General features: G+C 71.5%; 42 protein-coding genes and 1 riboswitch. Of the genes, 10 read left to right on the top strand and 32 right to left on the bottom strand.

Annotation, left to right across the window (positions count from 1 at the left end):
* Window positions 1-172: 172 nt before the first annotated feature.
* The 10 genes from CCN35_RS07105 to CCN35_RS07060 all read right to left on the bottom strand — a co-directional run bounded on the left by CCN35_RS07105 (window position 173) and on the right by CCN35_RS07060 (window position 10,088).
* Window positions 173-1,702, bottom strand: coding sequence for an NADH-quinone oxidoreductase subunit N (locus tag CCN35_RS07105; protein ID WP_067398652.1), 1,530 nt, complete (start codon window positions 1,700-1,702; stop codon window positions 173-175).
* Entirely contained in the window at window positions 1,699-3,276 is a 1,578-nt protein-coding gene (locus CCN35_RS07100; RefSeq protein WP_067398649.1) for a complex I subunit 4 family protein, read from the bottom strand. The genes CCN35_RS07105 and CCN35_RS07100 overlap by 4 nt, the downstream gene beginning before the upstream one ends.
* A gap of 6 nt (window positions 3,277-3,282) precedes the next feature.
* Window positions 3,283-5,277 (bottom strand): NADH-quinone oxidoreductase subunit 5 family protein, encoded by a 1,995-nt coding sequence (locus CCN35_RS07095; protein ID WP_086791886.1) that lies wholly within the window; start codon window positions 5,275-5,277, stop codon window positions 3,283-3,285.
* Window positions 5,274-5,669, bottom strand: a complete 396-nt coding sequence (gene nuoK / locus CCN35_RS07090; RefSeq protein ID WP_067398644.1) for an NADH-quinone oxidoreductase subunit NuoK — start codon at window positions 5,667-5,669, stop codon at window positions 5,274-5,276. The genes CCN35_RS07095 and nuoK (CCN35_RS07090) overlap by 4 nt, the downstream gene beginning before the upstream one ends.
* The gene (locus CCN35_RS07085; RefSeq protein WP_067398642.1) at window positions 5,669-6,310 is read right to left on the bottom strand and encodes an NADH-quinone oxidoreductase subunit J family protein; all 642 of its coding nucleotides are present in this window, start codon (window positions 6,308-6,310) and stop codon (window positions 5,669-5,671) included. Before CCN35_RS07085 ends, nuoK (CCN35_RS07090) begins: the two co-directional genes overlap by 1 nt.
* Window positions 6,307-6,831 carry a 4Fe-4S binding protein gene (locus tag CCN35_RS07080; RefSeq protein ID WP_067398701.1) on the bottom strand — a complete coding sequence of 175 codons (525 nt, stop codon included), beginning with the start codon at window positions 6,829-6,831 and terminating at the stop codon, window positions 6,307-6,309. Before CCN35_RS07080 ends, CCN35_RS07085 begins: the two co-directional genes overlap by 4 nt.
* Before the next feature lie 110 nt (window positions 6,832-6,941).
* Window positions 6,942-7,910, bottom strand: coding sequence for a complex I subunit 1/NuoH family protein (locus CCN35_RS07075; protein ID WP_086791884.1), 969 nt, complete (start codon window positions 7,908-7,910; stop codon window positions 6,942-6,944).
* Window positions 7,907-9,076, bottom strand: coding sequence for an NADH-quinone oxidoreductase subunit C (locus CCN35_RS07070; RefSeq protein WP_086791882.1), 1,170 nt, complete (start codon window positions 9,074-9,076; stop codon window positions 7,907-7,909). The genes CCN35_RS07075 and CCN35_RS07070 overlap by 4 nt, the downstream gene beginning before the upstream one ends.
* Window positions 9,073-9,690 (bottom strand): NADH-quinone oxidoreductase subunit B, encoded by a 618-nt coding sequence (locus CCN35_RS07065; protein ID WP_067398636.1) that lies wholly within the window; start codon window positions 9,688-9,690, stop codon window positions 9,073-9,075. The genes CCN35_RS07070 and CCN35_RS07065 overlap by 4 nt, the downstream gene beginning before the upstream one ends.
* Window positions 9,681-10,088 carry an NADH-quinone oxidoreductase subunit A gene (locus CCN35_RS07060; RefSeq protein WP_067398633.1) on the bottom strand — a complete coding sequence of 136 codons (408 nt, stop codon included), beginning with the start codon at window positions 10,086-10,088 and terminating at the stop codon, window positions 9,681-9,683. The genes CCN35_RS07065 and CCN35_RS07060 overlap by 10 nt, the downstream gene beginning before the upstream one ends.
* 250 nt (window positions 10,089-10,338) lie before the next feature.
* On the opposite strand from CCN35_RS07060, the gene CCN35_RS07055 reads away from it, so the two are divergent.
* From CCN35_RS07055 to rarD, 6 genes are all read left to right on the top strand, one after another.
* The gene (locus CCN35_RS07055; protein ID WP_086791880.1) at window positions 10,339-11,586 is read left to right on the top strand and encodes a sensor histidine kinase; all 1,248 of its coding nucleotides are present in this window, start codon (window positions 10,339-10,341) and stop codon (window positions 11,584-11,586) included.
* Window positions 11,587-11,784: 198 nt separating this feature from the next.
* Window positions 11,785-13,149 carry a sensor histidine kinase gene (locus tag CCN35_RS07050; protein ID WP_067398628.1) on the top strand — a complete coding sequence of 455 codons (1,365 nt, stop codon included), beginning with the start codon at window positions 11,785-11,787 and terminating at the stop codon, window positions 13,147-13,149.
* Window positions 13,150-13,543: 394 nt separating this feature from the next.
* Window positions 13,544-14,215 carry a response regulator transcription factor gene (locus CCN35_RS07045; protein ID WP_067398625.1) on the top strand — a complete coding sequence of 224 codons (672 nt, stop codon included), beginning with the start codon at window positions 13,544-13,546 and terminating at the stop codon, window positions 14,213-14,215.
* A 157-nt stretch (window positions 14,216-14,372) separates the two neighbouring features.
* Window positions 14,373-16,301, top strand: coding sequence for a 2-oxoacid:acceptor oxidoreductase subunit alpha (locus CCN35_RS07040; RefSeq protein WP_067398623.1), 1,929 nt, complete (start codon window positions 14,373-14,375; stop codon window positions 16,299-16,301).
* The gene (locus tag CCN35_RS07035; RefSeq protein ID WP_086791879.1) at window positions 16,294-17,373 is read left to right on the top strand and encodes a 2-oxoacid:ferredoxin oxidoreductase subunit beta; all 1,080 of its coding nucleotides are present in this window, start codon (window positions 16,294-16,296) and stop codon (window positions 17,371-17,373) included. Before CCN35_RS07040 ends, CCN35_RS07035 begins: the two co-directional genes overlap by 8 nt.
* Before the next feature lie 152 nt (window positions 17,374-17,525).
* Window positions 17,526-18,488: an EamA family transporter RarD gene (gene rarD / locus CCN35_RS07030; RefSeq protein ID WP_169721339.1), complete on the top strand. Its 963-nt coding sequence runs from the start codon at window positions 17,526-17,528 to the stop codon at window positions 18,486-18,488.
* Window positions 18,489-18,533: 45 nt separating this feature from the next.
* On the opposite strand, the gene CCN35_RS07025 is transcribed toward rarD, so the two are convergent.
* From CCN35_RS07025 to CCN35_RS07010, 4 genes are all read right to left on the bottom strand, one after another.
* Entirely contained in the window at window positions 18,534-19,409 is an 876-nt protein-coding gene (locus CCN35_RS07025) for an ABC transporter permease (RefSeq protein WP_067398619.1), read from the bottom strand.
* On the bottom strand, window positions 19,396-20,340 hold the full coding sequence (locus CCN35_RS07020) for an ABC transporter ATP-binding protein (protein ID WP_067398698.1): 945 nt from the start codon (window positions 20,338-20,340) through the stop codon (window positions 19,396-19,398). The genes CCN35_RS07025 and CCN35_RS07020 overlap by 14 nt, the downstream gene beginning before the upstream one ends.
* A gap of 38 nt (window positions 20,341-20,378) precedes the next feature.
* Window positions 20,379-21,632 (bottom strand): LolA family protein, encoded by a 1,254-nt coding sequence (locus tag CCN35_RS07015; protein WP_067398617.1) that lies wholly within the window; start codon window positions 21,630-21,632, stop codon window positions 20,379-20,381.
* A 436-nt stretch (window positions 21,633-22,068) separates the two neighbouring features.
* Complete coding sequence (locus CCN35_RS07010) at window positions 22,069-23,079, bottom strand: polyprenyl synthetase family protein (protein WP_086791877.1); 1,011 nt, start codon at window positions 23,077-23,079, stop codon at window positions 22,069-22,071.
* A 486-nt stretch (window positions 23,080-23,565) separates the two neighbouring features.
* A riboswitch (cyclic di-AMP (ydaO/yuaA leader) is annotated at window positions 23,566-23,751 on the top strand.
* A 7-nt stretch (window positions 23,752-23,758) separates the two neighbouring features.
* Here CCN35_RS07010 and CCN35_RS07005 point away from each other — a divergent pair.
* The gene (locus CCN35_RS07005; RefSeq protein WP_067395423.1) at window positions 23,759-24,250 is read left to right on the top strand and encodes a transglycosylase SLT domain-containing protein; all 492 of its coding nucleotides are present in this window, start codon (window positions 23,759-23,761) and stop codon (window positions 24,248-24,250) included.
* Here CCN35_RS07005 and CCN35_RS07000 read toward each other — a convergent pair.
* Window positions 24,244-25,119: an HAD family hydrolase gene (locus tag CCN35_RS07000; RefSeq protein WP_086791875.1), complete on the bottom strand. Its 876-nt coding sequence runs from the start codon at window positions 25,117-25,119 to the stop codon at window positions 24,244-24,246. The two genes, CCN35_RS07005 and CCN35_RS07000, sit on opposite strands and share 7 nt — an antisense overlap.
* Window positions 25,120-25,205: 86 nt before the next feature.
* Entirely contained in the window at window positions 25,206-26,543 is a 1,338-nt protein-coding gene (locus CCN35_RS06995; RefSeq protein WP_245863056.1) for a carboxylate--amine ligase, read from the bottom strand.
* Window positions 26,544-26,770: 227 nt separating this feature from the next.
* Between CCN35_RS06995 and fahA the strand changes: the two genes are divergently transcribed.
* Both fahA and CCN35_RS06985 read left to right on the top strand, forming a co-directional pair.
* Complete coding sequence (gene fahA / locus CCN35_RS06990; RefSeq protein ID WP_067395417.1) at window positions 26,771-27,982, top strand: fumarylacetoacetase; 1,212 nt, start codon at window positions 26,771-26,773, stop codon at window positions 27,980-27,982.
* Window positions 27,983-28,216: 234 nt separating this feature from the next.
* Window positions 28,217-29,152 carry a M56 family metallopeptidase gene (locus tag CCN35_RS06985; RefSeq protein WP_067395472.1) on the top strand — a complete coding sequence of 312 codons (936 nt, stop codon included), beginning with the start codon at window positions 28,217-28,219 and terminating at the stop codon, window positions 29,150-29,152.
* A gap of 46 nt (window positions 29,153-29,198) precedes the next feature.
* Here the strand turns inward: CCN35_RS06985 and recQ are convergent, their stop codons facing one another.
* The 15 genes from recQ to CCN35_RS06910 form a co-directional block, all read right to left on the bottom strand.
* Window positions 29,199-31,211, bottom strand: coding sequence for a DNA helicase RecQ (gene recQ / locus CCN35_RS06980; protein ID WP_245863057.1), 2,013 nt, complete (start codon window positions 31,209-31,211; stop codon window positions 29,199-29,201).
* Window positions 31,212-31,537: 326 nt separating this feature from the next.
* Window positions 31,538-33,187: an NADH-quinone oxidoreductase subunit NuoN gene (gene nuoN, locus CCN35_RS06975; RefSeq protein ID WP_067395414.1), complete on the bottom strand. Its 1,650-nt coding sequence runs from the start codon at window positions 33,185-33,187 to the stop codon at window positions 31,538-31,540.
* Window positions 33,184-34,755, bottom strand: a complete 1,572-nt coding sequence (locus CCN35_RS06970; RefSeq protein ID WP_067395411.1) for an NADH-quinone oxidoreductase subunit M — start codon at window positions 34,753-34,755, stop codon at window positions 33,184-33,186. Before CCN35_RS06970 ends, nuoN begins: the two co-directional genes overlap by 4 nt.
* Window positions 34,756-34,760: 5 nt before the next feature.
* The gene (nuoL, locus tag CCN35_RS06965; protein WP_067395408.1) at window positions 34,761-36,665 is read right to left on the bottom strand and encodes an NADH-quinone oxidoreductase subunit L; all 1,905 of its coding nucleotides are present in this window, start codon (window positions 36,663-36,665) and stop codon (window positions 34,761-34,763) included.
* Between the two features lie 15 nt (window positions 36,666-36,680).
* Window positions 36,681-36,980: an NADH-quinone oxidoreductase subunit NuoK gene (gene nuoK / locus CCN35_RS06960; RefSeq protein ID WP_067395405.1), complete on the bottom strand. Its 300-nt coding sequence runs from the start codon at window positions 36,978-36,980 to the stop codon at window positions 36,681-36,683.
* Window positions 36,977-37,819: an NADH-quinone oxidoreductase subunit J gene (locus CCN35_RS06955; RefSeq protein ID WP_067395402.1), complete on the bottom strand. Its 843-nt coding sequence runs from the start codon at window positions 37,817-37,819 to the stop codon at window positions 36,977-36,979. The genes nuoK (CCN35_RS06960) and CCN35_RS06955 overlap by 4 nt, the downstream gene beginning before the upstream one ends.
* Window positions 37,816-38,457 carry an NADH-quinone oxidoreductase subunit NuoI gene (gene nuoI / locus CCN35_RS06950; protein WP_067395398.1) on the bottom strand — a complete coding sequence of 214 codons (642 nt, stop codon included), beginning with the start codon at window positions 38,455-38,457 and terminating at the stop codon, window positions 37,816-37,818. The genes CCN35_RS06955 and nuoI overlap by 4 nt, the downstream gene beginning before the upstream one ends.
* The gene (gene nuoH / locus CCN35_RS06945) at window positions 38,450-39,814 is read right to left on the bottom strand and encodes an NADH-quinone oxidoreductase subunit NuoH (RefSeq protein WP_067395395.1); all 1,365 of its coding nucleotides are present in this window, start codon (window positions 39,812-39,814) and stop codon (window positions 38,450-38,452) included. The genes nuoI and nuoH overlap by 8 nt, the downstream gene beginning before the upstream one ends.
* The gene (locus tag CCN35_RS06940) at window positions 39,811-42,315 is read right to left on the bottom strand and encodes an NADH-quinone oxidoreductase subunit G (RefSeq protein WP_086791871.1); all 2,505 of its coding nucleotides are present in this window, start codon (window positions 42,313-42,315) and stop codon (window positions 39,811-39,813) included. Before CCN35_RS06940 ends, nuoH begins: the two co-directional genes overlap by 4 nt.
* Window positions 42,312-43,694 carry an NADH-quinone oxidoreductase subunit NuoF gene (nuoF, locus tag CCN35_RS06935; protein WP_086791869.1) on the bottom strand — a complete coding sequence of 461 codons (1,383 nt, stop codon included), beginning with the start codon at window positions 43,692-43,694 and terminating at the stop codon, window positions 42,312-42,314. Before nuoF ends, CCN35_RS06940 begins: the two co-directional genes overlap by 4 nt.
* A complete protein-coding gene (gene nuoE, locus CCN35_RS06930) occupies window positions 43,691-44,566 on the bottom strand; it encodes an NADH-quinone oxidoreductase subunit NuoE (protein ID WP_086791867.1) in 876 nt (291 codons plus the stop codon). The genes nuoF and nuoE overlap by 4 nt, the downstream gene beginning before the upstream one ends.
* Window positions 44,563-45,885 carry an NADH-quinone oxidoreductase subunit D gene (locus tag CCN35_RS06925; RefSeq protein ID WP_067395381.1) on the bottom strand — a complete coding sequence of 441 codons (1,323 nt, stop codon included), beginning with the start codon at window positions 45,883-45,885 and terminating at the stop codon, window positions 44,563-44,565. Before CCN35_RS06925 ends, nuoE begins: the two co-directional genes overlap by 4 nt.
* Window positions 45,882-46,643, bottom strand: a complete 762-nt coding sequence (locus CCN35_RS06920) for an NADH-quinone oxidoreductase subunit C (protein WP_067395378.1) — start codon at window positions 46,641-46,643, stop codon at window positions 45,882-45,884. Before CCN35_RS06920 ends, CCN35_RS06925 begins: the two co-directional genes overlap by 4 nt.
* The gene (locus CCN35_RS06915) at window positions 46,640-47,194 is read right to left on the bottom strand and encodes a NuoB/complex I 20 kDa subunit family protein (protein ID WP_086791865.1); all 555 of its coding nucleotides are present in this window, start codon (window positions 47,192-47,194) and stop codon (window positions 46,640-46,642) included. The genes CCN35_RS06920 and CCN35_RS06915 overlap by 4 nt, the downstream gene beginning before the upstream one ends.
* 16 nt (window positions 47,195-47,210) lie before the next feature.
* Window positions 47,211-47,570, bottom strand: coding sequence for an NADH-quinone oxidoreductase subunit A (locus CCN35_RS06910; RefSeq protein WP_086791863.1), 360 nt, complete (start codon window positions 47,568-47,570; stop codon window positions 47,211-47,213).
* Window positions 47,571-48,413: 843 nt separating this feature from the next.
* Between CCN35_RS06910 and CCN35_RS06905 the strand changes: the two genes are divergently transcribed.
* Window positions 48,414-49,235, top strand: coding sequence for a C40 family peptidase (locus CCN35_RS06905; RefSeq protein ID WP_086791861.1), 822 nt, complete (start codon window positions 48,414-48,416; stop codon window positions 49,233-49,235).
* Between the two features lie 178 nt (window positions 49,236-49,413).
* Here CCN35_RS06905 and CCN35_RS06900 read toward each other — a convergent pair.
* On the bottom strand, window positions 49,414-50,626 hold a 1,213-nt coding region (locus CCN35_RS06900; RefSeq protein ID WP_086791860.1), incomplete at its 5' end, for a geranylgeranyl reductase family protein.

Genomic DNA, 50,626 nt, shown 5'->3' with positions numbered 1-50,626 from the left:
GGCGGACGGCCCCGTGGCGGGGGTGCGGCCCGCGCGCGGAGGGCGGGTCCGGTCCCCGCCCCGGGGCCGTCCGCCCGCGCGGGAACGGCACGCGCGCGAGGAGAGCGGGTGCCGTTGCGCGGGGCGGCCTCCCGGTGCCCGGAACGGGCCGGCCGCCGGAACGGGCCCGGTGTCAGAACAGGCCGGTGTCCGTGAAGTAAAGGACCAGCTGGGGTGCGCCCGACAGGGCGATGCCGAGGACGGCCGTGAGGGAGAGGGCCGCGGTGAGGGGGACCGGGACGCGGTGCCGGGCGGGCTCGCCCTCGGGGGCGCGGAACAGCAGTGCCGTCCACTGCAGGTAGTAGAAGAGCGCGACGACCACGTTGACGGCCATGACCACGGCGAGCCAGCCGAGTCCGGCGCCGACGGCCGCGGAGAAGACGGTGACCTTGGCGAACAGGCCGATGACGCCCGGGGGCAGCCCGGCCAGGCACAGCAGGAAGAAGGCCATCAGCAGGGCGGTCAGCGGGTTGGTGGCGTACAGGCCCCGGTAGTCCGCGACGCGGTTGCGCTGCCTCGTACGGCCCACGAGGGCGGCCACGGCGAAGGCGCCGAGGTTCACGGCGGCGTACATGAGGGCGTAGGCGACCGTGGAGCCGATCGAGCGCTGGGGGTCCTTCGCGTACCCGGCCGCGGCGATCGGCACCAGGAGGTAGCCGGCCTGGCCGACGGAGGACCAGGCGAGCAGCCGTACCGCGCTGTACGCGCGCGTGGCCTGCTGGCGCAGGGCGCCGGCGTTGCCGACGGTCATGGTGAGCGCGGCCAGTACGGCGAGCGCCGGTCCCCAGGCGCCGGCGTACGACGGGAAGGCGACGACGGTGACGAGGATCAGGCCGGTGAAGCCGACCGCCTTGCCGACGACCGACAGATAGGCGGCGACGGGCAGGGGGGCGCCCACGTAGGTGTCGGGGACCCAGAAGTGGAAGGGGACGGCGGCCGTCTTGAAGGCGAAGCCGACGAGCGTGAGGACGACGCCGGTCTGGGCGACGGTGTCGAGCCCGCCGCCGACCTGCTGGATGCGGTCGGCGATCAGGGTGAGGTGAAGGGTGCCGGTGGAGGCGTAGACGAAGCTGACGCCGAGGAGGCTGACGGCGGTGGCGGTGACCGAGGACAGGAAGAACTTCAGGGCCGCGTCGGAGGACCTGCGCTCGCCGTGCCTGAGGCCGACGAGGGCGAAGGCGGGCAGGGAGGCGACCTCCAGGGCGATGATCAGGGTCGCCAGGTCGCGTGCGGCGGGCAGCAGGGCGGCGCCGGCGGCGGAGGACAGCAGCAGGAACCAGAACTCCCCCTCGGGCAGTGCCCCGCGCGCGTCCTTCAGCGCGGTGACCGACAGCAGGGCCGCAAGGAGTGCGCCGCCGAGCACGAGGAACTGGATGACGAGGGCGAAGTGGTCGGCGGTGTAGCTGCACACACCGGCCTGTCCGGTCAGGCAGAACGTGGTGCGGCGGCCGTCGAGGAGGGGCAGCAGCAACAGGCCGGCGGCGGCCAGGCCCGTGACGGAGATCCAGCCGAGGACGGGCTTGCGGCCGGCGGGCACGAACAGGTCGGCGACGAGCACCGCGAGCGCGACCACCGCGGTGAGGGTGGGCGGTGCGATGGCGAGCCAGTCGACGGACTGGACCACCGGCGCGGCCGGCGGCTGGGCCAGGACCAGGGCGCTCATCGGGTGCCTCCTGCGAGGAGCTGCTGCACGGCCGGGTCGGTGAGCCCGAGCAGGGCCTTCGGCCAGAGCCCGGCGAGGACGGTGAGGGCGACGAGCGGGACCCAGGCCGCGAACTCGTGGCCGTGGACGTCGGCGAGCCGGGGCGTCTGCGGCGTCGGGGCGCCCATGCAGACCCGGCGGACCACGATGAGCATGTACGCGGCGGTCAGAAGGGTGCCGAACGCGCCGATCGCCATGAAGGTGAGGAAGGCGGGGCGGCTGAGGCCCTCGGCGGGCTCGAACGAGCCGAACAGGGCGAGCATCTCGCCCCAGAACCCGGCCAGTCCCGGCAGGCCGAGGGAGGCGACCGCGCCGAAGGCGAGCAGGCCGCCGAGACGCGGGGCCCTGCCGTACAGGGCGGCGCCCTGGGTCTTCTCGGCGAGCGCGTCGAGGTCGGTGGTGCCGGTGCGGTCCTTGAGCGCGCCGACGACGAAGAAGAGCAGACCGGTGATCAGACCGTGGGCGATGTTGGCGAACAGGGCGCCGTTCACTCCGGTCGGGGTCATGGTGGCGATGCCGAGCAGCACGAAGCCCATGTGGCCGACGGAGGAGTAGGCGACGAGCCGCTTGAGGTCGCCCTTGGCCCCCTGTCTGGCCAGGGCGAGGCAGGCCAGGGACCCGTAGATGATCCCGACGACGGCGAAGGCGGCGAGGTAGGGGGCGAAGGTGCGGAAGCCGTCGGGGGCGGCGGGCAGCAGGATCCGGACGAATCCGTACGTCCCCATCTTGAGCAGGACGCCGGCCAGCAGGACCGAGCCGACGGTCGGGGCGGCGGTGTGGGCGTCCGGCAGCCAGCTGTGCAGCGGCCACATCGGGGTCTTGACCGCGAGCCCGATGCCGATCGCCAGGACCGCGATCAGCTGCACGGTCGCGGTCAGTGACCGGCCGTTGTCGGCGGCGAGTGCCACCATGTCGAAGGTGCCGGCCTCGATCCCGGTCAGGAGCAGGCCGAGCAGCATGACGACCGAGCCGAGCAGGGTGTAGAGGACGAACCGCCAGGCGGCGGCCCGGCGTCCCTCGCCGCCCCAGCGGGCGATGAGGAAGTACATCGGGACGAGCACCGTCTCGAAGGCGAGGAAGAACAGCAGCAGGTCGAGGACGGCGAAGGTCGCGAGGGTGCCGGACTCGAGGAGGAGCAGCAGCGCGACGAAGGCCTTCGGGGAGGGGCCCGCGGGCGGGTTGGCGTAGGAGTACAGCGCGCAGAGGAAGGTCAGCAGCGCGGTCAGGACGAGAAGGGGCAGGGAGATGCCGTCGACGCCGAGGTGGATGCGCACCTGGAGTGCGGGGATCCAGCTGATGTCGGTGACGGCCTGCATGGTCGACGCCCGGCCGTGGTCGAAGCCGGCCGTGAGGGCGAGCGCGGCGGCGAGGACGGCGCCGGTGACCGTGACGCCGTGCCGGAGCACGGCCTGCTCGGGCGACTTCCCCTTCAGTCCGGGCGGGGCCGGCAGCAGAGCGGCGGCGGCGCCGAGGAGCGGGCCGACGACGAGGAACGCCAGAAGGAACTGCATCACGGACTCGTTGATGTCGATCACGCCTGCTCACGCTCCCGTGGCGCGCAGGACGGCGGCGACCGCGAGGACGACGGTGCCGGCGAGCAACGCGCTCACATAGGTCTGCACATTGCCGGTCTGGGCGCGTCGTACGGCGGCCCCGAGCAGCCGGGGTGCGGCGCCGGCGCCGCGGACGTAGGTCTCGACGACCTCGCGGTCGAGGAACCTCACCAGGCTCGCTCCGCCCCGGATCGGGCGGACGAAGAGGGCCGCGTACACGGCGTCGAGGTGGAAGCCGGCGGCCGCGTGGCGGTGCAGCGGTCCGAGCAGCAGCCGTCCGGGGTCGGCGGGGTCGGGGGCAAAGGAGATGCTCCCGTAGGCGGGTGTGTGGCCGGCGACGGCCTCGGCCTCGACGAGTCCGGCGTCGGCCTGCGGGTGGGCGGCGACGGCGCCGAGGGGGGTGCGGGCGGCGCGTGCGGCGGTGTGCCGCCAGGCGCCGTAGGTGATGACGCCTCCGGCCAGGGCGAGGCCCGTGCCGAGGACGGAGGTGGTGAGCGTGGGGGCCAGGTCGCGGCCGTCGAACCAGGCGGGCAGGTGGCGGAAGGCGAAGCCGCCGAGGGCGAGGGAGGGGACGGCGAGGACCCACAGGACGGCGTTCATGACGAGGGGCTGCCTGCCGTGGTCGGGGGCCTCGGCACCCTGGCCGTGGAAGGCCCGCAGCCACAGGCGCATGGCGTAGGCGCCGGTGAGCAGGGCCGTGACGAGACCGGCGACGAGGACGGTCCAGCCCGCCGCGCCGGGGGCGTGCCCGGTGTGGCCGGAGGCGACGTGTTCGGCGGCGCCGAGGACGGACTCCTTGGAGAAGAAGCCGCTGAAGGGAGGGATCGCGGCGAGCGCGAGGAGGGCCACGGTCATCGTCCAGTAGGCGTCCGGGACGCGGTCGCGCAGGTGGCTCATGCGGGACATGGCGGCCAGCGAGTTGGTGCCGGAGGCGTGGATGACCACGCCGGCGGCGAGGAACAGCAGGGCCTTGAAGGCACCGTGGGACAGCAGGTGGAAGACGGCGGCGCCGCGGTCGGCGACGGCGAGGGCCCCGGTCATGTAGCCGAGCTGGCTGATCGTCGAGTAGGCGAGGACGCGTTTGATGTCGTCCTGGGCGAGTGCGGCGAGTGCCGCGCCGGCCATCGTCACGGCGGCCATGACGGCGAGGACGGTCATCGCGGCCGTGGAGGCCTGGAAGACGGGAAGGAGCCGGGCGACGACGTAGACACCGGCGGCGACCATCGTCGCGGCGTGGATCAGCGCGGAGACGGGGGTGGGGCCCGCCATCGCGTCGGGGAGCCAGGTGTGCAGCGGGAACTGCGCCGACTTGCCCGCCACGCCGGCGAGGAGCAGCAGGGCGGTCACGGTCGGGTGGGGCAGTGCGCCGCTTGCGACGGTGGCGAGGATCTCGGTGATCCGGAAGGACCCGGCGGCGGTGCCGAGCGCGAACAGGCCGATCAGGAACGGCACGTCGCCGAGCTTGGTGACCAGGAAGGCCTTGAGGGAGGCGGCGCGGGCCTCGGGGGTCTCCCAGTAGTGGCCGACCAGGAAGTAGGAGCAGATGCCCATGACCTCCCAGCCGACCAGCAGCACGATCAGGTCGCCGGAGTAGACGACGAGGAGCATCGCGGCGGTGAACAGGGAGACGAGGGCGGCGTAGGAGGGGTAGCGCGGGTCGTCGCGCAGATAGCCCGTGGAGTAGATCTGCACGCAGCCGGCGACGACGGCGACCAGCACGGCGACGAGCGCGGCGAAGCCGTCGATGTGCAGGGCGAGTTCGACGGGGACCGAGCCGGTGGGCGTGAGCTCGGTGGCGGCGTCGACGGCCCGGCCGCCGCCCTGGTCCGCGGCGACCAGCACGCTCAGGACGAGCGACGTGAGGGTCGGCAGGACGGCGACGGGGCGGACGTAGCCGGGGGCGGTGCGGCCGAGCAGCAGGCCGGCCACGGCGCCGAGGAACGGAAGCAGGGGGACGAGGACGGCGAGGGTGGTCGTGGTCACGCGGTGACCTCAGCCTTCTCGGCGGCCCGCGCTCCGGCGGCGTCGCTGTCGGGGCCGTCGTCGGAGTCGTCGGGGCTCTCGGCGGCGTCGCGGAGCCGGTCGATGTCCGCGGTGCCGCGGTTGCGGTGGACGGCGAGGACGATCGCCAGGCCGATGCCGATCTCGGCGGCGGCGATGGCGATGGTGAACAGGGTCAGGGCCTGCCCGGAGTGCAGGGTCTCGGCCGCGGTCCTGCTGAGCCAGACGTCGAAGGCGACCAGGTTGAGGTTGACGGCGTTGAGCATGAGCTCGACGGACATCAGGACCAGGATCGCGTTGCGGCGGGCCAGGACGCCGTACAGGCCGGTGCAGAAGAGGAGGGCGGAGAGCACGGCGGGATAGGCGAGGTGCATCAGCGGCTCCCTTCCTTCGTGTCCTTCGCGTCCTTCGCACTCCGGTCGGTGCTCCGGCCGGTGCTCCGGTCGCCCTGGGCCTGCGGGGTGCGGGCGGCGGTGTCCGCCTTCGCCCTGCGGGACAGGACGATCGCGCCGACCAGGGCGGCCAGCAGGAGGACGGAGAGGGCCTCGAAGGGCAGCACCCAGTTCCGGAAGAGGCTCTCGCCGGTGACCTTCGTGGAGCCGGCGACGGTGCCGTCCAGGTCGATCCAGGTGGTGCGGAAGGCGTCGACGACCACCCAGACCAGGGCGACCGCGGCGGCGACGGCCACGGCGAGGGCGACCCCGCGGTTGCCGGAGTCGGCGTCCGGGGAGCGGCCGATGGGGGCCTTGGTGAGCATCAGGCCGAACAGGATGAGGACGACGACGGAACCGATGTAGATGAGGACCTGCACCCAGGCGATGAACTCGGCGGTGAGCAGGAGGTATTCGACGGCGAGGCCGCCGAGGGCCACCACCAGCCACAGGGCGGCGTGCACCAGCTGCCGGGTGGTGACGGTGACGAGGGCGGCGCCGAAGGTGACCAGGCCGACGAGGAGGAAGGCGATCTCGACCCCGGTCGGGGAGAGGAAACCGGGACCGGCGGCGGCGATGCTCATGCCTCCCCCTCCCGCGGCCCGTCCTGCCCGGCCTGCCCGGCCTGCTCGGCCTGCTGCCGGGCGGCCAGCTTCTCGGCGGTCTTGCGGGCCGCGGCGACCTCCTTGGGCTCCTCCGCGCCGGGGTCCAGGGCGGGCGGGGCCGGCACGGTCCACATCCACTCGCGGAGCCTGTCCCGCTCATGGGTGAGGTCACGGATGTCGGTCTCGGCGTACTCGAACTCCGGGGACCAGAACAGGGCGTCGAACGGACAGACCTCGACACAGATGCCGCAGTACATGCACAAGGAGAAGTCGATGGCGAAGCGGTCGAGGACATTGCGGCTGCGTTCACGGCCGCCGGGGGTCGCCGCCGGGATCGTCTCCTTGTGGGAGTCGATGTAGATGCACCAGTCCGGGCACTCGCGGGCGCACAGCATGCAGACCGTGCAGTTCTCCTCGAGCAGGCCGATCACACCGCGGGTGCGGGGCGGCAGTTCGGGCTGGGTGTCCGGGTACTGCTGGGTGACGGCCCTCCTCGTCATCGTGCGCAGGGTGACGGCCAGGCCCTTGGCGAGGCCGGAGCCGGGAACCGACGGACGGGACCGCTCGGAGGGCGTCGTCGCGGGGCGGTGGTCGGGCGACGGGCGGGACACTACGAGATCACCACCTTGACGATGCCGGTGAGGGCGATCTGGGCGAGGGCGAGGGGGACGAGAACGGTCCAGGACAGTTTCTGCAGCTGGTCCTCGCGCAGCCGGGGGTAGGTGACGCGCAGCCAGATGACGACGAAGGCGAGGACCGCGGTCTTCAGCAGGGTCCACAGCCAGCCGAGTCCGTCGGCGCCCCAGGGTCCGTGCCAGCCGCCCAGGAACAGGACCGTGGTCAGACCGCACAGGACGACGATCCCGGCGTACTCGGCGAGGAGGAAGAGGGCGAAGCGCAGACCGGTGTACTCGGTGTACGCGCCGAAGACGATCTCCGAGTCGGCGACGGGCATGTCGAACGGCGGGCGCTGCAGTTCGGCGAGGCCGGCGACGAAGAAGACGACCGCGCCGACGAGCTGCCAGGGCAGCCACCACCACTGGAAGGACTCGACGATGCCGGGCAGGGAGACCGTGCCGGCCGCCATCGCCACGGAGGCGGCGGCGAGCAGCATGGGCAGTTCGTAGGCGAGGAGCTGGGCGGCGGTGCGCAGACCGCCGAGCAGGGAGAACTTGTTGGCGGAGGCCCACCCGGCCATGAGCGAGCCGAGGACGCCGACCCCCATCACGGCGAGCACGAAGAACAGGCCCGCGTCGAGGACCTGGCCCACGGCGCCCTCACCGGGGCCGAGCGGAATGGCGAGCAGCACCAGCAGGTACGGCAGCAGGGAGACGGCCGGGGCGAGCCGGAAGACGCGGCGGTCCGCGTCCGCCGGGACCACGTCCTCCTTCTGCGCGAACTTCACGCCGTCCGCGATGAGCTGGGCCCAGCCGTGGAAGCCGCCGGCGTACATGGGGCCGAGGCGGCCCTGCATATGGGCCATCACCTTGTGCTCGGTCTGACCGACGATCAGGGGGAAGGTGAGGAAGACCGCGAAGACGATCAGGAGTCGCAGGGCGACCTCGACCGTGCCGTTCACCGCGGGCCTCCTTCGGAGTCGTCGGAGTCGTCGGGGGTGCCGGGCGTGTCAGGGGTGCCGGGTGTGCCGGTTCCGGGACCGTCGGTCCGGGGAGCAGCGGCGTCGGAAGCGCCGGCCTCGGGGGTGCCGGCCTTGGAGGCGTCGTCCCCGGGCTTCCGTCCCGGTTCGGGCCCGGGCTTCGGCTCCGGCTCCGGCCCGGGCTCGTCGAACGCCGGGCGGGCGCGGTGCCAGGGGGCGTCCGAGCCGCGCGGGGCCGCGGGGGCCGCGGGGGTCCGCCGGCCCGCGTCCTGCGCGGCCGCCGCACGCTGGGAGGCCGACCCCTCGGACGCACTCCGCATCCGACGGGGCCGCGCGGCCCCGGCCGGGCCCGCCGGTCCCCGGCCCGGCGCGGCCGGTGCCGCCGGATCCTCCCGGCCCGTATCCTGCGCGGCCGCCGCACGCTGGGAGGCCGACCCCTCGGACGCACTCCGCATCCGACGGGGCCGCGTGGGGCCGCTCTGGCTCGCCGAGCCCTCCGCCGCCGTGCGGGTGCGCCGCACCGGACGGTCGCCCGCCGCACGGGCCGTCCCCCTCGCCGCGCGCGCCGGGGCGGGCGGGAGCTGACCCTTCAAGGGCCCCCACTCGTTGGGGTCGGGGACGCCCGGGGGCAGCATCTGGCGGCGCTTGGGGCCGCCGTGCTCCGACTCGCCCGGTTCCTTCGCCCCCGGCCAGGCCTTGACGACACGGGCGGCCAGCACGAAGTCCTTGCGCAGGGGGTGGCCCTCGAAGTTCTCCGGCAGGAGCAGATGCTCCAGGGAGGGGTGGCCCTCGAAGCGGACGCCGAACATCTCGTGCGTCTCGCGCTCGTGCCAGGCCGCGCCCGCGTAGACCTCGACCGCGGTCGGCAGCACCGGCTCCTCGTGCGGGACCGTCGTCCGCAGCAGCAGGCGCCGCACCGGGCCGAGGGCGACGACATGGGCCGAGACCCGCAGGCCCGTTCCCGGTTCGTCGACCGCGCTCAGCCAGTCGAAGTAGGTGCAGCCCAGCTCGTCGCGGGCGGTCAGCAGGGCGGACACCCATGCGGTGGGCGGTACGTCCACCGTCAGGACCTCGAAGGACTCCTCCGCCGCGGCCCCGGCGCCGAACAGTTCCTCGGCGGGCGCGGGCAGCCAGCCGACACCGCTCATCGTGCGTCCCCCTCACCGGTGGCACCGGCGGCACCGGCGGCCGGCGGCCTCACCGGGCCGCTTCGCAGCGCCGCCGCCGAGGGGCGTGCCGCCCCGGTCCCGTACCGCTCCCCCAACGACTCCCGCGCGATCTTCTCCTGGAGCTTCAGGATCCCCTGGAGCAGCGCCTCGGGGCGCGGCGGGCAGCCGGGGACGTAGACGTCCACCGGGATGATCTGGTCGACGCCCTTGGTCACGGAGTACGAGTCCCAGTAGGGGCCGCCGCAGTTGGAGCAGGCGCCGAAGGAGATGACGTACTTCGGCTCGGGCATCTGCTCGTACAGGCGCTTGATGGCCGGGGCCATCTTGTCCGTGACCGTGCCGGAGACCACCATCAGGTCGGCCTGGCGCGGCCCGGGGGCGAACGGGATCACTCCGAGCCGGATGAAGTCGTGCCGGGACATCGACGCGGCGATGAACTCGATCGCACAGCAGGCGAGGCCGAAGTTGAAGACCCACAGCGAGTAGCGGCGGCCCCAGTTCAGGACGACCTTCATCGGCTCGGGAGCCAGCCGGGCGAGCGCGCCCAGCCTCCTCGGCTCCGGCAGCGGTACCGGTCGGGGGTTCACGTCCATGCCAGGACGCCCTTCTTGTACGCGTACAGCAGGCCCACGGCCAGAAAGCCGAGGAAGACGAACATCTCCACGAGCGTCGTCGCGCCGTAACCGGGGGCGGCGAAGACCGTCGCCCAGGGGAAGAGGAAGATCGAGTCGACGGCGAAGATGACGTACAGGAAGGCGTAGACGTAGTAGCGGACCTGGGTGTGGGCCCAGCCCTCGCCGACGGGGTCGACCCCGCACTCGTACGTCATCAGTTTCTCCGGGGTGGGGACCACCGGGCGCAGCAGCCGGCCCGCTCCGAAGGCGGCGGCGACGAACAGCACGCCCACGGCGGCGAGCAGTCCGACGACCGCGTAGGACTGGAAGTAGTCCGCCGCGACGACGACGGTCGACCCCCGCACTGTCTCGTGCACCGTCCGTCCCTTCGCTCCCTGGCCGCTTCGGCCTGTCCCCCGGACCGGCGGCCCTGGCTTCCGGCCCGGCCGCGGCCCCTGTCTTCCGCATCCTGTGTTCGGCGCTTCGTACGCACCGGAGTCTAGGCCCTGATAAAGGGACGGTAAGCAGTCCTGCACGCCAGGAGGAGCGGGGGTGGGGTTTTCCCCCGCCGGGCAGGGCGGCCGGCCTCATGGCGCGGACCCCCGTCCGCGCGGCACGCTGGCCCGTATGACCGCACATTCCTCCACCGCCGGTCCGGCGGCAGCCGACGCCGAGGACCGTCTTCCTCCGCCTCGTCCCGCCTACGACCTGCCCACCTGGAAGGAGATCACGCATCTCCTGCTGAACCTGCCGGTGACGCTGTTCGGCTTCTGCTATGTGATGTCGGTGCTGCTCACCGGCATCACGATGACGCTGACCGTGATCGGCTTCCCGCTGCTGGCGCTGGGGCTGATGGGGTCGCGGCAGCTGGGCAGGCTGGAGCGGGCGCGGGCCAGGGCGCTGCTCGGAGTGCGGATCGAGGAGCCGAGCCCGCTGCCGCTGGGCCGCACCAAGGGGCTGCTCGACAAGCTGTGGCTGATGCTGAAGGACCCGGTGGGCTGGCGCACGGCGCTGTACGACGTCATACGGATGCCCTGGGGGGTGCTCACCTTCACGGTCACGCTGGTCTCGCTGTTCGTGCTGTGGCCGGTGCTGCCGTTCCTCGCCCGGGTCATGGCGAACGTGGACCGGGCCCTGGTGCGCGCCCTGCTCTCGCCCTCCGACGAGCTGGAGCGGCGGATCGCCGAACTGGAGTCCGACCGGGGGGTCGTGGTCGACACGGCCGCCGCCGATCTGCGGCGCATCGAGCGGGATCTGCACGACGGGGCGCAGGCCCGGCTGGTCAATCTGGCCATGGGCCTCGGCCTGGCCAAGGAGAAGCTGGCGGAGGGACAGGCCGACGAGCAGGTCGCCGCGATGGTCGAGGAGGCGCACGGCGAGGTGAAGCTCGCGCTGCAGGAGCTGCGCGACCTGGCCCGCGGCATCCACCCCGCCGTCCTGACCGACCGCGGCCTGGACGCGGCCCTGTCCGCGGTGGCCTCGCGCTGCACCGTGCCGGTCGAGGTGACGGTCGAACTGGACTCCCGGCCGGCCCCGGCGATCGAGGGCATCGCCTACTTCACCGTCTCCGAGCTGCTGCAGAACGTCAGCAAGCACAGCAGGGCGCGGTCCGCCTCGGTCGACGTGTGGCGGGCCGAGGACCGGCTGATGATCCAGGTCGTGGACGACGGGGTCGGCGGTGCCCGGCTGGACGGCGGGACGGGGATGCGCGGTCTGGCCGAGCGGCTGGACGCGGTCGACGGCCTGTTCGTGGTCGACTCGCCGCCGGGCGGCCCGACGACGGTCACGGCGGAGCTGCCGTGGCGGGACCGCACGGACGGTCCGGGCACGCCGGGCGGAGGAGCCCACGGCAGGAGCGCCCCCGGCAGGAGGTAGGGAAAACCCCCCGTCCAGGACGCCGACACGCTCCATGGTCCCGTCTTCCGCGGCCGAGCAGAGTGGGAGCGCACGGCAAGGCAGAGCCGCGTAGGACGGGCCGCGGGGCCGGGCACGGCAGCGCGACGCGGCGGCGCGGCGGCGCGGCAGGCGGTGCGGCACGGCAGCGGCAGGACAGAGGAGAACGGGACGACGCCGATGGCCACCCAGTACGGATCGCGGTACGGACAAAAGTACGGGCTCCGCAGCGGGGACGGGTCGCACGACGGGACCCGGAAGCGGCGGCACCTGCTGCCCGCCGGGCTGCGGGCGCCGTTCGAGGCGCGCAGCCTGCGCGAGTTCGGACATGTGCTGCTGAGCCTGCCGGTCGGCGTCGCGCTCTTCGTCTACACCGTCACGATGCTGTCGCTGGGCGCGGGCCTGCTGGTGACGTTCCTCGGCGTCCCGGTGCTGGCCGCGACGCTGGCCGGCTGCCGCCTGATCGGCGCTCTGGAGCGGTCGCGGGCGCGCGGTCTGCTCGGTCTGGAGGTGGCCGAGCCGGAGCCGCTGCGGGTGCAGAGGCCGGGCGTCCTGGCCTGGACGGGGGCCCTGCTGAAGAGCGGCTCCTCCTGGCGGGCCCTGCTCTACACCCTGCTGCAGTTCCCGTGGGCGGTGTTCTCCTTCTCGGTCGCGGTGCCCCTCTGGACGATGGGCTGGACGCTGCTGACGTACCCGCTGTGGTTCTGGGCCTTCCCGCTGTGGGCCGGCCAGGGCGGCATCCAGCTCTACGGTGACGAGCAACACGCCGTCTACCTCGACAACCCGTTCGAGATCACGGCGACCGCGCTGGTGGGGCTGCTGCTCACGCTGGCCACGCCGTGGATCGTGCGGGCGCTGACGACGGTGGACCGGGTGCTGGTGCGCGGGCTGCTCGGGCCGTCGCGGCTGTCGGCGCGGGTGGTGGAGCTGGAGTCGGACCGGGGGGTCGTGGTCGACACGGCCGCCGCCGATCTGCGGCGCATCGAGCGGGATCTGCACGACGGGGCGCAGGCCCGGCTGGTCAATCTGGCCATGGGCCTCGGCCTGGCCAAGGAGAAGCTGGCGGAGGACCCGCAGGCGGCGGCGCGGATGGTGGACGAGGCGCACGGCGAGGTGAAGATCGCGCTGCAGGAGCTGCGCGACCTGGCCCGCGGCATCCACCCCGCCGTCCTGACCGACCGCGGCCTGGACGCGGCCCTGTCCGCGGTGGCCTCGCGCTGCACCGTGCCGGTGCGGGTGGAGGTGGACCTGGACTCCCGGCCGGCCCCGGCGATCGAGGGCATCGCCTACTTCACCGTCTCCGAGCTGCTGCAGAACATCAGCAAGCACAGCGGGGCGCGGTCCGCCTCGGTCGACGTCTGGCGGGTGGACAACCGGCTGCTGCTCCAGGTCGTGGACGACGGGGTCGGCGGTGCGGACCCGTCCAAGGGCTCGGGCCTGGCGGGGCTGGCCGAGCGGCTGGACGCGGTGGACGGGGTCCTGGTCGTCGACTCGCCGGCCGGCGGTCCCACCCGGGTGACGGCGGAGCTGCCCTGGCGGCGCTGAGCGCGCCCCGGCCGTGTGTCTCACGGACCACCGCAGGGCGCCGTGCCCGCCCCACGGCGTGGCACGGCGCCCTTCGTCCCGGGCCGCCTCGGGCGCGGCCCGGCTTGCGCGTCCCCCGAGGCGGCGCGCGGTGTGACGCAAGACACGCGACGTGCCGTCGCGCGGATGCGGCCGATGTGCCGGTCCGCCGGACACGCATCCGCCCATGTGGCCGGACATGTGGCGGACTTGTGGCCGGATGTGTGGCCTCGTGTGCGGTCTTCTCCTCTTCCCCGTGGCCCGTGCGCGGCCGCGGTCGCATGCTGGAATGCTGGACCATGTCGTATGCGGCGTATGCGACGGCCGGCGAACGCGACGAACGACCGACGAACGGGGCTGTGGGGGGCCGAAGAGCGTGGAGGACAGGGTGCGGGTGGTCATCGCCGAGGACTCAGTGCTGCTCAGGGAGGGCCTGACCCGGCTGCTGACCGACCGCGGACACGAGGTCGTGGCCGGCGTGGGCGATGCCGAGGCGCTGGTCAAGACCATCACCGAGCTGCACGAGCAGTCGGCGCTGCCCGATGTCGTCGTGGCGGACGTACGGATGCCCCCGACGCACACCGACGAGGGGGTGCGGGCCGCCGTCCAGCTGCGCAAGGCGCATCCGGAGCTGGGCGTGCTGGTGCTGTCGCAGTACGTGGAGGAACGGTACGCCACCGAGCTGCTGGCCGGCTCCAGCCGCGGGGTGGGCTATCTGCTCAAGGACCGGGTGGCCGACGTCCGGGAGTTCGTGGACGCCGTGGTGCGGGTCGCCCGGGGCGGTACGGCCCTGGACCCGGAGGTGGTCGCCCAGCTGCTCGGACGCAGCCGCAAGCAGGACGTGCTGGCCGGGCTCACCCCGCGGGAGCGGGAGGTGCTGGCCCTGATGGCCGAGGGCCGGACGAACTCGGCCATCGCCCGGCAGCTGGTGGTGAGCGACGGGGCGGTCGAGAAGCACGTCAGCAACATCTTCCTCAAGCTCGGGCTGGCCCCGAGCGAGGGGGACCACCGGCGCGTTCTGGCCGTGCTCACCTACTTGAACTCATGATCGTCGGGCGTTGTGCCGCATCGGCCGGTCCGTCTCAGCACGGCGTCCAGTATGCGAACGGTCCAGGGAAGGTGACCCTGACCGACGTAGGGTTGACTCCGGGAAGGTCTTCGGGAAGGCCGCTCCCACACAGCAGCCTCGAGGGAGGTCCAGTTCAGTGACCAGCCAGGTCAGCAGTCCAGCGGAGCAGGCCGACGGAGCGGCCGCGGGAGAGCGGCGCAAGGCGGCCGGGACGAAGGACGTCCGCCGCCTGAACCGGGTGATCATCCGGTTCGCGGGCGACTCCGGCGACGGCATGCAGCTCACCGGCGACCGCTTCACCTCGGAGACGGCGGCCTTCGGCAACGACCTGTCGACCCTGCCGAACTTCCCGGCCGAGATCCGCGCCCCCGCAGGGACCCTGCCGGGTGTGTCCTCCTTCCAGCTGCACTTCGCCGACCACGACATCCTGACCCCCGGCGACGCGCCGAACGTGCTGGTCGCGATGAACCCGGCCGCGCTGAAGGCGAACATCGGCGATCTGCCGCGCGGCGCGGAGATCATCGTCAACACCGACGAGTTCACCAAGCGCGCGATGGCGAAGGTCGGCTACGAGTCCTCCCCCCTGGAGGACGGGTCGCTGGACGGCTACCGCGTGCACCCGGTGCCGCTGACCACCCTGACGGTGGAGGCGCTGAAGGACTTCGACCTCTCCCGCAAGGAGGCCGAGCGCAGCAAGAACATGTTCGCGCTGGGCCTGCTGAGCTGGATGTACCACCGGCCCACCGAGGGCACCGAGAAGTTCCTGAGAAAGAAGTTCGCCAAGAAGCCGGAGATCGCGGAGGCGAACATCGCCGCCTTCCGGGCGGGCTGGAACTTCGGCGAGACGACGGAGGACTTCGCGGTCTCCTACGAGGTCGCCCCGGCCTCCAGGGCCTTCCCCGTCGGCACCTACCGGAACATCTCCGGGAACCTGGCCCTGGCCTACGGTCTGATCGCCGCCTCCCGGCAGGCGGACCTGCCGCTGTTCCTGGGCTCGTACCCGATCACCCCGGCCTCGGACATCCTGCACGAGCTGAGCAAGCACAAGAACTTCGGTGTGCGGACCTTCCAGGCCGAGGACGAGATCGCCGGCATCGGCGCCGCGCTCGGGGCCGCCTTCGGCGGTTCGCTCGCCGTCACCACGACCTCCGGTCCGGGTGTGGCCCTGAAGTCGGAGACCATCGGGCTCGCGGTGTCGCTGGAGCTGCCGCTGGTGATCGTCGACATCCAGCGCGGCGGGCCGTCCACCGGTCTGCCGACCAAGACCGAGCAGGCCGACCTGCTGCAGGCGATGTACGGCCGCAACGGCGAGGCCCCGGTTCCGGTGGTCGCTCCCCGCACCCCGGCCGACTGCTTCGACGCCGCCCTGGAGGCGGCCCGGATCGCGCTGACGTACCGCACGCCCGTCTTCCTGCTCTCCGACGGCTACCTGGCCAACGGCTCCGAGCCGTGGCGCATCCCCGAGCTGGACGAGCTGCCGGACCTCACCGTGCAGTTCGCGCAGGGCCCCAACCACACCCTGGACGACGGCACCGAGGTGTTCTGGCCGTACAAGCGCGACCCCCAGACCCTGGCCCGTCCGTGGGCGATCCCCGGCACACCGGGCCTGGAGCACCGCATCGGCGGCATCGAGAAGCAGGACGGCACCGGGCACATCTCCTACGACCCCGCCAACCACGACTTCATGGTCCGCATCCGGCAGGCCAAGGTCGACGGCATCGAGGTGCCGGACGTGGAGGTCGACGACCCGGACCAGGCACGCACGCTCGTGCTCGGCTGGGGCTCCACCTACGGACCGATCACGGCCGCCGTGCGCCGGCTGCGCGCGGCCGGGGAGTCCATCGCGCAGGCCCATCTGCGCCACCTCAACCCCTTCCCGCGCAACCTCGGCACGGTCCTGAAGCGTTACGACAAGGTGGTGGTCCCCGAGATGAACCTCGGACAGCTCGCCACGCTGGTGCGAGCGAAGTACCTGGTGGACGCGCAGTCGTACAACCAGGTCAACGGCATGCCGTTCAAGGCCGAACAGCTCGCCCAGGCTCTCAAGGAGGCCATTGATGGCTGAGACGTCCACGGAAGGCAGGGGCACGATCGAGGCGCTCTCCCTGGTCCCGAAGGCCACGGCCAGGCAGTCCATGAAGGACTTCAAGTCCGACCAGGAAGTGCGCTGGTGCCCCGGCTGTGGCGACTACGCGATCCTCGCGGCCGTCCAGGGCTTCATGCCGGAGCTGGGCATCGCCCGGGAGAACATCGTCTTCGTCTCCGGCATCGGCTGCTCCTCCCGCTTCCCGTACTACATGAACACCTACGGGATGCACTCCATCCACGGCCGCGCCCCCGCCATCGCCACCGGCCTGGCGACCTCGCGGCGCGATCTGAGCGTATGGGTGGTGACCGGTGACGGCGACGCGCTGTCGATCGGCGGCAACCACCTGATCCACGCCCTGCGCCGCAATGTGAACCTCAAGATCCTGCTGTTCAACAACCGGATCTACGGTCTGACCAAGGGGCAGTACAGCCCGACCTCCGAGGTCGGCAAGATCACCAAGTCGACGCCGATGGGCTCGCTGGACGCGCCCTTCAACCCGGTCTCGCTGGCGATCGGCGCGGAGGCGTCCTTCGTGGCGCGGACGATCGACTCCGACCGCAAGCACCTGACCGAGGTGCTGCGTGCGGCGGCCGCCCACCCCGGCGCCGCGCTGATCGAGATCTACCAGAACTGCAACATCTTCAACGACGGCGCCTTCGACGCCCTCAAGGACCGTCAGCGGGCCCAGGAGGCCCTGATCCGCCTGGAGCACGGGCAGCCGATCCGCTTCGGCGCGGACGGGAGCCGCGGGGTCGTGCGCGACCCGGCGACCGGCGATCTGAAGGTCGTCGACGTCACCCCGGAGAACGAGTCCGAGGTCCTCGTCCACGACGCCCACGCGGCCTCGCCGACCACGGCCTTCGCGCTGTCCCGGCTGGCCGACCCGGACACCCTGCACCACACGCCGATCGGTGTGTTCCGCTCCGTCGACCGCCCGGTGTACGACACCGAGATGGCCGACCAGCTGGACCGGGCGATCGAGCAGCGCGGCAAGGGAGACCTGGCGGCACTGCTGGCCGGCGGGGACACCTGGACGGTCGTCGGCTGAGAACCCGCGGCAGCGGCACCCCCGCCTGTCATGACCGTATTGCGGTACGGGCATGACAGACGGGGGTGTCCGGCGTTACCTTCCTGTGGGCGGCGCCGCGTGCGGCGCCATGGGCCGCGCGCACGCGGACAGAGGCATCAGGGAGGAACCGCTTGAGCGGGAAGTCGAGGGGCGAGCAGCGCACCGGTCTGCTGAACGGCCTGGCCGCCTACGGGATATGGGGCCTCGTCCCCCTCTTCTGGCCCCTGCTCATACCCGCCGGGGCGGTGGAGATCCTCGCCCACCGCATGGTGTGGTCCCTCGTCTTCGTCGCCCTCACCCTGCTCGTCGTGCGCCGCTGGGCCTGGGCCGGCGCACTGCTGCGGCAGCCGCGCAGACTGGGCCTCGTCACGGTCGCCGCCGCGGTGATCACCGTCAACTGGGGGGTCTACATCTGGTCCGTGAACAACGGGCACGTCGTGGAGTCCTCCCTCGGGTACTTCATCAACCCGCTGGTCACCATCGCGATGGGCGTGCTGCTCCTGAAGGAGCGGCTGCGGCCCGTGCAGTGGGCGGCGGTCCTCCTCAGCGCCGTCGCCGTCGTGGTGCTCACCGTCGGCTACGGCCGCCCGCCGTGGATCTCCCTCTGCCTCGCCTTCTCCTTCGCCACCTACGGCCTGGTGAAGAAGAAGGTCGGCCTGGACGGCGTGGAGTCGCTGGCCGCCGAGACCGCCGTGCAGTTCCTGCCCGCCCTCGCCTATCTGCTGTGGCTGGGCGCCCAGGGCCGCTCCACCTTCACCACCGAGGGCGCCGGGCACGCCGTCCTGCTCGCCTGCACGGGCATCGTGACCGCCCTGCCCCTGGTCTGCTTCGGCGCCGCCGCGGTCCGGGTGCCGCTGTCCACCCTGGGACTGCTGCAGTACCTGGCCCCGGTCACCCAGTTCCTGCTGGGCGTTCTGTACTTCCACGAGTCCATGCCGCCCGAGCGCTGGGCCGGGTTCGTCCTGGTCTGGCTGGCCCTGACCCTGCTGACCTGGGACGGACTGCGCACGGCCCGCCGGGCGGCGGCGCCCAGGGTCCGGGCCGGGGCTCCCCGCGCGGCGTCGGCGGCGGATCGAAACCCGGTGGACGCGTAGCGGCCGCCGCGGGATCCCGGCCCGCCGCACGCGGGTCCACGGCCCCTATGCGGTGATGTCCTTCGTCGTGAACCGTGCCCAGGCCGCCGAGCCGAACACCGCCGTGTACAGGGCCTGCACCTGGAGGTTCCTCACCAGGTCGTCCCAGTGGACCGGGTCGCGCACGAGGTCGGCGAAGGACAGCCAGTAGTGGGAGAAGAGATACGGCTGGACCGCGTGGAGCTGGGGGATCTGGTCGAGTATCTGGACGGTGATCAGCAGGCCCACGGTCGCGGCCATCGCCGCGATCCCGCTGTTGGTCAGCGTCGAGACGAACAGGCCGAGCGCGGCGAGACCGGTCAGGGACAGGGCGACCACGAGGGCGATCAGCAGCGCCCGGCCCAGGCCCTCGGTAAAGCCGATCCGGGTGCCGGAGATGGTGGTCAGGTCGCCGAGCGGGAAGAGCAGCGCCCCCACGGCGAGCGCCGAGACGGCGACCACGAAGGTGGCGGCCAGGCAGAACGCCACCGTGGCGGCGTACTTGGTCAGCAGCAGACGGGTGCGGCCGGCCGGGGCGACCAGCAGATAGCGCAGGGTGCCCGCGTGCGCCTCCCCGGCGATCGCGTCGCCCGCGATCACGCCGACGGCCATCGGCAGGAAGAACGGCAGGGTGACGGCCAGCGCGGTGAACACCAGGAACAGCCCGTTGTTGGTGATCTGCGCGACGAACGCCGGTCCCTCACCGCCGTCCCCGGGGCCCGCCGGTGAGCCGTCGCTCGTCTCGATCCTGACGGCCGCCCCGATCAGGACCGGTACGGCGGCCAGCACGCCCAGCAGGGCGAGGGTGCGCCAGCGCCGGAAGGTGGTGGTCAGCTCGCTGCGCAGCAGCCCGAGGGTCCGCAGCGGGCGCGGGCTGCGGACGGCGGTCTCAGCCCGCGACATCGAAGCCCTCCCCCGTGAGTGCCACGAAGGCGTCCTCCAGCGAGGCCCGTTCGAGCCCGAAACCGCGGACCCGGACGCCCGCCGCCACCAGCGCGGCGTTCACCTCGGCGAGGTCGCGCTCCGGCGGCTCCCCGGTCACCCGGTCCTCGTCGACGACGACGTCGCCGGCGCCCTGCTCCTTGAGCACCCGGGCCGCCTCCCCGGTGTCCGGCGTGGTCACCACCAGCCGGCCGCGCGCACCGGCGGTCAGCTCGGCCACCGCGCCCTGGGCGATCAGCCGTCCCCGGGCCATGACGGCCGCATGGGTGCACACCTGCTCGATCTCGTCCAGCAGATGGGAGGAGAGGAAGACGGTGGTGCCGTCCGAGGCCAGCTCCCGCACCAGGGAGCGGATCTCGCGCATGCCCTGCGGGTCGAGACCGTTGGTCGGCTCGTCCAGGACGAGCAGGTCGCGCGGCTGGAGCAGGGCCGCGGCCAGGCCGAGGCGCTGCCTCATGCCCAGGGAGTACGCCTTGACCTTCTTGCCCGCCGCGGCCGTCAGACCCACCCGCTCCAGCGCGGCGGCGACCCGGGTGCGCCGGGTGCGGGGGTCGGCGGTCGGGTCGGCGGCGTCGTAGCGCAGCAGATTGTCCCGGCCGGTCAGAAAGCCGTACAGGGCCGGGCCCTCGATGAGCGCACCGACCCTGGGCAGCACGGCACGCGAGGAGCGGGGCATGGGGTGCCCCAGCACGCGCGCCGTGCCGGAGGTGGGCTCGACGAGCCCCATCAGCATGCGGATGGTGGTGGTCTTGCCCGAGCCGTTCGGGCCGAGGAAGCCGAAGACGCTGCCTGCCGGGACGGTCAGGTCGAGGCCGTCCACGGCGAGCTGTCCGCCGCGGTAGCGCTTGGTGAGCCCCCGGGTGCGGATGACGCCGTCGTCCTCTTCGTCCATCGGCTCCCTCGTCTCGTCGTGCCCGCCGCCCGCGGGCGTCACCGCTCGCTGTTCGCCGCCTTCACCAGTGCTTCCTTGGTGACGGCACCGACGTAGACCTTGCCGTCGTCCGTCATCAGGGCGTTGATCAGACGGGTGGAGAAGACCGTGCCCTTGCCGAACGCGCCGGAGACGCGGTCGCCGAGCGAGGAGAGGAAGCGGCTCGGGTCCCCGTGGCCGAAGGCCCGCGGGGTGCCGTCCTCGGTGCCGGAGGCGCCGGAGTCGAACACGGCGACGGCGTTCCAGCCCTCACCGATGATCTTCGGTCCGCCGCTCCTGGCGAGGCCCTTCCCGGCCGGGCCGAGGTCCCGGGAGTGCGCGTCCTTCCCGGGCTCCTTCCCGGCGTCCTTGCCGCGGTCCTTCTCCTCGGTGATCCTCGCCCCCTTGGGCGGGGTGAAGTCGAAGGCGGAGGCGGCCGGCTTGTCGTAGCTGATCCGGGTGAAGCCCGCGTCCACGACGGCGGCACCGCCGCTCGCCGGGGTGAGCGTGAACTTCAGCGGCAGCCCGGTCGCGGCGTCCACCGCGATGCTGACCGCCCCGACCGTGGTGCCGGAGGCGTGCTTCGGCTTGACGACCAGCCGGTAGGCGTCGCGTCCGGCGACCTGTGCGGTGCCGTCCACCGTCACCGAGGTGGTGTCGTCGACCGACTTCAGGAGCTGGTCGGCGAAGTCCTTGGGGGTGGCGGGCACCTCGCTCCTGTGCTTGTCGTGCTTGTCGTGCGTGCGGCCGTCGTCCTCCACCGTGCCGTGGAAGACCTCGTTCGACCTGCTGTCGTAGCCCCAGACGTCCTTGCCGTTGTGGATGAGGCTGTACTCGGCCGCGTCCTCGATCAGCGAGATCTTCTGCCGGTCCGGCCCGTCGGTCGCGACGCGTACGGTGTGCGTGCCGAAGGCCAGTTCGGTCAGCTTGGACTTCGGGTCGGCCGACGATCCCTCACCGCCCTTGTCGGCGCCCGAGATCAGGCCCTTCTCCAGGCCGCCGAGGTCGGGCAGGCCCAGATCGGTGCTGATCCTGACCGTGCCGGACATCTGCTGGACGTCCGACCTGGCTATTTTCTCGATGAGTTGCTGCGCGGTGATCTTCGGCAGGTCGGGGCTGCCGGAGTCGGCGATGGCCGGGACGAGCCCAATGGTCGCTGCCGCCATGCCCACCACCGCGACCGGGACGGCATAGCGCACGGCCCTGCGCCGCCCCGCGGGCCGGCCGTCCGCCTCCTCGGCGCCGATGCTGTCGTCGGATCCGTACGGTGCCATGTGTGCCCTACCTCCGTCGTCGGCGGCGGCTGTCCTGCGAGCTGGATCCACTCCGAGCCGCCATTCTCACCCGAATCGGTGAGGAGTGATGCTGTTCGTGGTATCCATCTGACCAAATCGGCGGTGAAGAGGCGTCAGCCCCCGGAGCCAACTCGCCTACGCCTGCGGTATGACACGAGGGGCACTGCGGCCCCGTCGTCCCGTAGGGGTCGGTGGGCGAACGCCACCCGATCGGAGCAGCCGGACGGATCGCACGATCATGAACCGGCCGGACCCGCCGGACACCTTCCGGCCGGTTCGCCGGGACTGGCCCGTTCGGGTTGCCCCGCCCCCTTCACCCCACCCGGGCAATCCGGGCGATCCGGGGCGATCCGGCTCGCACCAGGCCGCTCCGGTCCGCTTCGGCGGGGCCTGACCCGGTCTCATCGGGCCGGCTCTAGCCGGCCCGGTGCACCACCGCGTCGCACAGGTCGATCAGTGCGTCCTTCGCGGTGCAGTCGCGCAGCGGGGCCAGCACGGCACGGGCCTCCTCGGCGTAGCGCACGGTGTCCCGGCGGGCCTGCTCCAGCGCCGGGTGCGTGCGCAGCGCCGCCAGCGCCTCGGCGTGCCGCGCGTCGTCGCTCAGGTCGGAGTCCAGCAGCTCGCACAGGGCGATGTCCTCGGCCAGCCCCATCCGCGCCGCGCGCTCGCGCAGCCGCAGGACCGGCAGGGTGGCAATGCCCTCGCGCAGATCCGTGCCGGGCGTCTTGCCGGACTCGTGCGAGTCGGAGGCGATGTCCAGGACGTCGTCCGCGAGCTGGAAGGCGACGCCCAGCCGCTCGCCGTACTGGGTCAGCACGTCCACGACCGTCTCGTCGGCGCCGGACATCATCGCCCCGAACCGGCACGACACCGCCACCAGCGATCCGGTCTTGCCGCTGAGCACCTCCAGGTAGTGCTCGACCGGGTCCCGGCCGTCCTGCGGGCCGGCCGTCTCCAGGATCTGCCCGGTGACCAGCCGCTCGAACGCCACGGCCTGCACCCGGACCGCCTCCGGTCCGAGGTCGGCGAGGATCTGCGAGGCCCGGGCGAACAGGAAGTCACCGGTCAGGACCGCCACGGAGTTGCCCCAGCGGGTGTTGGCGCTGGCCACTCCGCGGCGCACCGCGGCCTCGTCCATCACGTCGTCGTGGTACAGCGTCGCCAGATGGGTCAGCTCCACGACCACGGCCGCCGGTACGACGCCCGGCGCGTACGGGTCGCCGAACTGCGCCGCGAGCATCACGAGCAGCGGCCGGAACCGCTTGCCGCCCGCCTTGACGAGATGCTGGGCGGCCTCCGTGATGAACGGGACCTCGCTCTTGGTGGCCTCGAGCAGCCCTTCCTCGACAGCCGCCAGCCCGGCCTGGACATCGGCTTCGAGAGCCTGGTCCCGCACGTTCAGCCCGAATGGCCCGACGACGGTCACGAGGGGTCTCCTGTCTGCTGGTGTCAGCTGGCGGTCACGCAGTTTGTCGATAGGTCGCTGCCATCACTCGAGTCAGCGTATCCGGTCAAGTTTCGATCACGGATGGCGCCCACCGATACGAACCGGACGGCATCACCCGACGTGACCACCATCACGTCTCTCTTGCGCGGCCCGCACGGACATTCACCGCACCGTCCGATTCGCCCCTCATTGGGAATAAAATTCCCGTTGAGGAAAATTACTCCCCGCCCCGCCGGATCGTGAATTGGGTCACTCGCACCTCTTCACCCATTTCTCCGCATTCCCTTCCCCTTTCCCCTTTGCCCGCAAGCCAGTTGGGCTTTTCTCGGCGCAAAGGATCAAGCGCCTCATACACCTCTGATCAAGGCCAATCAGGGCGATACATGAATCGGACCCTTGTTCCGGACATGTGCGCTCGCATACCTTCCCGGCCGACGGGCGGACGCCGAATCCTGCCGCCGCCCGTGAATCCATCGACCGAGTCACTCACGGCAGGAGCGGGGGACCCAGGTAAGCCGCCGGACCGGGCGCGTACGCCCCGTGGTGTACGCCGCATCGGACCGGCTCGGGGTGAAGCCGTGCCCTCGGGCGCGGCCGGGCACCTCCCCGCCCGAACCCGACAGCTCACCTCGCAGGCGGCGGAGAGGAACACGTCCCCATGTCTGCACAAGGTCAGCGCCACCGTTCTCGTCTCGCTCGTGCTGTCCGCGCCGTCGCCGTCACCGGCACGAGCGCCGCCCTTCTCGCCGCTCCGCTCCTCGGTGCCGCCGGCGCCTCCGCGGCGCCCTCCTCCGGCGGAACCACCAGAACGATCACCGGCGCCGGCTACCCGAACAACCTCGACGGCTGGATCCGGGCCTCCCTGGAGGTCATGAGGAAGCACGGCATCCCGGGCACCTACAACGGCATCCACCGCAACATCATGCGCGAGTCCTCCGGCAACCCGCGGGCCATCAACCTCTGGGACTCCAACGCGGCCAAGGGCACCCCGTCCAAGGGGCTGCTGCAGGTCATCGAGCCGACCTTCAGGGCCTACCACGTCCCGGGCACCTCGTACGACATCTACGACCCGGTGGCGAACATCACCGCCGCCTGCAACTACGCGGCCAAGCGGTACGGCTCGATCGACAACGTCAACGGCCCCTACTGAGTCTCCACCGGGCCCCGGTCGAGCCCCTGCCGGCGGACGTACGGGCCGGTCCGCTCCCCCGGCCCGCCGAACAGCCGCTCGAGGACGACGGCGACGCCGTCGTCCTCGTTCGACAGCGTGATCTCGTCGGCCACCGCCTTGAGCTCGGGATGGGCGTTGGCCATGGCGACCCCGTGGGCGGCCCACCGGAACATGGGGACGTCGTTGGGCATGTCGCCGAAGGCGAGGGCGTGCTCGCGGCTCAGGCCCAGGTATTCGGCGGCCAGCGCCAGCCCGGTCGCCTTGGTGATCCCGCACGGCTGGAGTTCGACGATTCCCGGGCCCGACATGGTGACCGTGGCCAGGGAGCCCACCACGCCGCGCGCCGCCGCCGCCAAGTCGTCGTCGGACAGCACGGGATGGCGCAGCAGCACCTTGCTGATGGGCTTGGACCACAGCTCCTCGCGCCGGCCGACCCGCACGGAGGGCAGGGCCGGGTTCGGCATCCGGTACCCCGGCTCGATGAGCGTGAGCCCGTCGACGCCGTCCTGGTCGACGGCGGCGTACACCTCGCCCACCTCGGCCTCGATCTTGCCGAGCGCGACCTCGGCCAGCTCCCGGTCCAGGGTGACCGACCACAGCAGGCGGTTCGTCCCGGCGTCGTAGACCTGTGCGCCCTGGCCGCACACCGCGAGTCCCGTGGTGCCCAGGGCGTCGAGCAGGGGCCGCACTCTCGGCGCCGGCCGGCCGGTCACCACGAGGTGCCGGGCACCGGCGGCCGCCACCCGCGCCAGCGCGGCGAGGGACCGTTCGGACAGGGTGTCGTCACCGCGCAGCAGCGTTCCGTCCAGGTCAGTGGCGACAAGGGCATAGGCAAGGGCAGGGGGCATGATCAGAGAATACGGATCCGCCGCACCGGCGCCCCGGCGGGAGCCGGACGGCGGTCACGGACACGGCCGTTTCGCCCCGCCCCTCCTCAACTCCCTTTGCCGACCGGGCGTTTCGGCACCCCGGGCGGAAAGGCGGCCGGCCGGGCGCCGCCATGAGGCGTTCCGGGCGCGGCGGGACGGCCGCCCCGCGTGCCCGTGCTGCTGCGGCGGTGGGTCCGCCACAGCTGGTAGAGGTGCTTCGCGCCGGGCCGCACACTGCGCGCGAGCATGGTGAGGAACGGCATCGGGTCGTCGCCCGCGAACCAGGCCAGCTCCGTCCCGCTCGCCCGCGCCGGCACATGCGGTGCGGTGCGGCCGCTGCGGCGGTAGGCGAGCAGGGCGGGCAGGTCGACGTTCTCCACGACGAACCGGTGGCCCGCGCGCTGTTCTCCCCCCGGAACGGGACGCCCGGTCAGATGGAGGTGCAGGGCGCGCACGACGTCCACCCCCGACGCGTTCTCGAACAGCCGGAACTGGGCGCCCATGCGCGGGTTGAAGTCGAGGAGCTTGTACCGCCCGTCGCGCCGGTCGAAGCGCAGATCCAGGTCGACGATGCCGGTGTAGCCGATCCGTTTGACGAAACGCGCCGCGAGATCGGCGAGTTCGGGGTTGTCGACGACATACGCGTGCGCCGTCATCCCCGCGTGCGGCGGCCAGGAGCGGACCTTGACCCCGGTGAACATCGCGAGCGGGTTCGCGTCCTGGTCGAAGCAGGCGTGCACGATCCAGTCCTCGGCCTCCTCCCGCGGCAGATACTCCTGGAGGATCACCCCCGGCCGCTCGCCCCAGTCGCGGGCGAGGGCCAGCAGCCCCTCGGGGGTGGCGATCCTCGTGGTGCCGTTCACCGCGGGGTTGCTGCGCCGCAGGAACGCCTCGCGGTTCTTGGCCACCACCGGGAAGCGGGCCCGGGCGGCGAACGCCACGATGTCGTCGTACGACTGCGGGAAGACGGCCGCGGGGCTGGGGACGCCGTGCTCCACGCACAGCTCGTGCAGCCCCTGCTTGCTGGCCAGGCGGCGCGGCAGTCCGGGGGCGACGCGCGGGAAGAGGAAGCGGTCCCCCAGTGCGTCCTGGTGCTCGGCGATCAGGACGGCGGCCTCCTCGTCCGTGGGCACGAGGACGGTGGGCCGGCCGATGCGGCGGCCGATCCGCAGCAGGCCCTCCACCAGGCGGTCCGCCTTCTCCGTGCCCCGGGTCGGCCAGACGAAGGCGCGGGTGAGATAGCGGGAGGAGGCCGCGGGCGTGTACGCGTCCTCGGTGATCGCGTACATGGGGACGCCGAGACGGCCCAGGCTGCGGATCGCCCCCACCCCGCCGTGGTGCAGCGGATAGTTCCCGAACTTCACGATCAGGGCCGGCACGTCGCGGTCGGCCCGGAAGGGCACACCGACAGCACTCCTGGCCACAGGTCCCCCCATCGTCCCCCTGCGGAGCGGACTCGTGCCCGTCTCCTCAAAGGACGCTAAGCCGGAATCAGTACCTCCCACAAGGCCAATTCAGACATTGCAAACTCTTTAGGCACTGCCCAAAGCGGCGGCATACCCGTAACGTGTGGGCGATCACATGGAAAGCACGTGGCTCACGTGGACAACGGGAAAGGAAGGCAGTACCCATGCCCCCCTTCGAGGTTCCCGAGGGCGATCCCTTCGGCCCGCACAACCTGCCCTACGGTGTCTTCTCCCGTGCCGGGGCATCGGAGAGGACCGTGGGCGTCCGGCTCGGCGACCACGTGCTCGACGCGGGGGCGGCGGCGCGGGCGCTCGGCTCGCCGTACGCCTCCCTGCTCGCGCAGCCGACCCTGAACCCGCTGCTCGCCGCCGGCCGCACCACGTGGTCGGACGTACGGCGTGCGCTGACGGCGTGGGTGACGGTGCCCTCCCACCAGGAGGCGATCGCACCGTTCATGCACCCGCTGTCCTCGGTGACCCTGCACCTGCCGTTCGAGGTCGCGGACTACGTCGACTTCTACGCCTCGGAGAACCACGCCCGCAACGTCGGGCAGATCTTCCGCCCGGACGCCGCGGACTCGCTGACCCCCAACTGGAAGCACCTGCCGATCGGCTACCACGGCCGCGCGGGAACGGTGGTGGTCTCCGGCACGGACGTCGTACGCCCCTCGGGCCAGCGGAAGGCCCCCACGGATCCCGCGCCGGTGTTCGGGCCGTCGGTCCGGCTGGACATCGAGGCGGAGGTCGGCTTCGTGGTGGGCGTGCCGTCGCGGATGGGACAGCCGGTGGCGCTGAGCGACTTCCGCGAGCACGTCTTCGGGCTGTGCCTGCTCAACGACTGGTCGGCACGCGACATCCAGGCCTGGGAGTACGTCCCCCTCGGCCCGTTCCTCGGCAAGTCCTTCGCCACCTCGGTGTCGGCGTGGATCACCCCGCTGGACGCGCTGGAGCACGCGCGGGTGGCCCCGCCGGAGCGCACGCACCCGCTGCTGCCCTATCTGGACGACTCCGCGGAGGAGCCCGGCGGCTACGACCTGCGGATCTCCGTCGCGATCAACGGGCATGTGGTGTCCGAGCCGCCGTTCTCCACCATGTACTGGACGGCCGCGCAGCAGCTCGCCCACATGACGGTCAACGGCGCCTCGCTGCGCACGGGCGACCTGTACGGCTCGGGCACGGTGAGCGGGCCCGCCGAGCGCGAACGGGGCTCCCTGCTGGAGCTGACCTGGAACGGCCGTGACCCGCTGGAGCTCCCGGACGGAAAGAGGACGTTCCTGGAGGACGGGGACGTGGTGACGCTGTCGGCCTGGGCCCCGGGGGCGAACGGCACCCGGGTGGGGCTCGGGGAGGTGACGGGGCGGATCGTCCCGGCGTGACGGAAGGCCCGGTGACGGGCACGGCGCAGGAGCACGGCGGAGGGGATGTCCGAAAATCCGTTGCCGCCGGCTCCTGGCTCCCGGTGCCCGCGGGCGTCATACTGACGGCCGGTCGTGCGCGCCCGGCGTGTCGGCCGGCTCCCCCTTCTGTGCCGCTGTGCCGTTTTTGCCGTCTCGCCGCCGCACGACCCCGACGCCTGCCTCTTTTCGACCGAGGATCCGGAGTCCGTGGCCCTGACCGTCTGTCTGCTCCTGCTCGGCGCCGTCGCGCTGACGGCCGCCGTGCCGGTCCCCCGTGCGCTGACCCGGGCGGTGTGGCCCGAGCGGGAGCCCGTCGTCGCGCTGTGGGTGTGGCAGTGCCTGGTCGCCACGGTTCTGCTGTGCTGTCTGGCCGCCCTGGTGCTGACCGCCGCGGCCGTCTTCCGCACCGTGCACGACCGGGTGTTCGCCCCCGCGCCGCCGGCCGTGACCGCCGCGTACGACCTGGCGGCGGCACCGGCCTGGACGGCCGGTCTCACCCTGCTGCTGGCCTGCGGCGCCGCCTGGACCACCGCGATGCTCGCCCGTGAGCTCGTCGAGGCGCGCCGCCGCCGCAGGCTGGTCCGCGCGCATCTGCGCGAGCGCGTTCCCGAGCTGCCCGCGGGTCTTCCGGCGGCCCGCGGACCGCTGCTCGTGCTGGAGGACGACTACCCCGACGCCTGGTGGATGCCCGGCCACCCGTCCCAACTCGTCGTCACCACCGGTGCGCTGCACCGGCTCACCGGCCGTCAGCTCGACGCCGTCCTCGCCCATGAGCGCGGCCACGCCCGCGCCCGCCACGACTGGCTGCTGCATCTGTCGACCGCGCTGGCCACCGGCTTCCCGCGCGTCCCGCTGTTCGCGCACTTCTGCGACCAGACCCACCGGCTGGTCGAACTGGCCGCCGACGACACCGCCTCCCGCCGTCACGGCCATGTCACCACGGCGCTGGCCCTGATCGAGCTCAACCAGCACCGCGGTGTCCTCTCCTGCGCCAGCAGCCGCCGTCTGCTGGGCGAGCGGGTGGACCGTCTCCTCCGGCCGCCGCCCCGGCTGGACCGCGGGCGCAGGGCCCTGACCGCGGCGGGGGCGGCCCTGGTGCCCCTGCTTCCGCTGCTGATCACCTTCGCCCCGGGGCTGACGGCCATGTGAGGCCCGGTCCCGTGCCCGGGCCCCGTGCCAGGCCCTGCGGCCGGTCCTACGCCAGGTCCTGCGGCTGGTCCTGCGGCTGGTCCTGCGCCAGGTCCTGCGGCTGGTCCTGCGGCTGGTCCCGCAGCGGGTCGCCGGGGTCCGGCCCGGGCGGCTCCTCCGCCGGTTCCGGTCCGTCCGGACCGGCCGCGGGGGCACCGGCCGTCCCGGTGCCGGGCGGCCCGCCCAGCGACGCGAGCACCGCGAGCACCCCTTCCCCGTACGTCGCCAGCTTCTTCTCGCCGATGCCGCCGACCGTGCCGAGCTGCGCCACGGACGTCGGCCAGAGGGTGACGATCTCCCGCAAGGTGGCGTCGTGGAAGACGACATAGGCCGGGACGCCCTGCTCCCGGGCCTGTTCGGCACGCCAGGCACGCAGGGCCTCGAAGGCGGGGAGCAGTTCCTCCGGCAGTTCGGCCGCCGCCTTGGGCCTGCGGTCGGCCCGGGCGGCCGGCGTGCGGGCCGCGGCCGGTTTCCCCGGCTCCTTGCGCAGCGGCACCGTGCGCTCGCCGCGCAGCACCGGGGCGCTGGCGTCGGTCAGCACCAGCGTGCCGTACTCGCCCTCGACCGCGAGCAGGCCCAGGGCCAGCAACTGCCGGACGACGCCCCGCCATTCGCCCTCGGTGAGCTCCGTGCCGACACCGAAGACGGACAGCTGGTCGTGGTCGAACTGGATCACCTTGGCGGTGCGCCGGCCGAGCAGGATGTCGATGATCTGCCCCGCGCCGAACTTCTGGCCCCGCTCCCGCTTCAGCCGCACCACCGTGGAGAGCACCTTCTGGGCCGCGACCGTGCCGTCCCAGGTCTCGGGCGGGGTCAGACAGGTGTCGCAGTTGCCGCAGCCGGCCGGGTCCGGTTCCTGGCCGAAGTAGGCGAGGAGCCGGCCGCGGCGGCACTCCACCGTCTCGCACAGGGCGAGCATCGCGTCCAGATGGGCCTGGGCCCGGCGGCGGAAGGCCTCGTCGCCCTCGCCGGACTGGATGAGCTTGCGCTGCTGCACGACGTCGTTCAGGCCGTAGGCCATCCAGGCGGTCGACGGCAGTCCGTCGCGCCCCGCGCGGCCGGTCTCCTGGTAGTAGCCCTCGACCGACTTGGGCAGGTCGAGATGGGCGACGAACCGTACGTCCGGCTTGTCGATGCCCATGCCGAAGGCGATGGTGGCGACCACGACCAGGCCGTCCTCGCGCAGGAAGCGGGACTGGTGCGCGGCGCGGGTGCCCGCGTCCAGGCCGGCGTGGTAGGGCAGCGCCTCGATGCCGTGGCGGGTGAGGAACTCCGCGGTCCTCTCCACCGAGGCGCGCGACAGGCAGTACACGATGCCCGCGTCGCCCGGGTGCTCCTGCTGGATGAAGGCCAGCAGCTGCTTTCTGGGGTCGGTCTTGGGCACGATCCGGTACTGGATGTTGGGCCGGTCGAAGCTCGCCACGAAGTGCCGGGCCCGCGGCATGTCCAGCCGCCGGGTGATCTCCTGGTGCGTGGCGGGGGTGGCCGTCGCCGTGAGCGCGATCCGCGGCACCTCCGGCCAGCGCTCGCCCAGCAGCGACAGCGCCAGGTAGTCGGGGCGGAAGTCGTGGCCCCACTGGGACACGCAGTGCGCCTCGTCGATGGCGAAGACGGAGATCTTGCCGCGGGAGAGCAGGTCGAGCGTGGCCTCCAGGCGCAGCCGCTCCGGCGCCAGGTAGAGCAGGTCGAGCTCGCCGGCCAGGAACTCCGCCTCCACCACCCGCCGCTCGTCGAAGTCCTGGGTGGAGTTGATGAATCCGGCGCGCACGCCCAGGGCCCGCAGCGCGTCCACCTGGTCCTGCATGAGGGCGATCAGCGGCGAGACGACGACGCCCGTGCCGGGGCGGATCAGGGCCGGGATCTGGTAGCACAGCGACTTGCCGCCGCCGGTGGGCATGAGGACCACGGCGTCGCCGCCCGCCACCACATGCTCGACGATCGCTTCCTGCTCGCCCCGGAAGGCCTCGTATCCGAAGACCCGCCGCAGCGTGGCCAGCGCCTCGCTCCGGCTCACCGGCATCCCGGTGCCACCGTCCGTCCCGCCCATCGCCCGTCCCCCGTCCGTCGTCCTTCGACCGCTGCTCCCCACCTTAGGGGGCGGCACCGACGGTCCCGGGAGTTGTCCACAGACTCCCGTCGCCCTCCGGCCCCTCCCGCCCCGGGCCCTCGTACCAGGAGGAGCGGCCGGAAGAGCGGCAGGAGACGGCGGGGAGAGCCCAGGAAGGGCCGGGGAGGGCCGGGAAGGGCCGGGAAGGGCCCGGGGCGCAGCACCCCCGCAACGCCGCTGCCCGGCATCCCCTCGCAGGGTGCCGGGCAGCGGCGTTGCGGCAGGAAGCGGGAGCGTCCTCAGCGCACGAAGACTCCCGCCTGGTTCGCCAGGTCCAGGAAGTACTGCGGCGCCACGCCGAGCACCACCGTGGCCACCACGCCCACGGCGATCGCCGCCATCGTCAGCGGCGAGGGCACCGCCACCGTCGGTCCCTCCGGCCGCGGCTCGCTGAAGAACATCAGGACGATCACGCGGATGTAGAAGAACGCGGCGACCGCGGAGGCGATCACACCGATCACGACCAGCGGGACCGCGCCGCCCTCCGCCGCCGCCCTGAAGACGGCGAACTTCCCCGTGAAGCCGGAGGTCAGCGGAATGCCCGCGAAGGCCAGCAGGAACACCGCGAAGACGGCCGCCACCAGCGGCGAACGGCGGCCGAGCCCCGCCCACCCGGACAGGTGCGTGGCCTCGCCGCCGGCGTCGCGGACCAGGGTGACCACGGCGAAGGCGCCGATCGTCACGAAGGAGTACGCGGCCAGGTAGAACAGGACGGAGGAGACGCCGTCCCGCGAGGTCGCGATGACACCCGCGAGGATGAAGCCGGCGTGGGCGATCGACGAGTACGCCAGCAGCCGCTTGATGTCGGTCTGCGTGATGGCGACGATCGCACCGACCAGCATGGTGACGATCGCGACCGCCCACATCACCGGCCGCCAGTCCCAGCGCATCCCCGGCAGCACGACGTACAGCAGCCGCAGCAGCGCGCCGAAGGCCGCCACCTTGGTCGCCGCCGCCATGAACCCGGTGACCGGGGTCGGCGCGCCCTGGTAGACGTCCGGCGTCCACATGTGGAACGGCACGGCGCCCACCTTGAACAGCAGCCCCATCACGACCATCGCGGCGCCGATGAGCAGCAGGGCGTCGTTGCCCATGGTGTTGGCCAGCGCCGGGGTGATGTGGGGCACGTTCCCGTCGACGACCTGCGCGATGGCCGCGTACGACACCGAGCCCGCGTACCCGTACAGCAGGGCGATGCCGAACAGGGTGAACGCGGAGGCGAACGCGCCCAGCAGGAAGTACTTGACCGCGGCCTCCTGCGACATCAGCCGCCTGCGGCGGGCCAGGGCGCACAGCAGGTACAGCGGGAGGGAGAGGACCTCCAGGGCCACGAACAGGGCCAGCAGGTCGTTGGCCGCGGGGAAGACCAGCAGGCCGGCGACCGCGAAGAGGAGCAGCGGGAAGACCTCGGTGGTGGTGAGACCGGCCTTGACCGCCGCCTTCTCGCTGTCGCTGCCCGGCACGGAGGACGCCTGCGCGGCGAAGGAGTCGACCCGGTTGCCGTGCGCGGCCGGGTCCAGTCGCCGCTCGGCGAAGGTGAACAGGCCGACCAGGGCCGCCAGCAGGATCGTGCCCTGGAGGAACAGGGCGGGTCCGTCGACGGCGACGGCGCCCATGGCCGCGATGTGCGCCTTGGTGGTGCCGTACCCCTGCGCCGCCAGCGCGACGACCGCGGCGAACGAGGCGCAGAGCGCGACGACGGACACGAACACCTGCGCGTAGTAGCGCGCCCTGCGCGGGACGAACGCCTCGATGAGCATCCCGACGATCGCCGCGCCCACGACGATCAGGACGGGCGACAGCTGCCCGTATTCGATCTTCGGCGCGTCGATCCTGGGAATCGGGTCGGCCGCGATTGTCCACAGGCTGTGGACGGCTGCTGTGCTCACTTGGCCGCCTCCACCTCGGGCTTGGGGTCGGTCTGGTGTACGTCGGACATGGTCTGCTGGACCGCCGGGTTGACGATGTCCGTGACGGGCTTGGGATAGACGCCCAGGAAGATCAGCAGCACGATCAGCGGGGCCACGACCACCAGCTCCCGCACCCGCAGGTCCGGCATCGCCGAGACCTCCTTCCTGACCGGGCCGGTCATCGTCCTCTGGTAGAGGACGAGGGTGTACAGCGCGGCGAGCACGATGCCGAGGGTGGCGGCGATGCCGATCGCCGGGTAGCGCGTGAACGTGCCGACCAGGACCAGGAACTCACTGACGAAGGGCGCGAGTCCCGGCAGCGACAGGGTGGCGAGGCTGCCGATCAGGAACGTGCCGGCGAGCACCGGGGCGACCTTCTGCACCCCGCCGTAGTCGGCGATGAGCCGGGAGCCGCGGCGGGAGATCAGGAAGCCGGCGATCAGCATGAGCACGGCCGTCGACAGACCGTGGTTGACCATGTAGAGCGTCGCCCCGGACTGGCCCTGACTGGTCATCGCGAAGATGCCCATGATGATGAAGCCGAAGTGCGAGATCGACGCGTAGGCGATCAGGCGCTTGATGTCCCGCTGGCCGACCGCCAGCAGCGCGCCGTAGATGATGCTGATCAGGGCCAGGACCAGGACGACCGGTGTGGCCCATGTGCTCGCCTCCGGGAAGAGCTGGAGGCAGAAGCGGAGCATCGCGAAGGTGCCCACCTTGTCGACCACCGCCGTGATGAGGACGGCGACCGGCGCGGTGGACTCCTGCATGGCGTTGGGCAGCCAGGTGTGCAGCGGCCACAGCGGCGCCTTCACCGCGAAGGCGAAGAAGAAGCCGAGGAACAGCCAGCGTTCGACACCGGTCGCCATCCGCAGCGAGCCGTCGGCACGGGCCTGGGCGATCTCGGTGAGCGAGAAGCTCCCGGCCACCACGTACAGGCCGATCACCGCGGCCAGCATGATCAGACCGCCGGCCAGGTTGTAGAGCAGGAACTTCACCGCCGCGTACGACCGCTGCGTCGAGGCCGCCTTCTCCCCGCGCTCGTGGGCACGGTCCCCGAAGCCGCCGATCAGGAAGTACAGCGGGATCAGCATGGCCTCGAAGAAGATGTAGAAGAGGAAGACGTCGGTGGCCTCGAAGGAGAGGATCACCATCGCCTCGAGCGCCAGGATCAGGGCGAAGAAGCCCTGAGTGGGCCGCCAGCGGCGGCTTCCGGTCTCCAGCGGGTCGGCGTCGTGCCAGCCCGCCAGCATCACGAACGGGACGAGCAGGGCGGTCAGCCCGATCAGCGCCACCGCGATGCCGTCCACGCCCAGTTCGTAGCGGACCCCGAAGGCCGCGATCCAGGAGTGGGACTCGGTGAGCTGGTAGCGGGCGCCGCCCGGGTCGAAGCGGACCAGGATGGTGGCCGCCAGCGCGAGCGTGCCGAGCGAGAAGGCCAGCGCAAGCCACTTGGCGGCGGTGCGCCGTGCGGCCGGCACGGCGGCCGTGGCGACGGCCCCGACGGCCGGGAGCGCCGCCGTCGCTGTCAGCAGAGGAAAGGACATCGGTATCAGACCGCCCTCATCAGCAGGGTCGCGGCCACCAGCAGGGCCGCACCGCCGAACATCGAGACCGCGTAGGAGCGGGCGAAGCCGTTCTGCAGCCGGCGCATCCGCCCGGACAGACCGCCGACCGAGGCCGCCGCACCGTTGACGACGCCGTCGACCAGGGTGTGGTCGACGTACACCAGGGACCGGGTGAGGTGCTCACCGCCGCGGACCAGGACCACATGGTTGAAGTCGTCCTGGAACAGGTCGCGCCGGGCGGCCCGGGTGAGCAGCGACCCGCGCGGGGCGACGGCCGGGACCGGCCTGCGGCCGTACTGGGCCCAGGCGACGGCCACGCCGATCAGCAGGCACACCACGGTCGCCGCGGTGACCGCCCAGGCACCGACCGGCGGGTGGCCCTCGCTGTGCCCGGTGACCGGCTCCAGCCAGTGCAGGAAGCGGTCGCCGATGCTGAAGAACGCACCGCCGAAGACCGACCCCACGGCCAGCACGATCATGGGGATCGTCATGACCCCGGGCGACTCGTGCGGCGTCGCGGCGGCCTGGCCGGAGGCCTCCGCCCGGTCGCGCCAGCGCTCCTCGCCGAAGAACGTCATCAGCATCACGCGCGTCATGTAGAACGCGGTGACGGCCGCGCCCAGCAGGGCCACGCCGCCGAGGATCCAGCCCTCGGTGCCGCCCTTGGCGAAGGCCGCCTCGATGATCTTGTCCTTGGAGAAGAAGCCGGACAGGCCCGGGAAGCCGATGATGGCGAGATAGCCGAGGCCGAAGGTGACGAAGGTGACCGGCATGTACCGGCGCAGGCCGCCGTACTTGCGCATGTCGACCTCGTCGTTCATGCCGTGCATGACCGAACCGGCCCCGAGGAACAGCCCGGCCTTGAAGAAGCCGTGCGTCACCAGGTGCATGATCGCGAAGACGTAGCCGAGGGGGCCGAGGCCCGCGGCCAGCATCATGTAGCCGATCTGCGACATGGTCGAGGCGGCCAGCGCCTTCTTGATGTCGTCCTTCGCGCATCCGACGACCGCACCGAACAGCAGCGTGACCGCGCCGACCACCGTGACGGCGAGCTGCGCGTCGGGCGCCGCGTTGAAGATCGCGCCGGAGCGGACGATCAGGTAGACGCCCGCGGTCACCATCGTGGCGGCGTGGATGAGGGCGGAGACCGGGGTCGGGCCCTCCATCGCATCACCGAGCCAGGACTGCAGCGGCACCTGGGCGGACTTGCCGCAGGCGGCCAGCAGCAGCATCAGGCCGATCGCGGTGAGCCTGCCCTCGGAGGTGTCGCCCACCTGGCTCAGGACCGGCTCGAAGGCGAAGGACCCGAAGGTCAGGAACATCAGCATGATCGCGATCGACAGGCCCATGTCGCCGACCCGGTTGACCAGGAAGGCCTTCTTCGCGGCCGTGGCCGCGCTGGGCTTGTGCTGCCAGAAGCCGATCAGCAGGTAGGAGGCGAGGCCGACGCCCTCCCAGCCGAAGTACAGCAGCAGGTAGTTGTCGGCGAGGACGAGCAGCAGCATCGCCGCGAGGAACAGGTTCAGATAGCCGAAGAACCGGCGGCGGCGCTCGTCGTGCTCCATGTACCCGATCGAGTACACATGGATCAGCGAGCCGACGCCGGTGATCAGCAGCACGAACGTCATCGACAGCTGGTCGAGACGGAACGCGACGTCCGCCTGGAAGCCGGCCACCGGGATCCAGCTGAACAGGTGCTGGACCACGGTCCGCTGCTCGGCCTCCCGGCCGAGCAGATCGGCGAAGAGGACCAGGCCGATCACGAAGGAGGCGGACGCGAGCAGTGTGCCGATCCAGTGGCCGACGGCGTCGAGACGCCGGCCGCCGACCAGGAGGACGGCCGCTCCGAGCAGAGGCGCCGCGATCAGCAGCGCAATCATGTTCTCCACGATTCTTCCGACCCCTTACAGCTTCATCAGGCTGGCGTCGTCGACCGAGGCCGAGTGGCGGGAACGGAACAGCGACACGATGATCGCGAGCCCGACCACGACTTCCGCTGCGGCGACGACCATCGTGAAGAACGCGACGATCTGGCCGTCGAGGTTGCCGTGCATCCGGGAGAAGGCGACGAGCGCGAGATTGCAGGCGTTCAGCATCAGCTCGATGCACATGAAGAGCACGATGGCGTTGCGCCGGATCAGCACACCGGTGGCACCGATCGTGAACAGCAGGGCGGCGAGGTAGAGGTAGTTGACGGGATTCACTTCGACGCCTCCTCGGGCCGCTTGAAGGTCGCCGCCTCGATCGCGGTGCGCTCGAGACGCTCCTCGGCGCGCTGCTCCAGGGCCCTCAGATCGTTGAGCGCCTCCGCGGAGACGTCCCGGATCTGGCCGCGCTCGCGCAGCGTCTTGTTGACGGTGAGCTCGGAGGGGGTGCCGTCGGGCAGCAGACCGGCGATGTCCACGGCGTTGTGCCGGGCGTAGACACCGGGTGCCGGCAGCGGCGGCAGGTGCTTGCCCTCGCGCACCCGCTGCTCGGCCAGCTCGCGCTGGGTCCGGGCCCGCCCGATGCGCTGGCGGTGGGTGAGCACCATGGCGCCGACGGCGGCCGTGATGAGCAGGACACCGGTGAGCTCGAAGGCGAACACGTACCGGGTGAAGATGAGGGAGGCCAGGCCCTCCACATTGCCGTTGGCGTTCGCCCTGCCGATGCCTTCGAAGTCCTTGAGGGAGGCGTGGCCGATGCCCGCGAAGAGCAGGATGCCGAAGCCGAGCCCGCACAGCAGGGCCAGCCAGCGCTGGCCCTTGATGGTCTCCTTCAGGGAGTCCGCCGCGGTCACGCCGACGAGCATCACCACGAACAGGAACAGCATCATGATCGCGCCGGTGTAGACGACGATCTGCACGATGCCCAGGAAATAGGCGCCGTTGGCGAGGTAGAACACCGCCAGGACGATCATGGTGCCGGCCAGGCACAGCGCGCTGTGCACGGCCTTCTTCAGAAAGACGGTGCACAGGGCGCCGAGCACCGCGAGGGTGCCGAGGATCCAGAACTGGACGGCCTCTCCGGTGGAGGTGGAGTAGGCGGCGAGCTGAGCGGTCATCGGCCGATCACCTTCTCCGACGCGGGTTCGTCCTCACCGGAGGCGGAGGAGGCGTCCTGCGGAACCTCTCCCTTGGAGACGGCGACCTGGCGCACCGTGCCGGGTGCGGCCTCCGTCACCAGCCCCCGGTAGTAGTCCTGTTCGTCGGTCCCCGGGTACATGGCGTGCGGGGTGTCGACCATGCCCTCCTCGAGACCGGCGAGCAGCTGCTCCTTGGTGTAGATGAGATTGGCGCGGCTGGAGTCGGCCAGTTCGTACTCGTTGGTCATCGTCAGCGCGCGCGTGGGGCACGCCTCGATGCACAGCCCGCACAGGATGCAGCGGGCGTAGTTGATCTGGTAGACGCGGCCGTACCGCTCGCCCGGCGAGTAGCGCTCCTCGTCGGTGTTGTCGGCGCCCTCCACGTAGATGGCGTCGGCGGGGCAGGCCCAGGCGCACAGCTCGCAGCCGACGCACTTCTCCAGGCCGTCCGGATGGCGGTTGAGCTGGTGCCGTCCGTGGAAGCGCGGAGCGGTGGGCTTCTTCTCCTCCGGGTACTGCTCCGTCAGCCGCTTCTTGAACATGGCCTTGAAGGTCACGCCGAAGCCGGCCACCGGATTCAGGAAACCCGGCTTGCCCTCCTTGGGCTCCTCAGCCATCGGACGCCTCCTTTCCATCCAGAGATCCATCACGGTCGGTGTCGGGACCGCCACTGACGACCAGTTCGCGCTCCCGGCGCGGCCGGCGCCGCGGCACCGGGGGCAGCTCCTGCCCCGGCAGCGGCGGCACGGGGAACCCGCCGGCCATCGGGTCGAAGACGGCGGGCCGGGCGGCGGGCTTCTCGGCGGCCTTCGCCCGCTCGCGGAACAGGTCGACGACGAAGGAGAGGATCAGGACGGTCAGCACGGCGCCGCCGATGTACAGGGCGATGTCGGCGAAGTCGTGGTTCTCGTTGCGCAGCGCCCGCACGGTCGCGACGAGCATCAGCCAGGTCACGGAGAGCGGGATGAGCACCTTCCAGCCGAGCTTCATCAGCTGGTCGTAGCGGACCCGCGGGAGCGTGCCGCGCAGCCAGATGAAGAAGAACAGCAGCAGCTGGACCTTGATCACGAACCAGAGCAACGGCCACCAGCCCTGGTTGGCGCCCGCCCAGAAGGCGCTGATCGGCCAGGGGGCCCGCCAGCCGCCCAGGAACAGCGTGGTCGCCACCGCCGAGACCGTCACCATGTTCACGTACTCGGCGAGCATGAACATCGCGAACTTGATGGACGAGTACTCGGTGTTGAAGCCGCCGACCAGGTCGCCCTCGGACTCCGGCATGTCGAACGGGGCGCGGTTGGTCTCGCCGACCATCGTGACGATGTAGAGGACGAAGGAGAACGGCAGCAGCAGGATGTACCAGCGGTCGTGCTGCTGCTCGACGATCGCCGAGGTCGACATCGACCCCGAGTACAGGAACACGGAGGCGAACGCGACGCCCATGGCGATCTCGTAGGAGATCATCTGGGCGCAGGACCGCAGGCCGCCGAGGAGCGGGTAGGTGGACCCGGAGCTCCAGCCCGCCAGCACGATGCCGTAGATGCCGACGGAGGCGACCGCGAGGAGGTAGAGCACCGCGATCGGCAGGTCGGTCAGCTGCATCGCGGTGCGGTGCCCGAAGATCGAGACCTGGTTGTCGGCCGGCCCGAAGGGGATCACCGCGATCGCCATGAAGGCCGGGACGGCCGCGACGATCGGCGCGAGGACGTAGACCACCTTGTCCGCGCGCTTGACGACGACGTCCTCCTTGAGCATCAGCTTCACGCCGTCGGCCAGCGACTGGAGCAGACCCCAGGGGCCGTGGCGGTTGGGGCCGATGCGCAGCTGCATCCAGGCGACGACCTTGCGCTCCCAGACGATGGAGAACAGCACGGTCACCAGCAGGAAGGCGAAGCAGAACACCGCCTTGAGGAGGACCAGCCACCACGGGTCGGTGCCGAACATCGAGAGGTTCTCAGCGGCGAGGTACGGGCTCATGCCTCCACCTCCTTGGGGGCTCCGGCCGAGGACGTCGCCGGGCCGATACGGACGAGGGAGCCGGGCAGCGCCCCGGTGTCGGAGGCGACACCCCCGCCGACGGAGTTCAGCGGGAGCCACACCACCCGGTCGGGCATCTCGGTGATCTCCAGCGGAAGGGAGACCGCTCCGGCGGGGCCGGTCACGGTGAGCAGCTCGCCGTCCGCGACGCCCGCCTCGGCGGCCGTGGCGGGGGACACGCGTGCGCGTGCGGCGTGCCGGGTGCCGGCGAGCGCCTCGTCGCCCTCCTGCATCACGCCCCGGTCGAGCAGCAGACGGTGCCCGGCGAGCACGGCCTCCCCGGCGGCGGGCCGGGGCAGTGCCCCCTTGCTCTCCTGCGGGTCGTCGGCGCGCGGGCCGGTCCAGGCGCCCAGCCGGTCCAGTTCGGCGCGCACGGTCCGCAGGTCCGGCAGTCCCAGGTGGACGTCCATGGCGTCGGCCAGCATCTGCAGGACGCGCGCGTCGGTGGGCGGCAGTGCGCGGGTCATCTGGTCGGGCTTGAGCGCGGCCTCGAAGGGGCGGACCCGGCCCTCCCAGTTGAGGAAGGTGCCGGCCTTCTCGGCGACGGCGGCGACGGGAAGGACCACGTCCGCGTGCTCGGTGACCTCGCTGGGCCGCAGTTCCAGCGACACCACGAACCCCACCTCGGACAGCGCCTCGCGCGCGCGGGCCGGATCGGGCAGGTCGGCGACCTCCACACCGGCCACGAGCAGCGCCTGCAGCTCGCCGCCGGCCGCGGCCTCGATGATCTGGCCGGTGTCACGGCCGTAGCGGTGCGGGAGTTCGGCGACGCCCCAGAGCGCGGCGACCTCCTCCCGGGCGCGCGGGTCGGTCGCCGGACGCCCGCCCGGCAGCAGCGACGGCAGCGCGCCGGCCTCGACGGCACCGCGCTCGCCCGCCCGGCGCGGGATCCACACCAGCTTCGCGCCGGTGGCGGTCGCGGCCCGTACGGCGGCGGTCAGACCGCCGGCGACCGCCGCGAGCCGCTCGCCGACGACGATGACCGAGCCCTCGGCGCGCAGTGCCTGGGCGGCCTCGGCGCCCTCGGCCTCCAGTCCGACACCGCTCGCGAGCGCGTCCAGCCACTCGGTCTCGGTGCCGGGCGCGGCCGGCAGCAGGGTGCCGCCCGCCTTGCGCAGGCCCCGGGTGGCGTGCGTGGCCAGCGCGAACACCTTCTGTCCGTGCTTGCGCCAGGCCTTGCGGAGCCTGAGGAAGACGCCGGGGGCCTCCTCCTCGGACTCGAATCCGACGAGCAGGACGGCGGGCGCCTTCTCCAGGGAGGTGTAGGTGACCCCGCTGCCGTCCAGGTCCCGGCCGCGGCCGGCGACCCGGGCGGCCAGGAAGTCGGCCTCCTCGCTGCTGTGCGCACGGGCGCGGAAGTCGATGTCGTTGGTGCCCAGGGCCACGCGTGCGAACTTGCTGTAGGCGTAGGCGTCCTCGACGGTGAGCCGGCCGCCGATGAGCACACCGGTCCGCCCGCGCGAGGCGAGCAGTCCCTGGGCGGCGATCTCCAGCGCGTCCGGCCAGGACGCCGGGACCAGCTCGCCCTCGGGGTTGCGCACCAGGGGCGTGGTGAGCCGGTCCTTCAGCTGCGCGTACCGGAACGCGAAGCGCCCCTTGTCGCAGATCCACTCCTCGTTGACCTCGGGGTCCTCGGCGGCGAGCCGCCGCAGGACCTTGCCGCGCCGGTGGTCGGTGCGGATGGCGCAGCCGCCCGCGCAGTGCTCGCACACCGACGGCGAGGAGACCAGGTCGAAGGGGCGGGCGCGGAACCGGTACGCCGCCGAGGTGAGCGCGCCGACCGGGCAGATCTGGATGGTGTTGCCGGAGAAGTACGACTCGAAGGGGTCGCCCTCGCCGGTGCCGACCTGCTGCAGCGCGCCCCGCTCGACCAGGTCGATCATCGGGTCGCCGGCGATCTGGCGGGAGAAGCGGGTGCAGCGGGCGCACAGCACGCACCGCTCGCGGTCGAGCAGCACCTGGGAGGAGATCGGGACGGGCTTGGCGTACGTCCGCTTCCTGCCGTTGAAGCGGGACTCGGCGTTGCCGTGCGACATGGCCTGGTTCTGCAGCGGGCACTCGCCGCCCTTGTCGCAGACCGGGCAGTCCAGCGGGTGGTTGATGAGCAGCAGCTCCATCACACCCTTCTGGGCCTTCTCGGCGACCGGCGAGGTCAGGTGCGTCCTGACGACCATCCCGTCGGTGCAGGTGATGGTGCAGGAGGCCATCGGCTTGCGCTGGCCCTCGACCTCGACGATGCACTGCCGGCAGGCGCCGGCCGGGTCGAGCAGGGGGTGGTCGCAGAACCGGGGGATCTCGATGCCGAGCTGTTCGGCGGCCCGGATGACCAGGGTGCCCTTGGGCACGCTGATCTGGATGCCGTCGATGGTCAGCGTGACCAGATCCTCCGGCGGGACCGCCGCTTCTCCTCCGCCCGTGGGAGCGTTGGTGGTCACGGTCATGCGGTCACCTCCGTGCGGTCGGCCCAGGCCGTGGACTTGGCCGGGTCGAAGGGGCAGCCCCGGCCCGTGATGTGCTGCTCGTACTCCTCGCGGAAGTACTTCAGGGAGGAGAAGATCGGGGAGGCGGAGCCGTCACCGAGGGCGCAGAAGGACTTGCCGTTGACGTTGTCGGCGATGTCGTACAGCTTGTCGAGGTCGGACATGACGCCCTTGCCGGCCTCGATGTCCCGCAGCAACTGCACCATCCAGTAGGTCCCTTCGCGGCACGGCGTGCACTTGCCGCAGGACTCGTGGGCGTAGAACTCGGTCCACCGGGTCACGGCCCGCACCACGCAGGTCGTCTCGTCGAAGCACTGCAGGGCCTTGGTGCCGAGCATGGACCCCGCGGCGCTGACCCCCTCGTAGTCGAGCGGGACGTCGAGGTGCTCCTCGGTGAACATCGGCGTCGAGGAGCCGCCCGGTGTCCAGAACTTCAGCCGGTGCCCGGGGCGCATCCCGCCGCTGATGTCGAGCAGCTGACGCAGGGTGATGCCGAGCGGGGCCTCGTACTGGCCGGGGTTGGCCACATGGCCGCTGAGCGAGTAGAGCGTGAAGCCCGGGGACTTCTCGCTGCCCATCGACCGGAACCATTCCTTGCCGTTCTTCAGGATCGAGGGAACCGACGCGATGGACTCGACGTTGTTCACCACGGTCGGGCACGCGTAGAGGCCCGCGACGGCGGGGAAGGGGGGACGGAGCCGTGGCTGACCGCGGCGGCCTTCGAGGGAGTCCAGCAGCGCGGTCTCCTCGCCGCAGATGTACGCGCCCGCGCCGGCGTGTACGGTGAGTTCGACGTCGAGGCCGCTGCCCAGGATGTTCCTGCCGAGGTAGCCGGCCGCGTAGGCCTCGCGCACGGCCGAGTGCAGCCGCCGCAGGACGGGGACGACCTCGCCCCGCAGATAGATGAAGGCATGCGACGACCTGATGGCGTAGCAGGCGATCACGATGCCCTCGATGAGGCTGTGCGGGTTGGCGAACAGGAGCGGGATGTCCTTGCAGGTCCCGGGCTCCGACTCGTCGGCGTTGACCACCAGGTAGTGGGGTTTGCCGTCTCCCTGGGGGATGAACTGCCACTTCATTCCCGTCGGGAAGCCCGCGCCGCCGCGTCCGCGCAGACCGGAGTCCTTGACGTACGCGATCACCTCGTCCGGCGACATGGTGAGCGCCTTGCGGAGCCCCTCGTACCCCTCGTGCCTGCGGTACACGTCCAGCGTCCAGGACCTGTCCTCGTCCCAGAAGGCCGACAGCACGGGTGCGAGCAGCTTCTCGGCGCCGTTCTCTCCCCCGCTCTCGAATCCGCTCGGGCGGGCGGTGTCCCCGTTCTCGGGTGCCAAGGTCATCCCTCCCCCTCCTCTCCGACGGGTCCTGCCGGGTGGGCCGGATCGGACGCGGACGTCTTCTGCGGAGCGTCGTGCGAGCTCAGGTGCTCGGCCGGGGACGGCCGGTGCACGGCGGTGTCCTGCGGCTCGGGGACCGGTTCGCCGCCGCGCGGGTGGACCACGCGTGCGGGCGGGGCCTCTCCCTTGGCCAGGCGGAGGCCCGCCAGCGAGGCGGGTCCGGCGCTGCCGCCGGCCTCCGTCGCCCCCGGGCGCTCGTCGGGGAAGCCCGCCAGGATCCGGGCGGTCTCCTTGAAGGTGCACAGCGGCGCACCGCGGGTGGGGGTCACCGTCCGTCCCGCGCGGAGGTCGTCGACCAGGCGCCTGGCGCTCTCCGGGGTCTGGTTGTCGAAGAACTCCCAGTTGATCATCACGACCGGCGCGTAGTCGCAGGCCGCGTTGCACTCGATGTGCTCCAGGGTGACCTTGCCGTCGTCGGTGGTCTCGCCGTTGCCGACGCCGAGGTGCTCCTGGAGCGTCTCGAAGATGGCGTCACCGCCCATGACGGCGCACAGGGTGTTGGTGCAGACGCCCACGTGGTAGTCGCCGGACGGCTTGCGCCGGTACATGGTGTAGAAGGTGGCGACCGCGGTGACCTCGGCCGTGGTCAGGCCGAGCACGTCCGCGCAGAACCGCATCCCGGTGCGCGAGACGTATCCCTCCTCCGACTGCACCAGGTGCAGCAGCGGCAGCAGGGCCGACCGGGAGTCGGGGTAGCGGGCGATGATCTCGCGCGCGTCCCGCTCGAGCCGGGTGCGGACGTCGTCCGGGTAGGTGGGGGCGGGCGGTTCGGGCATGCCCAGGTCGACGCCCCGCTCCGAAGAACTGGTGGTCACCGGTCGACGCCTCCCATCACGGGGTCGATGGACGCGACGGCGACGATGACGTCGGCGACCTGGCCGCCCTCGCACATCGCCGCCATCGCCTGCAGGTTGGTGAAGGACGGATCGCGGAAGTGGACCCGGTAGGGGCGGGTGCCGCCGTCGGAGACGACGTGCACCCCGAGTTCGCCCTTGGGCGATTCGACCGCCGCGTACGCCTGTCCCGGCGGGACGCGGAAGCCCTCGGTGACCAGCTTGAAGTGGTGGATCAGGGCCTCCATGGAGGTGCCCATGATCTTCTTGATGTGGTCGAGGGAGTTGCCGAGGCCGTCCGGTCCCAGGGCGAGCTGGGCGGGCCAGGCGATCTTCTTGTCGGCGACCATGACCGGGCCCGGCTCCAGCCGGTCCAGGCACTGCTCGATGATCCTGAGCGACTGGCGCATCTCCTCCAGCCGGATCAGGAAGCGGCCGTAGGCGTCGCAGGTGTCGGCGGTCGGGATGTCGAAGTCGTAGGTCTCGTAGCCGCAGTAGGGCTGCGCCTTGCGCAGGTCGTGTGGCAGGCCGGTGGAGCGCAGGATCGGGCCGGTGACGCCGAGGGCCATGCAGCCGGCCAGGTCGAGGTAGCCGATGTCCTGCATCCGGGCCTTGAAGATGGGGTTCCCGGTGGCGAGCTTGTCGTACTCCGGGAGGTTCTTCTTCATCTTCTTGACGAACTCGCGGATCTGGTCCACCGCGCCGGGCGGCAGGTCCTGGGCGAGTCCGCCGGGCCGGATGTACGCGTGGTTCATCCGCAGGCCCGTGATGAGCTCGTAGAGGTCGAGAATCATTTCACGATCACGGAACCCGTAGATCATGATCGTGGTGGCGCCGAGCTCCATGCCGCCGGTGGCGATGCACACCAGGTGGGAGGAGAGCCGGTTCAGCTCCATCAGGAGCACCCGGATGACCGAGGCCCGGTCCGGGATCTGGTCCTCGATGCCGAGCAGCTTCTCGACCGCGAGGCAGTACGCCGTCTCGTTGAAGAACGGCGTGAGGTAGTCCATGCGCGTCACGAACGTGGTGCCCTGGGTCCACGTCCGGTACTCGAGGTTCTTCTCGATGCCGGTGTGCAGATAGCCGATGCCGCAGCGGGCCTCGGTGACCGTCTCGCCGTCGATCTCCAGGATCAGCCGCAGCACCCCGTGGGTGGAGGGGTGCTGGGGACCCATGTTGACGACGATGCGCTCGTCGTCGGCACGGGCCGCGGACTCGACGACCTCGTCCCAGTCGCCGCCGGTGACGGTGTAGACGGTTCCCTCGGTGGTCTCGCGCGGAGTCGCGTGCTGCGTGCTCATGAGTAGGACCTCCGCTGGTCCGGAGCCGGGATCTGGGCGCCCTTGTACTCGACGGGGATGCCGCCGAGGGGGTAGTCCTTGCGCTGCGGATGGCCCTGCCAGTCGTCCGGCATGATGATCCGTGTCAGGGCCGGGTGGCCGTCGAAGACGATGCCGAAGAAGTCGTAGGTCTCGCGCTCGTGCCAGTCGTTGGTCGGATAGACCGACACCAGCGACGGGATGTGCGGGTCGCTGTCGGGGACGCTGACCTCGAGGCGGATCAGCCGGTTGTGGGTGATCGAGCGCAGGTGGTAGACGGCGTGCAGCTCGCGGCCCTTGTCGTTCGGGTAGTGGACGCCGCTGACGCCGGTGCACAGCTCGAAGCGCAGGGCCGGGTCGTCGCGCAGGGTGCGGGCGACGCGGACCAGGTGCTCGCGCTCGATGTGGAAGGTGAGCTCGCCGCGGTCGACGACCGTCTTCTCGATCGCGTTCTCCGGCAGGAGGCCCTGCTCCTCCAGCGCGCCCTCGAGTTCGTCGGCGACCTCGTCGAACCAGCCGCCGTAGGGCCGGCTCGCCGGTCCCGGCATCCGGATGGAGCGGACCAGACCGCCGTAGCCGGAGGTGTCGCCGCCGTTGTTGGCGCCGAACATGCCGCGCTGGACGCGGATCTCCTCCCCGCCCTGCCCCCGCTGACCGGGGAGGTTCTCCAGGGAGAGCTCCTTTTCCGGGTTGACCCCGTTCGCGGGCCCGTTCCCGCCCTTGCCGTGGGCGTCACTCATCGCAGCAGCCCCTTCATCTCGATCGTGGGCAGGGCCTTGAGCGCCGCCTCCTCCGCCTCGCGGGCCGCCTCCTCGGCGTTCACGCCGAGCTTGGAGGTCTGGATCTTCTCGTGGAGCTTGAGAATCGCGTCCATCAGCATTTCGGGCCGGGGCGGGCAGCCGGGCAGATAGATGTCGACGGGGACGATGTGGTCGACGCCCTGGACGATCGCGTAGTTGTTGAACATGCCGCCCGAGGAGGCGCAGACACCCATGGAGATCACCCACTTGGGATTGGGCATCTGGTCGTAGACCTGCCTGAGGACCGGCGCCATCTTCTGACTGACCCGGCCGGCCACGATCATCAGGTCCGCCTGCCGGGGCGACCCGCGGAAGACCTCCATGCCGAAGCGCGCCAGGTCGTAGCGACCGGCGCCGGTGGTCATCATCTCGATCGCGCAGCAGGCGAGGCCGAAGGTGGCCGGGAAGACGGACGCCTTGCGCACCCAGCCCGCGATCTGCTCGACGGTGGTCAGCAGGAAACCGCTCGGCAGCTTTTCTTCGAGTCCCATGTCTTGTTAAGGCCCCTCAGTCCCATTCCAGGCCGCCGCGCCGCCACACGTACGCGTACGCGACGAAGACGGTGAGCACGAAGAGCAGCATCTCCACGAGCCCGAAAACACCCAGGGCGTCGAAAGTGACGGCCCAGGGATAGAGGAAGACGATCTCGATGTCGAAGACGATGAAGAGCATCGCCGTCAGGTAGTACTTGATGGGGAAGCGCCCGCCGCCGGCCGGCGTGGGGGTCGGCTCGATACCGCACTCGTACGCCTCGAGCCGGGCGCGGTTGTACCGCTTCGGCCCGATCAGGGTGGCCATGACCACGGAGAAGATCGCAAAGCCTGCCCCGAGGGCTCCCAGTACGAGGATGGGCGCATACGCGTTCACCGCTCCTCGCTCCTCTCAGTCGGTACTGACTGCTTGGGGTCCCCCCCGGTCGAGCGGATCCGAGACCTTGGGGGAGCGTGGCCGGACCCGTGGCCGCCCCACATGCCTCACCACTCCCGCTTGTCCCGGCGAAGATCGAGAACATGTGAAGCAGGTCACAAGCCCACCCGCTTCGCATCCTATGCCCGACGCTTTGTGATGTGCGACACGGAGTATCGCATGAGCTTTGTGATCTTTACCACCTGACGAACGATCATGAAGCCGGATGAGCGCCGATCTTCGCACGCGAAGCACCTGAGCGATCACCACTGGTCACATTTTGCCGCGTCGCCGCAGGTCAGAGGGGGTGCGCATTATCAGATGAACGGCGTCCAACGCAAAGTGGCGCGACGAGTCAAGACCTTGATATAGGGCCGCTTTTCACACATCAGGAGGACGGCGGCGCGGGATGTGGACACGTTCACTCGTTCACAAGCCGGAAGGAGCGCTTCACCGCCACCTCTCGGCACCCCTTCACCAATGGGACTCAAGTGACATATGGGGCTGCCGGACTTCGGCGCGCACATCCGCCGCACGGCAGTGACCTTTCCGTGACCTCTGCCACATCCACGACGGGCGCCCGGGGTCCGGACTTGGCCGGAGGCCCCGTCGGTGATAGGTCGGGGGCATTTCGGGCGTAACAACGAAAGCCCATGATCACAGGCATGATCGCGTGCGCCCGTAATGTCCGTTGTGTCGTCAATAAAGAACCGGGGCACGGGAATTTGGGCGCTCTATTGAACAAATGTGGCGCACCACACGTTCCTTGAAGATATGAAGGAGCCCCTGGTACCGGTTGTTCCCATGTCCCACACCGCTCAGATACGCAGCCACCGGAAACCCCGGCGCAACACGTCGAAGGTCGCGATGCGGGCCGGAGTTGCCAGTGGCGTCTTCGGCACCCTGGCAGTAGCCGGTGCGTCGGCGTCGTCAGCGCATGCCGCCGAGCCGGTGACACAGACCATCGAACTGCCCACCCTGACGGCCGACCTGGCCGCTCAGGTGGCCCAGTCTGCGGACATCACCCAGCAGGCCGCCGCGAACTACCAGTTGCAGGCCGAACGTGACGCAGCCGCCGCAAAGGCCGCGAAGCAGGCCAAGGCGGACCTCGCCGAGGCCAAGAAGAAGGCCGCCGAGGAAGCGCGCAAGAAGGCCGCCGAGGAGGCTCGCCGGAAGGCCGCCGAGCGTGCCTCCCGCACCGCCGAGCGGACCACGCTCGCCACCACGGCCGGCACCACCGCCGTCACCTCCACGAGCACGTCCACGGCGACCGGTTCGGCCGCGGCCGTCGTCGCGTTCGTCAAGGCCCAGGTCGGCAAGGCCTATGTCTCCGGTGCCACCGGCCCCTCCGCCTACGACTGCTCCGGCCTGGTGCAGGCCGCCTTCAAGCAGGTGGGCATCAACCTGCCGCGCGTATCCCAGAGCCAGTCGACCGTCGGCACCCAGGTGTCGCTGTCCAACCTGAAGCCGGGCGACATCCTCTACTGGGGCAGCCCCGGCAGCGCCTACCACGTGGGGGTGTACGTCGGCAACGGCATGTTCGTCGGCGCGCAGAACCCCTCCACGGGTGTCGTCGAGCGTCCGCTGTCCTACGACCCGCCGAGCGGCGCGGTCCGGGTGCTCTGAGGACACCGCACACCGCCGTCACGCGCTGGAGGGCCGCAGCCCGCTCGGGGCAGCGGCCCTCCAGCGCGTCCGTGCGCGCCTGCGGGCCCCGAACGCGCCCCTCATGGCCCTGGGGGCGCTCACCGCGCGGTGAGCGCCCCCAGGGCCCGTTGCGGGACTTGTGCCGGTCCGGTCCGGCTCACGCCTTGGGCGCCACCTTGCTCAGGCCGTTGATGATGCGGTCCATCGCGTCGCCGCCCGTCGGGTCGGTGAGGTTGGCCAGCAGCTTGAGGGTGAACTTCATCAGCAGCGGGTGGGTCAGCCCCCGCTGGGTGGCGATCTGCATGACCTTGGGGTTGCTGATGAGCTTCACGAAGGCGCGGCCCAGCGTGTAGTAGCCGCCGTAGGTGTCCTTCAGCACGCGCGGATAGCGCTGCAGGGCCAGTTCGCGCCGGGCGGGCGTGGACCGGGCCTGGGCCTGGGCGATGATCTCGGCGGCGAGCCGGCCGGACTCCATGGCGTAGGCGATGCCCTCGCCGTTGAAGGGGTTCACCAGACCGCCCGCGTCACCGACGAGCAGCAGGCCCCTGGTGTAGTGGGGCTGGCGGTTGAAGGCCATGGGCAGGGCGGCGCCGCGGATCGGGCCGGTCATGTTCTCGGGGGTGAAGCCCCAGTCCTCGGGCATGGAGGCGCACCAGGCCTTCAGGACCTCGCGCCAGTCCAGTTCCTTGAAGGACGCCGAGGTGTTGAGCACGCCGAGACCGACGTTGGAGGTGCCGTCGCCCATGCCGAAGATCCAGCCGTAGCCGGGCAGCAGCCGGTCCTGCGGGCCCCGCCGGTCCCACAGCTCCAGCCAGGACTCCAGGTAGTCGTCGTCGTGGCGGGGGGAGGTGAAGTAGGTGCGGACCGCGACGCCCATCGGGCGGTCCTCGCGGCGGTGCAGTCCCATCGCCAGGGACAGCCGGCTGGAGTTGCCGTCGGCGGCGACGACGAGCGGCGCGTGGAAGGCGACCTCGCGCTTCTCCTCGCCGAGCCTGGCCTTCACCCCGGTGATGCGGCCGGTGCGGTCGTCGACGATCGGGGCGCTCACATTGCAGCGCTCGTACAGCCGCGCCCCCGCCTTCTGCGCCTGCCGGGCGAGCTGCTCGTCGAAGTCGTCGCGCTTGCGCACCAGTCCGTAGTCCGGGAAGGAGGCGAGATCCGGCCAGTCCAGCTGGAGGCGCACACCGCCGCCGATGATCCTCAGCCCCTTGTTGCGCAGCCAGCCGGCTTCCTCGGAGATGTCGATGCCCATCGCGACGAGCTGCTTGACGGCACGCGGGGTGAGCCCGTCCCCGCAGACCTTCTCCCGCGGGAACGCGGTCTTCTCCAGCAGGAGCACGTCGAGTCCGGCCCGGGCGAGGTGGTAGGCG

The organism is Streptomyces thermovulgaris (genome assembly GCF_002155915.1).
GTDB classification, from domain to species: Bacteria; Actinomycetota; Actinomycetes; order Streptomycetales; family Streptomycetaceae; genus Streptomyces; species Streptomyces thermovulgaris.
Note: the sequence above shows the minus strand (reverse complement) of the source record. Positions and strands in the feature narration are given on the sequence as shown.

What these genes read in the sequence shown, in the direction of transcription:
- CCN35_RS07105 (WP_067398652.1), bottom strand. Translation starts at nt 1,702, where the DNA reads ATGAGCGCCCTGGTCCTGGCCCAGCCGCCGGCCGCGCCGGTGGTCCAG.
- nuoK (WP_067398644.1), bottom strand. Translation starts at nt 5,669, where the DNA reads ATGCACCTCGCCTATCCCGCCGTGCTCTCCGCCCTCCTCTTCTGCACC.
- CCN35_RS07085 (WP_067398642.1), bottom strand. Translation starts at nt 6,310, where the DNA reads ATGAGCATCGCCGCCGCCGGTCCCGGTTTCCTCTCCCCGACCGGGGTC.
- CCN35_RS07080 (WP_067398701.1), bottom strand. Translation starts at nt 6,831, where the DNA reads ATGACGAGGAGGGCCGTCACCCAGCAGTACCCGGACACCCAGCCCGAA.
- CCN35_RS07070 (WP_086791882.1), bottom strand. Translation starts at nt 9,076, where the DNA reads ATGAGCGGTGTCGGCTGGCTGCCCGCGCCCGCCGAGGAACTGTTCGGC.
- CCN35_RS07065 (WP_067398636.1), bottom strand. Translation starts at nt 9,690, where the DNA reads ATGGACGTGAACCCCCGACCGGTACCGCTGCCGGAGCCGAGGAGGCTG.
- CCN35_RS07055 (WP_086791880.1), top strand. Translation starts at nt 10,339, where the DNA reads ATGACCGCACATTCCTCCACCGCCGGTCCGGCGGCAGCCGACGCCGAG.
- CCN35_RS07050 (WP_067398628.1), top strand. Translation starts at nt 11,785, where the DNA reads ATGGCCACCCAGTACGGATCGCGGTACGGACAAAAGTACGGGCTCCGC.
- CCN35_RS07035 (WP_086791879.1), top strand. Translation starts at nt 16,294, where the DNA reads ATGGCTGAGACGTCCACGGAAGGCAGGGGCACGATCGAGGCGCTCTCC.
- CCN35_RS07025 (WP_067398619.1), bottom strand. Translation starts at nt 19,409, where the DNA reads ATGTCGCGGGCTGAGACCGCCGTCCGCAGCCCGCGCCCGCTGCGGACC.
- CCN35_RS07020 (WP_067398698.1), bottom strand. Translation starts at nt 20,340, where the DNA reads ATGGACGAAGAGGACGACGGCGTCATCCGCACCCGGGGGCTCACCAAG.
- CCN35_RS07015 (WP_067398617.1), bottom strand. Translation starts at nt 21,632, where the DNA reads ATGGCACCGTACGGATCCGACGACAGCATCGGCGCCGAGGAGGCGGAC.
- CCN35_RS07005 (WP_067395423.1), top strand. Translation starts at nt 23,759, where the DNA reads ATGTCTGCACAAGGTCAGCGCCACCGTTCTCGTCTCGCTCGTGCTGTC.
- CCN35_RS07000 (WP_086791875.1), bottom strand. Translation starts at nt 25,119, where the DNA reads ATGCCCCCTGCCCTTGCCTATGCCCTTGTCGCCACTGACCTGGACGGA.
- fahA (WP_067395417.1), top strand. Translation starts at nt 26,771, where the DNA reads ATGCCCCCCTTCGAGGTTCCCGAGGGCGATCCCTTCGGCCCGCACAAC.
- recQ (WP_245863057.1), bottom strand. Translation starts at nt 31,211, where the DNA reads ATGCCGGTGAGCCGGAGCGAGGCGCTGGCCACGCTGCGGCGGGTCTTC.
- CCN35_RS06970 (WP_067395411.1), bottom strand. Translation starts at nt 34,755, where the DNA reads ATGTCCTTTCCTCTGCTGACAGCGACGGCGGCGCTCCCGGCCGTCGGG.
- CCN35_RS06955 (WP_067395402.1), bottom strand. Translation starts at nt 37,819, where the DNA reads ATGACCGCTCAGCTCGCCGCCTACTCCACCTCCACCGGAGAGGCCGTC.
- nuoI (WP_067395398.1), bottom strand. Translation starts at nt 38,457, where the DNA reads ATGGCTGAGGAGCCCAAGGAGGGCAAGCCGGGTTTCCTGAATCCGGTG.
- nuoH (WP_067395395.1), bottom strand. Translation starts at nt 39,814, where the DNA reads ATGAGCCCGTACCTCGCCGCTGAGAACCTCTCGATGTTCGGCACCGAC.
- CCN35_RS06940 (WP_086791871.1), bottom strand. Translation starts at nt 42,315, where the DNA reads ATGACCGTGACCACCAACGCTCCCACGGGCGGAGGAGAAGCGGCGGTC.
- nuoF (WP_086791869.1), bottom strand. Translation starts at nt 43,694, where the DNA reads ATGACCTTGGCACCCGAGAACGGGGACACCGCCCGCCCGAGCGGATTC.
- CCN35_RS06925 (WP_067395381.1), bottom strand. Translation starts at nt 45,885, where the DNA reads ATGAGCACGCAGCACGCGACTCCGCGCGAGACCACCGAGGGAACCGTC.
- CCN35_RS06920 (WP_067395378.1), bottom strand. Translation starts at nt 46,643, where the DNA reads ATGAGTGACGCCCACGGCAAGGGCGGGAACGGGCCCGCGAACGGGGTC.
- CCN35_RS06915 (WP_086791865.1), bottom strand. Translation starts at nt 47,194, where the DNA reads ATGGGACTCGAAGAAAAGCTGCCGAGCGGTTTCCTGCTGACCACCGTC.
- CCN35_RS06905 (WP_086791861.1), top strand. Translation starts at nt 48,414, where the DNA reads ATGTCCCACACCGCTCAGATACGCAGCCACCGGAAACCCCGGCGCAAC.